The sequence below is a fragment of the Mesorhizobium sp. LNHC252B00 genome, assembly GCF_000502955.1.
Classification (GTDB): Bacteria; Pseudomonadota; Alphaproteobacteria; order Rhizobiales; family Rhizobiaceae; genus Mesorhizobium.
Genome location: NZ_AYWO01000001.1, coordinates 459484 through 514648, shown reverse-complemented (window position 1 = coordinate 514648; position 55165 = coordinate 459484). Strand labels below are relative to the sequence as shown.

General features: G+C 62.6%; 56 protein-coding genes, 1 other RNA gene and 3 pseudogenes (1 of these 60 cut by a window edge). 20 read left to right on the top strand and 40 right to left on the bottom strand.

The features are described from left to right. Positions 1-53 precede the first annotated feature (53 nt). The 4 genes and pseudogenes from X744_RS166895 (at position 54) to X744_RS166905 (ending at position 3648) form a co-directional block, all read left to right on the top strand. Positions 54-1346, top strand: a complete 1293-nt coding sequence (locus X744_RS166895; protein WP_023757114.1) for an efflux RND transporter periplasmic adaptor subunit — start codon at positions 54-56, stop codon at positions 1344-1346. A gap of 4 nt (positions 1347-1350) precedes the next feature. Next, positions 1351-2064 (top strand): ABC transporter ATP-binding protein, encoded by a 714-nt coding sequence (locus tag X744_RS166900; RefSeq protein WP_023757113.1) that lies wholly within the window; start codon positions 1351-1353, stop codon positions 2062-2064. Then, a pseudogene (locus tag X744_RS01000000169150) lies at positions 2061-3277 on the top strand (ABC transporter permease). Before X744_RS166900 ends, X744_RS01000000169150 begins: the two are co-directional and overlap by 4 nt. Positions 3278-3408: 131 nt before the next feature. Further along, positions 3409-3648 carry a hypothetical protein gene (locus X744_RS166905; protein WP_023757112.1) on the top strand — a complete coding sequence of 80 codons (240 nt, stop codon included), beginning with the start codon at positions 3409-3411 and terminating at the stop codon, positions 3646-3648. Here the strand turns inward: X744_RS166905 and X744_RS166910 are convergent. Both X744_RS166910 and X744_RS166915 read right to left on the bottom strand, forming a co-directional pair. Beyond that, positions 3645-4361, bottom strand: a complete 717-nt coding sequence (locus tag X744_RS166910; RefSeq protein ID WP_023757111.1) for a hypothetical protein — start codon at positions 4359-4361, stop codon at positions 3645-3647. The two genes, X744_RS166905 and X744_RS166910, sit on opposite strands and share 4 nt — an antisense overlap. 7 nt (positions 4362-4368) lie before the next feature. Beyond that, positions 4369-5481, bottom strand: a complete 1113-nt coding sequence (locus tag X744_RS166915) for an endonuclease/exonuclease/phosphatase family protein (RefSeq protein ID WP_023757110.1) — start codon at positions 5479-5481, stop codon at positions 4369-4371. Between the two features lie 190 nt (positions 5482-5671). Here X744_RS166915 and X744_RS166920 point away from each other — a divergent pair, with 190 nt between their 5' ends. After that, a complete protein-coding gene (locus X744_RS166920; protein WP_023757109.1) occupies positions 5672-6268 on the top strand; it encodes a BA14K family protein in 597 nt (198 codons plus the stop codon). 82 nt (positions 6269-6350) lie between these two features. On the opposite strand, the gene ilvC is transcribed toward X744_RS166920, so the two are convergent. Further along, the gene (ilvC, locus tag X744_RS166925) at positions 6351-7370 is read right to left on the bottom strand and encodes a ketol-acid reductoisomerase (protein WP_023757108.1); all 1020 of its coding nucleotides are present in this window, start codon (positions 7368-7370) and stop codon (positions 6351-6353) included. Between the two features lie 19 nt (positions 7371-7389). After that, entirely contained in the window at positions 7390-8046 is a 657-nt protein-coding gene (locus X744_RS166930) for a TetR/AcrR family transcriptional regulator (protein ID WP_023757107.1), read from the bottom strand. 156 nt (positions 8047-8202) lie between these two features. Between X744_RS166930 and X744_RS166935 the strand changes: the two genes are divergently transcribed. Next, positions 8203-8634, top strand: a complete 432-nt coding sequence (locus X744_RS166935; RefSeq protein ID WP_031259541.1) for a DUF1772 domain-containing protein — start codon at positions 8203-8205, stop codon at positions 8632-8634. 29 nt (positions 8635-8663) lie between these two features. Here X744_RS166935 and X744_RS166940 read toward each other — a convergent pair whose 3' ends face one another. Further along, the gene (locus tag X744_RS166940; RefSeq protein WP_023757105.1) at positions 8664-9122 is read right to left on the bottom strand and encodes a MarR family winged helix-turn-helix transcriptional regulator; all 459 of its coding nucleotides are present in this window, start codon (positions 9120-9122) and stop codon (positions 8664-8666) included. 144 nt (positions 9123-9266) lie between these two features. On the opposite strand from X744_RS166940, the gene X744_RS166945 reads away from it, so the two are divergent. Beyond that, positions 9267-9995, top strand: coding sequence for a glutathione S-transferase family protein (locus X744_RS166945; protein ID WP_023757104.1), 729 nt, complete (start codon positions 9267-9269; stop codon positions 9993-9995). A gap of 120 nt (positions 9996-10115) precedes the next feature. Here X744_RS166945 and X744_RS166950 read toward each other — a convergent pair whose 3' ends face one another. Continuing rightward, on the bottom strand, positions 10116-10526 hold the full coding sequence (locus tag X744_RS166950; protein WP_023757103.1) for a helix-turn-helix domain-containing protein: 411 nt from the start codon (positions 10524-10526) through the stop codon (positions 10116-10118). Positions 10527-10661: 135 nt separating this feature from the next. Between X744_RS166950 and X744_RS166955 the strand changes: the two genes are divergently transcribed. Beyond that, the gene (locus X744_RS166955) at positions 10662-11555 is read left to right on the top strand and encodes an SDR family oxidoreductase (RefSeq protein ID WP_023757102.1); all 894 of its coding nucleotides are present in this window, start codon (positions 10662-10664) and stop codon (positions 11553-11555) included. Between the two features lie 65 nt (positions 11556-11620). On the opposite strand, the gene X744_RS166960 is transcribed toward X744_RS166955, so the two are convergent. The 3 genes and pseudogenes from X744_RS166960 to X744_RS166965 form a co-directional block, all read right to left on the bottom strand. Next, positions 11621-13402, bottom strand: coding sequence for a potassium transporter Kup (locus X744_RS166960; RefSeq protein ID WP_023757101.1), 1782 nt, complete (start codon positions 13400-13402; stop codon positions 11621-11623). Between the two features lie 171 nt (positions 13403-13573). Further along, positions 13574-15519, bottom strand: a pseudogene (locus tag X744_RS01000000169145) (potassium transporter Kup). 98 nt (positions 15520-15617) lie between these two features. Continuing rightward, positions 15618-16358, bottom strand: a complete 741-nt coding sequence (locus X744_RS166965) for a pyridoxine 5'-phosphate synthase (protein WP_023757100.1) — start codon at positions 16356-16358, stop codon at positions 15618-15620. 136 nt (positions 16359-16494) lie between these two features. Between X744_RS166965 and X744_RS166970 the strand changes: the two genes are divergently transcribed. Beyond that, entirely contained in the window at positions 16495-16920 is a 426-nt protein-coding gene (locus X744_RS166970) for an STAS/SEC14 domain-containing protein (RefSeq protein WP_023757099.1), read from the top strand. Here X744_RS166970 and X744_RS166975 read toward each other — a convergent pair. The 12 genes and pseudogenes from X744_RS166975 to X744_RS167025 all read right to left on the bottom strand — a co-directional run bounded on the left by X744_RS166975 (position 16913) and on the right by X744_RS167025 (position 29768). Then, positions 16913-18040, bottom strand: coding sequence for an ATP-dependent RecD-like DNA helicase (locus X744_RS166975; protein WP_023757098.1), 1128 nt, complete (start codon positions 18038-18040; stop codon positions 16913-16915). The two genes, X744_RS166970 and X744_RS166975, sit on opposite strands and share 8 nt — an antisense overlap. A gap of 187 nt (positions 18041-18227) precedes the next feature. Continuing rightward, entirely contained in the window at positions 18228-18587 is a 360-nt protein-coding gene (locus tag X744_RS166980; protein ID WP_023757097.1) for a nitrile hydratase accessory protein, read from the bottom strand. Then, positions 18574-19233, bottom strand: a complete 660-nt coding sequence (gene nthB / locus X744_RS166985; protein WP_023757096.1) for a nitrile hydratase subunit beta — start codon at positions 19231-19233, stop codon at positions 18574-18576. The genes X744_RS166980 and nthB overlap by 14 nt, the downstream gene beginning before the upstream one ends. Continuing rightward, positions 19230-19835 carry a nitrile hydratase subunit alpha gene (gene nthA / locus X744_RS166990; protein ID WP_023757095.1) on the bottom strand — a complete coding sequence of 202 codons (606 nt, stop codon included), beginning with the start codon at positions 19833-19835 and terminating at the stop codon, positions 19230-19232. The genes nthB and nthA overlap by 4 nt, the downstream gene beginning before the upstream one ends. An 80-nt stretch (positions 19836-19915) precedes the next feature. Beyond that, positions 19916-22979 (bottom strand): annotated as a pseudogene (locus X744_RS01000000169140) (efflux RND transporter permease subunit). Beyond that, on the bottom strand, positions 22976-24250 hold the full coding sequence (locus X744_RS166995) for an efflux RND transporter periplasmic adaptor subunit (protein WP_023757094.1): 1275 nt from the start codon (positions 24248-24250) through the stop codon (positions 22976-22978). The pseudogene X744_RS01000000169140 and the gene X744_RS166995 overlap by 4 nt, the downstream one beginning before the upstream one ends. A gap of 219 nt (positions 24251-24469) precedes the next feature. Continuing rightward, a complete protein-coding gene (locus X744_RS167000; RefSeq protein ID WP_023757093.1) occupies positions 24470-24790 on the bottom strand; it encodes an addiction module antidote protein in 321 nt (106 codons plus the stop codon). Beyond that, on the bottom strand, positions 24790-25083 hold the full coding sequence (locus X744_RS167005) for a type II toxin-antitoxin system RelE/ParE family toxin (protein WP_198032170.1): 294 nt from the start codon (positions 25081-25083) through the stop codon (positions 24790-24792). Before X744_RS167005 ends, X744_RS167000 begins: the two co-directional genes overlap by 1 nt. 61 nt (positions 25084-25144) lie before the next feature. Further along, positions 25145-25741, bottom strand: coding sequence for a LysE family translocator (locus tag X744_RS167010; protein ID WP_023757091.1), 597 nt, complete (start codon positions 25739-25741; stop codon positions 25145-25147). A 113-nt stretch (positions 25742-25854) separates the two neighbouring features. Further along, a complete protein-coding gene (gene ilvN / locus X744_RS167015; protein ID WP_023757090.1) occupies positions 25855-26427 on the bottom strand; it encodes an acetolactate synthase small subunit in 573 nt (190 codons plus the stop codon). A gap of 84 nt (positions 26428-26511) precedes the next feature. After that, positions 26512-28293: an acetolactate synthase 3 large subunit gene (locus X744_RS167020; RefSeq protein WP_084025073.1), complete on the bottom strand. Its 1782-nt coding sequence runs from the start codon at positions 28291-28293 to the stop codon at positions 26512-26514. Between the two features lie 257 nt (positions 28294-28550). Next, positions 28551-29768 carry a DUF6600 domain-containing protein gene (locus X744_RS167025; RefSeq protein WP_245266385.1) on the bottom strand — a complete coding sequence of 406 codons (1218 nt, stop codon included), beginning with the start codon at positions 29766-29768 and terminating at the stop codon, positions 28551-28553. Positions 29769-30128: 360 nt separating this feature from the next. Between X744_RS167025 and X744_RS167030 the strand changes: the two genes are divergently transcribed. Further along, entirely contained in the window at positions 30129-31931 is a 1803-nt protein-coding gene (locus tag X744_RS167030) for an NAD(P)/FAD-dependent oxidoreductase (RefSeq protein WP_023757087.1), read from the top strand. Between the two features lie 74 nt (positions 31932-32005). Here X744_RS167030 and X744_RS167035 read toward each other — a convergent pair whose 3' ends face one another. Genes X744_RS167035 through X744_RS167045 form a run of 3 tightly spaced genes read right to left on the bottom strand, consistent with a single transcriptional unit; the run spans position 32006 to position 33454 of the window. Then, positions 32006-32533: an N-acetyltransferase gene (locus tag X744_RS167035; RefSeq protein ID WP_023757086.1), complete on the bottom strand. Its 528-nt coding sequence runs from the start codon at positions 32531-32533 to the stop codon at positions 32006-32008. A gap of 44 nt (positions 32534-32577) precedes the next feature. Next, the gene (locus X744_RS167040; protein ID WP_023757085.1) at positions 32578-32886 is read right to left on the bottom strand and encodes a hypothetical protein; all 309 of its coding nucleotides are present in this window, start codon (positions 32884-32886) and stop codon (positions 32578-32580) included. A gap of 4 nt (positions 32887-32890) precedes the next feature. After that, the gene (locus tag X744_RS167045; RefSeq protein ID WP_023757084.1) at positions 32891-33454 is read right to left on the bottom strand and encodes an XRE family transcriptional regulator; all 564 of its coding nucleotides are present in this window, start codon (positions 33452-33454) and stop codon (positions 32891-32893) included. 155 nt (positions 33455-33609) lie between these two features. Between X744_RS167045 and X744_RS167050 the strand changes: the two genes are divergently transcribed. Beyond that, positions 33610-35442 carry an ATP-binding protein gene (locus tag X744_RS167050; protein ID WP_023757083.1) on the top strand — a complete coding sequence of 611 codons (1833 nt, stop codon included), beginning with the start codon at positions 33610-33612 and terminating at the stop codon, positions 35440-35442. A 224-nt stretch (positions 35443-35666) separates the two neighbouring features. Here X744_RS167050 and X744_RS167055 read toward each other — a convergent pair whose 3' ends face one another. Together X744_RS167055 and miaA are read right to left on the bottom strand one after the other, a co-directional pair. After that, the gene (locus X744_RS167055) at positions 35667-36458 is read right to left on the bottom strand and encodes a GGDEF domain-containing protein (RefSeq protein ID WP_023757082.1); all 792 of its coding nucleotides are present in this window, start codon (positions 36456-36458) and stop codon (positions 35667-35669) included. Positions 36459-36588: 130 nt separating this feature from the next. After that, complete coding sequence (miaA, locus tag X744_RS0135765) at positions 36589-37533, bottom strand: tRNA (adenosine(37)-N6)-dimethylallyltransferase MiaA (protein ID WP_031259538.1); 945 nt, start codon at positions 37531-37533, stop codon at positions 36589-36591. Between miaA and serB the strand changes: the two genes are divergently transcribed. Together serB and X744_RS167065 are read left to right on the top strand one after the other, a co-directional pair. After that, positions 37523-38410 carry a phosphoserine phosphatase SerB gene (gene serB, locus X744_RS167060; protein WP_023757081.1) on the top strand — a complete coding sequence of 296 codons (888 nt, stop codon included), beginning with the start codon at positions 37523-37525 and terminating at the stop codon, positions 38408-38410. The two genes, miaA and serB, sit on opposite strands and share 11 nt — an antisense overlap. Further along, positions 38407-38982: a GNAT family N-acetyltransferase gene (locus X744_RS167065; protein WP_023757080.1), complete on the top strand. Its 576-nt coding sequence runs from the start codon at positions 38407-38409 to the stop codon at positions 38980-38982. Before serB ends, X744_RS167065 begins: the two co-directional genes overlap by 4 nt. 46 nt (positions 38983-39028) lie before the next feature. On the opposite strand, the gene X744_RS167070 is transcribed toward X744_RS167065, so the two are convergent. The 6 genes from X744_RS167070 to X744_RS167095 all read right to left on the bottom strand — a co-directional run bounded on the left by X744_RS167070 (position 39029) and on the right by X744_RS167095 (position 44723). Further along, entirely contained in the window at positions 39029-40546 is a 1518-nt protein-coding gene (locus tag X744_RS167070) for a DegQ family serine endoprotease (RefSeq protein ID WP_023757079.1), read from the bottom strand. A 190-nt stretch (positions 40547-40736) separates the two neighbouring features. Further along, complete coding sequence (locus X744_RS167075; protein WP_023757078.1) at positions 40737-40925, bottom strand: DUF2065 domain-containing protein; 189 nt, start codon at positions 40923-40925, stop codon at positions 40737-40739. A 6-nt stretch (positions 40926-40931) separates the two neighbouring features. Beyond that, positions 40932-41900 (bottom strand): protease modulator HflC, encoded by a 969-nt coding sequence (locus tag X744_RS167080; RefSeq protein WP_023757077.1) that lies wholly within the window; start codon positions 41898-41900, stop codon positions 40932-40934. Further along, entirely contained in the window at positions 41900-43021 is a 1122-nt protein-coding gene (hflK, locus tag X744_RS167085) for an FtsH protease activity modulator HflK (protein ID WP_023757076.1), read from the bottom strand. The genes X744_RS167080 and hflK overlap by 1 nt, the downstream gene beginning before the upstream one ends. A 167-nt stretch (positions 43022-43188) precedes the next feature. Further along, positions 43189-43707 (bottom strand): dihydrofolate reductase, encoded by a 519-nt coding sequence (locus X744_RS167090; RefSeq protein ID WP_023757075.1) that lies wholly within the window; start codon positions 43705-43707, stop codon positions 43189-43191. Continuing rightward, a complete protein-coding gene (locus X744_RS167095) occupies positions 43707-44723 on the bottom strand; it encodes a DUF4424 domain-containing protein (protein ID WP_023757074.1) in 1017 nt (338 codons plus the stop codon). Before X744_RS167095 ends, X744_RS167090 begins: the two co-directional genes overlap by 1 nt. Before the next feature lie 130 nt (positions 44724-44853). Here X744_RS167095 and cobF point away from each other — a divergent pair, with 130 nt between their 5' ends. Further along, positions 44854-45639, top strand: coding sequence for a precorrin-6A synthase (deacetylating) (gene cobF / locus X744_RS167100; protein WP_023757073.1), 786 nt, complete (start codon positions 44854-44856; stop codon positions 45637-45639). A 52-nt stretch (positions 45640-45691) separates the two neighbouring features. On the opposite strand, the gene X744_RS167105 is transcribed toward cobF, so the two are convergent. The 4 genes from X744_RS167105 to modA all read right to left on the bottom strand — a co-directional run bounded on the left by X744_RS167105 (position 45692) and on the right by modA (position 48746). After that, positions 45692-46033: a winged helix-turn-helix domain-containing protein gene (locus tag X744_RS167105; RefSeq protein ID WP_023757072.1), complete on the bottom strand. Its 342-nt coding sequence runs from the start codon at positions 46031-46033 to the stop codon at positions 45692-45694. Between the two features lie 81 nt (positions 46034-46114). Next, a complete protein-coding gene (gene modC, locus X744_RS167110) occupies positions 46115-47227 on the bottom strand; it encodes a molybdenum ABC transporter ATP-binding protein (protein WP_023757071.1) in 1113 nt (370 codons plus the stop codon). After that, positions 47224-47928 (bottom strand): molybdate ABC transporter permease subunit, encoded by a 705-nt coding sequence (gene modB, locus X744_RS167115; protein WP_023757070.1) that lies wholly within the window; start codon positions 47926-47928, stop codon positions 47224-47226. Before modB ends, modC begins: the two co-directional genes overlap by 4 nt. 26 nt (positions 47929-47954) lie before the next feature. Then, positions 47955-48746, bottom strand: coding sequence for a molybdate ABC transporter substrate-binding protein (gene modA / locus X744_RS167120; RefSeq protein WP_023757069.1), 792 nt, complete (start codon positions 48744-48746; stop codon positions 47955-47957). Here modA and X744_RS167125 point away from each other — a divergent pair. Further along, positions 48709-48942, top strand: a complete 234-nt coding sequence (locus X744_RS167125) for a hypothetical protein (RefSeq protein ID WP_156938472.1) — start codon at positions 48709-48711, stop codon at positions 48940-48942. The genes modA and X744_RS167125 overlap by 38 nt on opposite strands. Positions 48943-48981: 39 nt before the next feature. Here the strand turns inward: X744_RS167125 and X744_RS167130 are convergent, their stop codons facing one another. Both X744_RS167130 and X744_RS167135 read right to left on the bottom strand, forming a co-directional pair. Beyond that, positions 48982-49776, bottom strand: coding sequence for a thymidylate synthase (locus X744_RS167130; RefSeq protein WP_023757067.1), 795 nt, complete (start codon positions 49774-49776; stop codon positions 48982-48984). 159 nt (positions 49777-49935) lie between these two features. After that, positions 49936-50247 (bottom strand): DUF2853 family protein, encoded by a 312-nt coding sequence (locus tag X744_RS167135; RefSeq protein ID WP_023757066.1) that lies wholly within the window; start codon positions 50245-50247, stop codon positions 49936-49938. A gap of 168 nt (positions 50248-50415) precedes the next feature. Between X744_RS167135 and ssrA the strand changes: the two genes are divergently transcribed. After that, positions 50416-50775: a transfer-messenger RNA gene (ssrA, locus tag X744_RS1000000171370) on the top strand. Positions 50776-50917: 142 nt separating this feature from the next. Here the strand turns inward: ssrA and X744_RS167140 are convergent. Then, a complete protein-coding gene (locus X744_RS167140) occupies positions 50918-52123 on the bottom strand; it encodes a multidrug effflux MFS transporter (RefSeq protein ID WP_023757064.1) in 1206 nt (401 codons plus the stop codon). A gap of 186 nt (positions 52124-52309) precedes the next feature. On the opposite strand from X744_RS167140, the gene X744_RS167145 reads away from it, so the two are divergent. From X744_RS167145 to X744_RS167160, 4 genes are all read left to right on the top strand, one after another. Beyond that, positions 52310-52999 (top strand): TetR/AcrR family transcriptional regulator, encoded by a 690-nt coding sequence (locus X744_RS167145; protein WP_023757063.1) that lies wholly within the window; start codon positions 52310-52312, stop codon positions 52997-52999. Between the two features lie 118 nt (positions 53000-53117). After that, a complete protein-coding gene (locus X744_RS167150) occupies positions 53118-53654 on the top strand; it encodes an SspB family protein (protein WP_023757062.1) in 537 nt (178 codons plus the stop codon). 16 nt (positions 53655-53670) lie between these two features. Next, the gene (locus X744_RS167155; protein ID WP_023757061.1) at positions 53671-53868 is read left to right on the top strand and encodes a DUF4169 family protein; all 198 of its coding nucleotides are present in this window, start codon (positions 53671-53673) and stop codon (positions 53866-53868) included. Positions 53869-53878: 10 nt separating this feature from the next. Then, entirely contained in the window at positions 53879-54103 is a 225-nt protein-coding gene (locus X744_RS167160) for a ribbon-helix-helix domain-containing protein (protein WP_023757060.1), read from the top strand. Here the strand turns inward: X744_RS167160 and X744_RS167165 are convergent. Further along, a protein-coding gene (locus tag X744_RS167165; protein WP_023757059.1) for a chloride channel protein crosses the window boundary here: on the bottom strand, positions 54100-55165 show its 3' portion. 737 nt of this gene lie beyond the right edge of the window; the window shows 1066 of its 1803 coding nt (coding positions 738-1803); its start codon lies beyond the right edge, outside the window — the gene reads right to left on this strand; the stop codon is at positions 54100-54102. The two genes, X744_RS167160 and X744_RS167165, sit on opposite strands and share 4 nt — an antisense overlap.

The window sequence follows — 55165 nt, the reverse complement described above, 5'->3', positions numbered from 1 at the left end:
ATCAAGCCTGATCTGTGCACAGATCGGGACATTGCGCATTATAGGGGTCCAGCGTGGACCAGATTGTCAATCTGCCAAAGACGGAATCGGATACCACCATCGAGACGGCGCTCGGGCTGGACAAGCAAGGTTTGCGCAAGTCGCGCCGGCGCGGCTGGCTCTATGCCCTGCTGGCGCTGATCGTGCTCGCCGGCGGGCTTGGCGCCTATCAGTGGTATGCCGGCACGCCGGCCAGGATCGATTACACCACGGTGCCCGCCGCCAAGGCCGACCTCACCGTCGCGGTGTCGGCGACCGGCACGCTGCAGCCGCTCACCCAGGTCGACATTTCCAGCCAGCTCTCCGGCATCATCCGTTCGGTGTCTGTCGAGGAGAACCAGCGGGTCAGGAAGGGCGACGTGCTGGCAGCGCTCGACACCGCCAAGCTGCAGGTCCAGATCGAACGGGCTGAGGCCTCCGCCAAGGGTGCGGCGGCCAATGTCGAGGACGCCACGGTAACGCTCGCCGAAAACGAAAAGGCGCTTGTCCGCGCGGCGGCTTTGACCAAGCGCGGCATGGCGACCGACCAGTCGCTCGAAGCTGCGACCGCGACGCGCGACCGTTCCAAGGCGGCACTCGACAGCGCCACCGCCAATCTCGCCATCGCCAATGCCGATCTGAAATCGCAGCAGACCGACCTTGCCAACAGCACGATCTATGCGCCGATCGACGGCATCGTGCTGACGCGCTCGGTCGATCCCGGCCAGACGGTCGCCTCCTCCCTGCAGGCGCCGGTGTTGTTCATCATCGCCGCCGATCTCAGGAACATGGAACTGGTGGCTGCGGTCGACGAGGCAGACATCGGCGCGGTCAAGACAGGCCAGCATGCCCGTTTCACCGTCGATGCCTTTCCGGATCGGCCATTCGATGCCGAGATCCGCGACATTTCCTATGCCTCGGTGACCACCGACGGCGTCGTCACCTACAACGCGCGGCTGGAAGTCGACAACGACGAGTTGTTGCTGCGACCCGGCATGACCGCCACCGTTTCGGTCGTCACCAAACAGGCCAAGGGCGTGCTCACCGTGCCGGCCACGGCCTTTCGCTATCGGCCCACGGCGCCTGCCGCCCGCACGTGGAACCTGAGCGATCTGTTTACCGGCCGCATGGGTCGCCCCGGCGGCAATCGCCAGAGCCAAGCCCCGACGCCGCCCACCGACGGCTCGCGCACGCTCTACGTGCTGGAGAATGGGCGTCCGCGCCCGGTCAACGTCAAGATCGGCTCCACCGACGGCGAACTGACCGAGATCATTTCGGGCCTGGACGAAGGCGCTCAAGTCATCACAGCGTCGCAGCAGCGGAGCTGACACCGTGGCCGCGGGCGCGACCCTCATCACCTTCGACAAGGTCTGGAAAAGCTATGGCCAGGGCGAGGCCAGGGTGCATGCGCTGGCCGGCGTCGACCTTGCCATCCGCCGCGGTGAATTCGTCGCCATCATGGGGCCGTCCGGCTCCGGCAAGTCGACTGCGATGAACATCATCGGCTGCCTCGACACGCCGACGGCCGGAACCTATTCCTTCATGGCCATCGACGCCGGGCGGCTCGACCGCAACCGCCGCGCCATGCTGCGCAACCTCTATGTCGGCTTCGTCTTCCAGGGCTACAACCTGCTGGCCCGCACCACGGCGACGGAAAATGTCGAACTGCCGCTGATCTATCGCGGCGTCGCCGCCCGCGAACGCCGCGACCTTGCCATGCAGGCGTTGGCAGAGGTCGGCCTTGTCGGCCGCGAGCACCACACGCCGGCGGAACTCTCCGGTGGCCAGCAGCAGCGCGTGGCGATCGCCCGCGCCATCGTCACCCGCCCGACGCTGCTCGTCGCCGACGAGCCGACCGGCAATCTCGACACCGCACGTACGCACGAGATCATGGAATTGCTGACCCGGCTGAACAAGGAGCTTGGCCTGACCATCGCCATGGTCACCCACGAGGCCGACGTCGCCGGCTATGCCGAACGCACAATTCGCTTCCTCGACGGGCATGTCGCCTCCGACACCATGAAGATCGAGGTGGCACAACCATGATCTGGGAAACCGTCCGTCTCTCGCTCCGCTCGATCCGTCGCAACGTGCTGCGCTCATTCCTGACCTTGCTCGGTATCGTCATCGGCGTTGCCGCCGTTATCGCGATGCTGACCATCGGCTCTGGCACCACCGAAAAGGTCAAGGCCGACATCTCCAAGCTCGGCAGCAATCTGCTGGTCGTCCGCTCCGGCCGTCCGGCCGGCCCCGGAGGCCCGGGTGGGCTCGACCAGGTGGTGCGTCCGCTGGCCGAAAAGGACCTGGCGGCGCTCGTTGCGCATCTGACCGGTGCGCGCGCCATTTCACCGGCCTCGCAAAAGCAGGTCCGCGTCATCTTCGGCACCGAGAGCCTGACCTCGGGCGTCACCGGCACCGACAGCGCCTATCTCGACGCCCGCGACTGGAAGCTGGTGTCCGGCCGGCCGTTCAGCGATTCCGAGACCCGCTCGGGCACCGGCGTGTGCTGATCGGCGAGACGGTGCGCCAGCAATTCTTCGGCGCCGGCGACCCCGAGGGCGAGATCATCCGCGTCAACCGCACCTCCTGCAAGATCGTCGGCCTGCTCGAGCCCAAGGGCTATACCGGCTTCGGGCAGGACCAGGACAACGTCGTCCTGATGCCGCTGCATGCCTATCAGCGTCGCATCGCAGGCAACCGTGACATCGACAACATCTACATCGCCGCCGACGACCGCACGCCGACCAGCGAGTTGCAGCCGCGCGTCGAGGATATTTTGCGCGACGCGCGCCGCATCACGCCGGACCGCGAGAGCGATTTCGCCATCCGTGACATGACCCAGATCGCCGACGCCATGGCCAGCGCCACAACCACCATGACCGGCATGCTGGGTGCTGTCGCCGGCGTCAGCCTGCTGGTCGGCGGCATCGGCATCATGAACATCATGCTGGTGTCGGTCACCGAGCGCACGCGCGAGATCGGCATCCGGCTCGCCATCGGCGCGCACGAAAAGCACATCCTCATCCAGTTCCTGGTCGAGGCGACGGTGCTGTCGCTGCTTGGCGGCATCATCGGCATCCTGATCGGCCTGGCGCTGGCCGGCCTCGCCGCGGTGACGCTGACCATCCCCTTCGCGCCAAGCCCCGCGGTCATCCTGCTCGCCGTCGGCTTCTCGGCGCTGATCGGCATGGTGTTCGGCTTCTTCCCGGCGCTACGCGGCGCCAGGCTCGATCCGATCGATGCGCTAAGGCACGAATAGGGCAACCCGATCGGAACGCACCCCGCGCCCGGCCCGCTTTTGCACAGGCTTCGACGTTCCCACCCCGCCCCGCCACTGTCGCCGCACCATTCGCGATGCTAGGCAATTCACCCTGGGTGGAGGAATAGCACATGAGCAAGAAGGCGCGCCTGATCCTGGCGATGGTTATCATCGAGGCCTTCCTTGCAGGCATCTGTTGGTATCTCGCCCGCTACGGCATGGCCAATCCCGACCGCGTCACACCAGATTTCCAGGCAGTCGTCGGCCAGACCATGGGGATGGCGATGGGCGGCTTGCTGGGCATCGGCGTAATCCTGTTCTTCGTCGCCGCCCGCAACGACCGCAAGGCGCAGGACAAGACGCAACGCTAATCCCTGCCGGCAAAATGCCAATCAATCAGCGGCTTCATGTGCGGCGACAGCCCTTGCGGCAGGTCGGCGGCATCACGGATGATCACCGGTCCCTCGATCTCCGGATCGATTTCGGTGGCGACGAAGGCGGAGATGCGGCGCGCGATCTCATCGGCGGGCGCCTTCGCGTGATAGCGGCGGAAGATCACCGTTCCGCTGTTGGTCGACAGGGCGTGGTAGCGCTTGCCGCGTTCGGCATTCGACAGGTCGAGTCCGGTTTCCTCGCGCACCTCGCGGATCATGTTGAAATCGACATCGACCAGCCCATCGCGAAAATCGAGCGGCTCGAACGAGCCGGCGGCGAAATAGACGTGGCCGGCATTGACCGTGTGCGGTCCCATGCGGATCGCCACCAGCGCGTTGTCGCCTGCCACCAGCATGGCATGCGCATAGGCATGCTCGGCGCCCGAATTCTCACGCCGTTTTCGCCACAGCAGGAAAGTCGAGTAATTGACCGCATGGCAGCGGCCGACGAGACGGTTGTCGCGGTACGCGAGTTGCGACAGCAGCACCACTATGCCATCGAACAGCGCCGGATTGGCGGCGATTTCGTGCTGCCAGTTCTCGGCGATGGCCCCTGCATTGTCCCAGGCGAAGGGATGTGGGCTGGGATCGAGCCTGACGTCGACGGCGTCGACCGGCAGGATGACATTGCGCGGCAGGTCGAAACTCATGGCCGCATCAAACGATGTCCAGGGTGATGGCCACCGGACAATGGTCCGACGCCTTCGGACGATCCCAGCCGGCGCGCGGAAAGCGATCCACCTCCTGGCCGGGTGGGAAAATCGTGCGCCAGGGCTGGCCGTTGCGGATGATGTCGGGAACAGCCGTAGCGTTGCTGGCGGCGAGCCCCTTCGACAGCAGGATATAGTCAAGCTGGCACAGATGCCGCTCTTCCGGTCCGCGTGTGTGATAAAAACTCCAGCGGTCTATCTCGGGCCGCCGCTCGACGACATTTTCGCAGAAGCCGCCCGCCGTCAGCACGTTGATGCAGGATAGGCTCTCGTCGACCACCTCGAAGCGGTAGCCGTCGATCGCATCGCCGGCGACCATCACGCGTTGCCGGTAGTCATTCATGTCGCCACAGATCGCCCAGCGCTTGTCAGCGGCATGGTCTTTGCCGAAGCGCTCCTCGATGATCCGCCGCACGGCCTGCGCCTCGGCGACGCGGACCGGCATCGTAGCCTCGCGCCCGTCAAACCCGTTGCGCGGCGAGCCCATCGATTTGAAATGCACGAGATAAAGCGTCAGCGGCACGCTGCCCACCGTGATGTCGATCTCCAGGCAATCGCGCCGGAAGATGCGCTCATTGGCCTGGTTGCCAAGTGCCGCCAACTCCGGCGTGTGCAGCCCGAACTGCTCGTAGGTGACATAGGCGTGGCTGGTCATGCGCACGAATTCGATCGGCTGGCCGTGCGCGGTTTCGTTGCGCATCATCACGGCAACGTCGATGCCGCGCGAATCATTGCCCGACGTGATGTATTTCTGCCGGTAGCCTTGTCCCACCATCTTGAACAGGTAACCGTATTCGAAGGCCTTCAGCGCCTCGATATTGTCGACCTCCTGCATGCAGATAATGTCGGCGCGGGTGGCCGCGATCGCCAGTGCCGTCAACTGGCGCGTGTCGTCGGACTGGGCGATGGCGCGTGCCTGCTCCAGCATCTTGTATTCCGCCTCGCTCTGGATATCGAACAGCGCCAACGTTCGATCTTCGTTGAGCTGGTTGCGATAGCCGGAAAAATCGAACCTGTTCATCAGGTTCTCGACATTGAAAGTGGCAAGGCGCAGCGACATGCCATGACCTTTGCCCGCAAGCGCTGCGGAAAACAAGGCCGCAGGACCACCCGTGGAGACCGGTTGGTCCTGGGCGCATACGCGCCATGGTTGATCGGAACCTTTCCGTTCATCCGCCGTTCAGATGCAAACATCCACATTAGGCCCATTCCTCGGGTAGGCGTGGGGCCTGTACTTCTTGGAGAGTGCAATGAATTCGCTCTTTTCGTCCACGATAACATCAGGACTGGTAGCGCTCAGTATCCTCTCCGGCACCACGGCACCGTCCGCTGCCGGCCCGATCATACAGCCGACACTGTCGATTCCCACCAGCACCGCGGCACCGGCGGTCACCCCGGTCCGCGAGGAATGGGCGGGCGGCAACAACCGTCCGTTCTACAGTGATAATTGGAGGTGGCGCCGCCATGATGGGCGTCGCCACTGGAACCGTGACAACTGGGACCGCGGCAACTGGAATGGATGGAACCGCGGCAACTGGAATGGCGGAGATGACTGGCGTTGGCGCCACGGTCGCCACCATTATCGCGGCGGCCGCTATTACGATGATGGAGCGGCCGCGATCCTGGGCCTTGGGCTGGGGCTCGGCCTCGGCAGCATGTACAACAACTACAACTACTATGACAGGTACTATGTCAGGCCGGCGCCGCGCCATTATTACCGCGCAGGACGGCTTTCGAGCGCCCATGTCCAATGGTGCTACAACCGCTATCGGTCGTATCGCGCCTACGACAACACGTTCCAGCCTTATAGCGGCCCGCGCCAGCAGTGCTACTCGCCCTATAGCTGAGCTGCAGCCGACCTACCGGCAGAATAAGGAAACGGCGCCACGAGGCGCCGTTTCAGATTCCAGCTGTATGTGCTGATTTCGCTTAGTTTTTCGCCTTGTCGACCAGCTTGTTCTTCGAAATCCAGGGCATCATCGCGCGCAGCTTGGCGCCGACTTCCTCGATCTGATGGCTGTCGTTCATGCGGCGGATGCCTTTGAAGCGTGACATGCCGGCGCGGTATTCCTGCATCCACTCCGATGTGAACTTGCCGGTCTGGATGTCCTTCAGCACGCGCTTCATCTCGGCCTTGGTCTCGGCGGTAATGATGCGCGGACCGGAGACGTATTCGCCCCATTCGGCAGTGTTCGAGATCGAGTAGTTCATGTTGGCGATGCCGCCTTCATAGATCAGGTCGACGATCAGCTTGACCTCGTGCAGGCACTCGAAATAGGCCATTTCCGGCGCGTATCCGGCTTCCACCAGCGTCTCGAAGCCGGCGCGGATCAGTTCGACCAGGCCGCCGCACAGCACGACCTGCTCGCCGAACAGATCGGTCTCGCATTCCTCGCGGAAATTGGTCTCGATAATGCCCGAACGGCCGCCGCCGACCCCGCAGGCGTAGGACAGCGCCAGGTCGAGCGCATTGCCCGAAGCGTCCTGGTTGACGGCGACCAGGCAGGGCACGCCGCCGCCCTTCTGGTATTCGCCGCGCACTGTATGGCCGGGACCCTTGGGCGCGATCATGACGACGTCGACCGTCGACTTCGGCTCGATCAGGCCGAAATGCACGTTGAGGCCGTGTGCGAAAGCGATCGCGGCGCCGTCGCGGATGTTCGGCGCGATCTCGTTCTTGTAGATGTCGGCCTGCAGTTCGTCAGGCGTTGCCATCATCATCAGGTCGGCCCATTTGGCGGCGTCAGCCACGCTCATCACCTTGAGCCCATCGGCCTCCACCTTCTTGGCGGTCGCCGAGCCAGCCTTGAGGCCGATTGCGATCTCCTTGGCGCCGGAATCCTTGAGGTTGAGCGCATGCGCCCTGCCCTGGCTGCCATAGCCGATGATGGCGACCTTCTTGCCCTTGATCAGGTTGAGATCGGCATCACGATCGTAATAGACGCGCATTTTGTCTTCCTTCCCGTTTTTATGAATCAGCCTTGCGGCCGGTTTTTGCTCCGAAAAGAGCGAGAAACTGCTGCGTCGCCCGCGCGGCATCGCCGCCGATCGCCGCCTCAGTCAATTCCAGCCGGTCGCCGAGCAGCAGACGTATCTGCACGTCACGGGCGACCAGCCCGAAAAAGGTGCGGAACGCCGTTTCGGCATCCGCGAAGTCGAGCCACCCGGCCTGGCGGCCGGCCTCAAGGACAGGCTTCAACCGCTTGGCCAGCGCAAAACGGCCATTCTCCAGCACCACGGCGCCGAGATTGTCCTTTCCCGATCCGGCATGGCCGACCGCCACACGATTGAGCGCGATCGAGGTGTCGCTCGAAATTACCTTCAGCCAGTCGGAAGCAAAGCGTTCCAGGCTTGCCGTCAGCGAGGCCAGATCGAGCCCCTTGCCGTCGACCGGCGCCACCCGCACTTTCGAGGCCTGCCACTGCACTGTCGCCGTCAGCAACCCGTCACGATCGCCGAACCATTTGTAGAGCGTTTCCTTGGAGCAACTCGCACGGCGCGCCACGGCGGTCATGGTCAGCTGGTCGCCCTCCTCGACCAGCAGCCGCAACGCCGCATCGAGAACGGCCTTCTGCCGCTCGGTCAGCGCTTGGCTGTTGTCGATCTCGGGTAGGATGTGCAACACGCTCTTCTCTCAAAGGCAAGGCTGGCCGGTTATCCCCGACCAGCCGTACCGTACGTTACGGTTCGCCTAATCTATGGCGTATTGTTTTGAGCCTTGCAAGCCCTATTTCTGTCTGGACGGCATCAGCGCCGGACGGCTTGCGCGGGAAAGAAGATGCTGATCGGGTTGCTTGCCTTGACGGTTGCCGCCGCGTTCTCCGGCGCTGCGATCTATGTCAGCGTCGCCGAGCAACCGGCGCGGCTTCGTCTCGATGACAAGGCGCTGCTGCAGGAATGGCAGCCTTCCTACAAACGAGGCGCCGCCATGCAGGCGTCGATTGCCATTGTCGCCTGCGTTCTCGGTCTGGTTGCCTGGTGGCAGGCCGGCGGTCTCGCCTTTCTGGTTGGCGCCGTATTGATCATCCTGCCCTGGCCATGGACGCTGATCGCCATGATGCCGACCAACAGGGTGCTGGGGGCGATGGACGCAGGCGCCGCCAATCCTCAAGCCAGGTCCCTGATCGTCAAATGGGGCAATCTGCATCTGGTTCGCACCGCACTTGGCGTGCTGGCGACGCTGGCGTTTCTCTGGGGCAGCCATCTGGCCTGACCTCGCCAGGTCGGCTCGGTGCCATGGCGTCAGTCCACGACGGGCGGATGACGCAGCCGTCCGAGCAGTGCCGAGACCATGGTCAACTCATCGGCCGAGAGTTTGGCACCAACCAGTTCGGCGATCGACCGTCCGTAGACAGCCCACATCCGGCGACGCGTCTCGCGGCCCTTGGCCGTGATGCGGATGGTCTGGCCGCGACCGTCATCGGCCACCGGCAGCTTCTCCACAAGCCCATCGGCCTCGAGCCGCGCCAGCAGCCGGGAGATGTTGTATTGCGCGAACAGAGTGCGCTCGATCAGCTGAAACGGTCGCACCCCGCCCTCGCCCGCCTCGGCGAGTTCATGCAGCACGTCATACCAGGCAAGCGGCGGCAGGCCAGCCGCCTTCAACGCCTCTTCGGCGCTTTCCATCAGCTGGCGCGAAACGCGCATCAGGCGGGCCCAGGCCTTGATGGCTTCGGGCGAAGGCGCGGCTTTCTCGGTCATGGCCCAGCATAGGCAATAGATGCAATTGCATCAAGCTTGACGATCGATGCGTATGCATCTAGATAGACGCAACTGCATTAACTATGGAAAGCCAATCCTATGAAACACGAAACCTGCAAACTCGCCGACATTGGGGCGAGTGAGATGCCCGACAAGCTCATTCTCGTCAGCCATCATCTCTGCCCCTATGTGCAGCGCGCCGCGATTTCACTGGCTGAAAAGGGCGTGCCGTTCGAGCGCGTCGATATCGATCTCGCCAACAAGCCGGACTGGTTCAGGGCGATCTCGCCGCTCGGCAAGGTGCCGCTGCTGCGCGTGCAGCGAAATGGCGAGGAAACGGTGATCTTCGAATCCGCTGTCATCCTCGAATTCCTCGAAGAGACTCAGGCCAGCCCCCTCCACCCCACCGACCCCTATACGCGCGCCCGACACCGTGCCTGGATCGAATTCGGCTCGGCAACCCTTAACGCCATCGGTCGGTTCTATTCAGCCTCGACCGAGGCCGGCTTCCTTGCCGAGTCCGGTTCATTGTCAGCGATGTTCGATCGTGTTGAGGCCGAGCTGGCGGAATGCATACGGAACGGACCATGGTTCGCGGGTGAGCGCTTTTCGCTCGTCGATGCCGTCTACGGCCCGATCTTCCGTTACTTCGATGCCTTCGACCGGATCGGCGATTTCGGCATCCTGGAGGGCAAGCCGCTCGTCCGGGCCTGGCGCAAGGCATTGAGTGAACGGGCGTCGATCAAGCACGCTGTGGCACCGGACTACCCGCGGGACCTGGGTGCGTTCCTGCAGGCAAAGGGATCGTACCTTTCGAGCCTCATTGGCCGAAGCGATCCGGCCACTTCGCCTCTGCAAGCCCGATCCGCCTGAACGGATCGATCACGGTTCCAGCCACCATCGAGGCGAGGAAAGCCGAATGGCCGGGACAATCCTTCAGCGGCCGGACGAAATCAGGTTGCGGATCGGGCTTTCTCCGGCTGACGGACCGGCTCAACCTTGGGCGGCATCAAAATCGGCGCGCGCTGTTCGCACCGCATCGTGGTTTAGTTCGGCCCACAGAATCAATTGATGAAAGGCGCCGAACATCGAGCGCCCGAGATCGGTCAGGCTGTATTCAACACTCGGTGGTTTGGTCGGGAACACCTCACGATGGACATAGCCATCGCGCTGCAAATCGTGCAGCGTCTGGGTCAGCATGCGTTGCGAAATATCGGGCACCAGGCGCCTCAACTCGCCGAAGCGATAGGGTCTTTCAGCCAGCGCCATCATCAGCAGCGATCTCCATTTGCCGCTGACGCCCTGGATGACATCGCGAACCGGACAATTGGCGAAATTGCCGCCGCCGGAGATGGCCTTGTAGACCTCCATCTTCGATTTCAGATTGATGACCTTGCCGTCCATGGCTGGTTCCCTGCCTGTGCCTACCTCCCGAAAAACTGCCTTCTTTACGGCGGTGGGTCAATTCCTATTTTAGTGCTGGTCTCTTTCGGAGACTAGCACTCGATCCGCCCTTGCGGCGCAACGTCAGGATCCCCCATGACCGAAACCCTTCTCGTCACCGGCGCCTCCGGCCAGCTTGGCCGCGGCGTCATCAACCATCTCTTGGACACGCACAAAGTTCCGCCGGCGAAGATCATCGCCACCACACGCAATCCAGAAAACGGGGCCGATTTAGCGGCGCGCGGCGTTGTCGTCAGGGCCGCCGATTTCAACGAAGCGGCCTCGCTGGAAACCGCATTCAAGGGCGCCGACAAGGTGCTGATCATTTCGACCGGCGATCTCGATCTCAAAAGCGGCAAGCGCCTGAAACAGCACAAAAATGCAGTCGCAGCGGCCAAGAACGCCGGCATTTCGCATCTGCTCTACACCTCGATGCCCAATCCGGAGCCGGTGTCGCCGGTGCTGTTTGCCGGCGACCACTACGGCACCGAGCAGGCGATCAAGGCGAGTGGCATCCCCTACACGATCTTCCGCAACGGCTGGTACCAGGAGAACCTGTTCATGGCCCTGCCGCACGCGATCGCCTCGGGACACTGGTATACGTCCGCCGGCGAAGGCCGCATTGCGCACGGCGCACGCGATGACATGGCCGCAGCGATAGCCGCCGGCCTCGTTGGCGCCTCAAACGAAAGCAAGACCTACACGTTGACCGGCCCGCACGCCTACACCACGGCCGAGATCGCCGCCCTGGTGAGCGAGGTCACCGGCAAGCCGCTCAATGTCGTGCAGGTTCCGGATGAAGCCTTGACGGAAGGGGTGAAGGCAGCAGGCGTCCCCGAGGACTTCGCTGACGTCGTCGTGTCCTTCGACGCCAACACGCGCGCCGGCCGCATCGCCATGGTGACCGACGCGATCGAGACGCTTTCCGGCAGGACGCCAAAGACGTTGAAGCAATTTCTCGAGGCGAACAAAACCGCATTGGCGGGCTGAGGCGGCATTTTCACCGGTATGGCAGGGCTGTGCTGTCAGGCACAGCCCGTTTGGCAATCGCCTGTTTAGATCGCTACTTGTGTACCGATCTCAACGACACGACCGGTCGGGATCTGGAAATACTCCGTCGCGTCGGCCGCCGTGCGTGCCAGGCCGATGAACAACCGGTCCTGCCACACCGGCATGCCTGAATTGGGCGAGGCCTTGAGCGAGCGCCGCGACAGGAAGAACGAGGTCGTCATGATGTCGAACTTCCAGCCCTGCTTGCGGCAGATCGCCAGCGCACGCGGGATGTTGGGCTGCTCCATGTAGCCGAAGGTCAGCGTCACCCGCATGAACAGCTCGTTGACCGTCTCCATCTTGACCCGGTCGCTGTCGGGCACCACCGGNTTCTTCTTCAACAGATTGCCGGCGAGGAAATCGAGCGGGATTTCGTTGCGGCGGGTCTTGTCGAACAGATAGCGGCTGCCGCGCACCCAGGTCCACATGCCCAGCACGATGGTGAAGGCCACCGCCAGCGAAGCCCAGCCCCCCTCGAATACCTTGACGATGTTGGAGGCAAAGAAACCGACGTCGATGAAGCCGAACAGCGCTGTCATGGCAACCGCCATCCACAGCCGCCATCTCCAGATCCGCGTCATGACCACAAACAACAGCACGGTCGTCACCAGCATGTTGCCGGTCACCGAGATGCCGTAGGCGGAGGCCAGTTTGCTGGACTCGCCGAAGCCGACGACCAGCATCATCACCACCAGCGCCAGCAGCAGATTGACGCGCGGCATGTAGATCTGGCCCGATTGTCTCTCCGACGTGTGCGAGATTTGGAGGCGCGGCAGCATGTTGAGCTGCACCGCCTGCCTGGTCAGAGAGAAGGCGCCTGAAATCACCGCCTGACTGGCGATGACGGTCGCGGCCGTGGCCAGCACCACCATCGGGATCAGCGTCCAGCCCTGATTCATTTCGAAGAACGGATGGCCGACGACGCCGTTCTTGGCCAACACGAAGGCGCCTTGCCCGGCATAGTTGAGCAGCAGACAGGGAAACACGATCGCCAGCCAGGCCAGCACGATCGGCTTGCGGCCGAAATGGCCAAGATCGGCATAAAGCGCTTCCGCGCCGGTGACGGCCAGGAAGATGGCTCCGATGGTGACGAAGGCCACGTCGGGCGAATTGATCAGGAAAGCGACGATATAGTGCGGGCTCACCGCCCACAGGATTTCCGGATCGGCGATGATGTGGTTGAGCCCGGAAAGGCCGATAGCCAGGAACCACACCGCCGTTATCGGGCCAAAGATCAGCGCGACGCCGCCGGTGCCGAACCGTTGCACGGAAAACAGGATCGCCAGGATGACCAGCGTCAATGGCACGACATAAGGCTGGAAGGTCGGCGTGACGACGTTCATACCCTCGACCGCCGACAGCACCGAAATCGCCGGAGTGATGACGGCGTCACCGAAAAAAAGCGAGGCCCCGACGATGCCGATGCCAAGCAACAGCGCAGAGCGCTTCGGAAAACTGCCGCGCGCCAGCGCCATCAGCGACAGCACGCCGCCCTCGCCGCGGTTGTCTGCGCGCAGCACGAACATGATGTATTTGATGGTGACGATGATCGTCAGCGACCAGATGATCAGCGACAGAACGCCCAGAATATCGCCGCGCTGGGCGACATTGCCGCCCGACGACGCCACCAGCGCCTCGCGGAAGGCGTAGATCGGGCTGGTGCCGATATCACCATAAACGACACCGAGCGCACCCAGCATCAGAACCTTGGTGCTGTGCTGCTCGACTTCTGGATGGCTCGATTGTTCGACGGGTTCTGCCTCACTACCAGTGTTGGTAAGGGCCATGGACGACACTCCGATAAGCGCGCGGTGCTCTACGCTTGCTGCGATGCAATATCAAGTGCCGTGGGGTAATGGCTGCCATATCTGCTACGCGAGGCTCGTCGACTATCGGACATTCTCTGTATCGATCCACGCTACCGGCAGCACCCCTACGACGGTCCGCACCGGCATCGATCAGATCGCTACTTGGGTTCCGATCTCCACCACACGGCCGGTCGGGATCTGGAAATACTCCGTCGCATCGGCCGCCGTGCGCGCCAGGCCGATGAACAACCGGTCCTGCCACACCGGCATGCCTGAATTGGGCGAGGCCTTGAGCGAGCGCCTCGACAGGAAGAAGGATGTCGTCATGATGTCGAACTTCCAGCCTTGCTTGCGGCAGATCGCCAGCGCNGTCACCCGCATGAACAGCTCGTTGACCGTCTCCATCTTGACCCGGTCGCTGTCGGGCACCACCGGTTGCGGCGCCGTCACCACCGAGAGGATGACGTTCTGCTCGTGCAGCACCTTGTAGTGCTTGAGGCTGTGCATCAGCGCGGTTGGCGCGCTGAGCGGATCGCTGGTCAGGAACACCGCGGTGCCGGACACCAGCTGCGGCTTCTTCTTCAACAGATTGCCGGCGAGGAAATCGAGCGGGATTTCGTTGCGGCGGGTCTTGTCGAACAGATAGCNTTCTTCTTCAACAGATTGCCGGCGAGGAAATCGAGCGGGATTTCGTTGCGGCGGGTCTTGTCGAACAGATAGCGGCTGCCGCGTATCCACGTCGACATGACTAACCCCATAACGCAGGCAACGGTGATCGATACCCAGCGGCCTTCGAAGATCTTCACGACATTCGCCAGGAAGAAGCCGCTATCGATGATGCCGAACAGCAATGCCAGTGCCAGCGCCAGTGCCAGCCTCCATTTCCACAGCTTGCGCATGACTACGAACAGCAGGATCGTCGTCATCAGCATTTCACCGGTCACGGAGATACCGTAAGCGGAGGCCAGCGAACTTGAGCTGCCGAAGCCGACGACCAGCAGCATCACCCCCAGCGCAATGAGCAGGTTGACGCGCGCCATATAGATTTGTCCGAGTTTCATTTCGGACGTGTGCTGCACCTCGATACGCGGCAGAAGGTTCAGTTGAACCGCTTGCCGAGTCAGCGAAAAAGCGCCCGAAATCACCGCCTGACTGGCGATGACGGTCGCGGCCGTGGCCAGACCGACCATCGGCATCAGTGCCCAGTCCGGCAGCATCTGGAAGAACGGATTGGTCGGCCTGCCACCATTTGCGAGCACAAAGGCACCTTGCCCGAAATAGTTGAGCAGCAGACAGGGAAACACAATCGCTAGCCAGGCGAGCACGATCGGCTTGCGTCCGAAATGGCCGAGATCGACATAAAGCGCCTCCGCCCCGGTCACCGCCAGGAATACCGCGCCAACGGTGACGAACGCAGCTGTCGGCGTGCCAACCAGATAGGCAACCGCATAGTAGGGATTGACCGCCAGCAGGACCGACGGATCGTCCATCAGGTGATAGATGCCGGCGACGCCAATGGCCAGGAACCAAAACGCCGTCACCGGACCGAACACAGCCGCGACCTTTCCGGTGCCGAACCGTTGCACCGAGAACAAGATCGCCAGGATGACCAAAGTGATGGGCACCACATAGGCTTCCAATGTCGGGGTCACAACCTTCAGGCCTTCAACCGCCGACAGCACGGAGATGGCGGGCGTGATGATCGCGTCACCGAAGAACAGTGCCGCGCCGCAGAGCCCAATCCCGAGGATGAGTCGCGCGCCTTTTGGATAGGCGCTGCGTGCAAGCGACATCAAAGACAGCGTACCGCCCTCGCCCTTATTGTCGGCGCGCAGCACGAAGGCGACATATTTTATGGTCACGATGATGGTCAGCGCCCAGACGATCAGCGACAGGACACCCAAGACATCACCGCGCGTATCCGTGCCGGGAGAAGCGTGAAGCGCCTCGCGAAAGGCATAGATCGGGCTGGTGCCGATATCCCCATACACGACACCCAAAGCGCCCAGCATCAGAACCTTGGTGCTGTGCTGCTCAACCTCGGAATGGCCCGACTCGCCGGTTTCAGAGTCGCTACCGCTACTGGCAAGTGCCATGAACCACTCTCCGGTAAGCGTGCGGTGCACTAAGCATATTGCGATACGATATCAACTGCACACGATGGCTGCCATGCCTGCCATGCCAAGCTCAACCCCTACCAGCCGCAGGCCTTGAGAAATCGTCCCACCGTGCCAGCCATGCCATACTCCAACGCATCGGCTGTCAACCCGTGTCCGATCGACACTTCGGCCAATGCCGGAATGCGCTTGGCAAGCGCGGGCAGATTGCTAACCACCAGATCATGCCCGGCATTGACCTGAAGCCCGGCAGCAAACGCTGCATCGGCGGTTTTTCCTAGCCTTTCCAATTCCTTGGCCGCCTTGGCGGAATCCGAATGACAGCTTCCATACGGACCCGTGTAGAGCTCGATACGGTCGGCCCCGGTATCGCGCGCGGCAGCCACGCAACCGGGGTCCGGATCGGCAAACAGCGACACGCGAAAGCCTCCCTTCTTCAGCCGTTTGACGACCGGAGTAAGGAACGCAGCCTGGGCCGCGAAGTTCCAGCCGTGATCGGAGGTTGCCTGGGCCGGATCGTCCGGCACCAGCGTCACCTGTTCGGGCTGATGCTTTTCCACAAGTGCCAGGAACTCCTCGGTCGGATAGCCCTCTATGTTGAATTCGGCGCGCGGAAACTCGTCGTCGATCAGCGATCGGATCTCGGGCAGGTCGGAGTGTCTTGTGTGCCGCTCGTCGGGGCGCGGATGCACCGTCAGTCCGTGCGCCCCGGCCTGGAGCGCAATGCGGCCGAGGCCGGTGACGCTGGGCCACGGCAGGTCGCGCCGGTTGCGCAGCATGGCGATGGCATTGAGATTGACGGAGAGTTTTGCGGGCATGGCGATGGCCTCGGAAATCATTCGATGCGCCACCTATAATGCGTTTGACGGGAACAGTAATGCCTTCGGTGGGAACAGACTGGGGGTTTCGGGTGTTCCAAGAGCCTGATGAATGAGTCCGGGAAAGGACGCACCCATGAATTTTCTCGATGCCGTGCCGGCGATTCGCCGTGTCGAGACCACTCGTGACGACCTTTTCGCCATCGATGTCGTCGGGCACGTTTCCGCGGCCGACGGCGAAAACCTTTTCGGGTTGCTGGAGGCTGCCTATGCCCTCCACCAGCGCATCGACGTGCTGGTGCGCCTCATCGACCATGAGGGCGTCGACTGGGCCGATATCGCGGACGAGACCCTGAAGCAGGGCGCCATCCATGCATTGGAACATGTCGGACGTTGCGCGACGATAGGCGAACCGAACTGGATAGCGGACGCACAACGCTTTCTGCCGTCCTCGCCGCCCATCGAATTCAGGCACTTCAAGATCGAGGACGAAACCGCGGCCTGGCAATGGCTTGCTGCGCGGCCTGTCGGCGAGCGACAGCGTCCCGCCGCCTCTACCTGACGATCGTCAGCCGCTCCGCCGCCCGCGTAATGGCGGTGTAGAGCCAGCGCTGGCGGGTTTCCTTGAAGGCCCAGCTTTCATCGAACAGCACGATCTCGTTCCACTGCGAGCCCTGTGCCTTGTGCACGGTCAGCGCGTAGCCATAGTCGAAATCGTCGAATCGCTTCTTCTGCTGCCAGGGGATATCGGCGTCGGGATCCTCGAAAGCCGCCTTGAGCAACTTGATCTTGGCGACGCCGCGATCCGGATCGTCCTCTTCCGGCGAAACCAGCAGATTGATGCCTGGCTTCACCGTCTCGCGCGACGAGGTCATCACCTTCCACAGCGAGCCGTTGAGCAGACCCTTGGCCGGATCGTTGCGCAGGCAGACCAGCTTGTCGCCGGCCTGCGGATACTCGGCATTGAAGCCTTTGAGCTCGCGCAGTCGCTGATTGTAGCGGCGCCGGGTTCGGTTAGTGCCGACCAGAACCTGGTCGGCCTTCAGCACCAGCTCCTGGGTGACGTCTTCCTTGCCGATGACCTGCGCCGTGCCGTAGTCGCCACGCATGAACTCACGGCCCTCGCGCACGTCGAGCGCCAGCCGCAGGATCGGATTGTCGCGCGCCTGCCGGTGAATTTCGGTGAGCAGGAAATCCGGCTCGTGATCGGTGAAGAAGCCGCCACCCGAGATCGGCGGCAACTGGCCGGGATCACCGAGCACCAGGATCGGCGTGCCGAAACTCATCAGGTCGCGGCCAAGCTGTTCGTCGACCATCGAACATTCGTCGATGACGACCAGTTTCGCCCGCGAGATCGGGCTTTGCCGGTTGAGCGAGAAGGTCGGCGACATGGAGGTCTTGCCGGTGACCTCGTCCGACACCGATTCCTCGCCCTTGGGCCTGTAGATCAGCGAATGGATGGTGCGCGCATTGACCGCGCCCTTGGAGCGCAGAACCTGCGCGGCCTTGCCGGTGAAGGCGGCGAACTGCACCTGGCCGTCGACATGTTCGGCGAAATAACGTGCCAGCGTCGTCTTGCCGGTGCCAGCATAGCCGAACAGCCGGAACAGCTGCGGCTTTCCGGTCTTCAGCCAGCGAGCAACCGCTTGCAACGCCTCGTCCTGTTGGGGAGAGAATTCCATCAGCGCGAGAGACCGGATTCGCAAGGGAAAGACAAGACAGCCATCACCACCATCGACGGGTCGGGCGCCTCAGTGCCGCCGACAGGGTCAGGCTATCAGGGGCAAATCAGAACGTAAAGAGAACACACGATCTCGCTCGACGTCCTTGGGACGGGTTGCCGACCTATCGGGTCGGGCCGCCACGACCCTATCGGGCCGGGCCGGGATCGTTCTCCAGCAGGATCGGCTTGCCGTGCGGGGTGGCATGTGCGGCGCGTTCCCAGGACTCAGCCATCGCGTCTACATCCGCCTTGGCGGCCAGTCCCTTGGACGCAAGCAAGCCCTCCAGCGCTGCCAGCCAATGTTCGTAATAGTCATGACCGTCAGCCGCGGCACCTGGGTCCTTAACTTGCGCCGACAGCGCCTGCGCCCATTCGCTCCACGAAAACACACCCTTGTCGTGCAGCGCCACCGTCATGGCGAAGGCTTCGGCCTGCCATGGCTCGGCAAACACCGGGGCATCGATCCCCGGTGGCAGATCTGCGACGACGCCGTCACGCCGGCTCAAGATAGCTCTCCCAGGCGTCGATCGACACGCTCAGTGTCGGGTCGGCCCCCTCGCCCCAAATCTCCAACCCGTCGAAAACCACGGTGTAGACCCATTGCGGGTTTTCGCCGTGCCCATGCGCGTTGCTGTCGGGAAACACAAACCCGCCGCGCACCGCCTCGATCGTTCCATGCTTGCCGCGTGCGTAGCGCGGCAGCCGCGTGTGGCCGGTCGGGTTGAAGTTCTTGGTCCGCACGGCATCGCCGGCCTTGAACCGCGCCGCTTGCGCCACCGGCCGGTCGCAAGGACCGCCCTTGGCCAGCACTGCGGGCACGTTTTCCGCCTTCAGCACTCTTTTTGGTGTTGCCGCCGGATCGACCGCCCGGCCCTCGGCCAGGTCGCGCTCGCTGACGAAGCCATGGCGCTTGAGCAGGATCTCCAGCGCCTTGATCCAGATCTCGTAGTAGCTGGAGGCATAATAGTCGGCCGGATGCAGCGATTCCCGTGCATGCCGGCTCTCGTCGATATTCCACGCGCCCATGGCGCCGGCAGTCAGCGTCACGCCGAGCGCCCGCCTTTCCCAGGCGGCATGAAAATACGGCTCGTCCTTTTCGGGCGCGACCGGGCCGAACCCCATCTGTCCGCCGAGATCCTGCGGCCCGTTCATGCCGGCTGTCTCGCCAAGCCGGTGCCGATCATCGCGTTGCGGCTCACCAGGTCCGCCAGCTGTTCCTCGCTCCAGCCGTCGGTGCCCGCAGGCCGCATCGGCACGACGAGATAGCGCAGCTCCGCGGTCGAATCCCAGACGCGGATCTTCTTGGCCGTCGGCACCGTCAGCCCGAATTCCTCCAGCACCCCGCGCGGATCGATGACGGCGCGCGACCGATAGGGCGGCGCCTTGTACCAGACCGGCGGCAGGCCGAGCACCGACCACGGATAGCAGGAGCACAGCGTGCAGACGACGAGGTTATGCGTCTCCTCGGTGTTGAAGACAGCCTGCATATGTTCGCCCTGACGGCCGGCATAACCGAGCGATCCGATCGCCGCCGTCGCATCGCGTTTCAGCCAGTCGGCAAAGTCCGCGTCGGCCCAGGCCCTGGCCACCACCCTGGCGCCGTTGCGTGGCCCGATTTTTGTTTCATAGGTGTCGACGATGACGTCGATCGCCGCCGGATCGACCAGCCCCTTTTGAGTGAGGATGGTTTCCAGCGCGCGCACGCGGGCGGCAAACGGATCGAGTTCGTTGTCGTGGTCATGGTCGTGGGACATGGCGACAAATTACGTTTCCCGTGATGCCACCGCAAGCGCAACGCCTTGGGCCAGCGGCACATGGCGCTGGCCCTGCTACATCATTCGGCGGCCGCCCGCTGCGGTTCGGGCAGCATTTCCTGCTTGGCATCGAGTGGCGAGGGCTGGTCGACGTCTTCGACCGCGCTCCGATCGCCCTTGCGCTTCGACCAAAGCCCGACCAGCCAGCCCGAGAAATTCTCCATGTAGACATAGATCACCGGGGTCACGAACAGGGTCAGCGCCTGCGAGGCGAGCAAACCACCGACAACGGCAACGCCTAGCGGCTGGCGCAACTCGGCGCTGGCGCCGGTGCCCAGCGCGATCGGGAAGGTTCCCATCAGTGCCGCCAGCGTCGTCATCATGATCGGCCTGAACCGCATCAGGCAGGCCTTGTGGATGGATTCCTTCGCGGACATGCCATCACGTCGGAGCTCGAGCGCGACGTCGACCATCATGATGCCGTTCTTCTTGACGATGCCGATCAGCATCAGGATGCCGATCACCGCGATGACAGACAGATCCATGCCGGCGAAGCGCAAGGCAACGACGGCACCCAGCACAGCCGACGGCAGGCCGGTGAGAATCGTGAGCGGGTGGATGAAGCTCTCGTACAGGATGCCGAGCACGATATAGATGGTCAGGATCGCGCCGCCGACCAGAAGACCCTGGTTGGCTAGTGAGTCCTGGAAGGTCTTGGCCGTGCCGGCAAAGGTTGTCGAGATCGCCGTCGGCATGCCGATCTGCTCTTTGAGCGCGTCGATGCGCGCTACGCTGTCACCCAGCGCCACGCCCTGCGGCAGGTTATAGGAGATCGTCACCGCCGGAAGCTGGCCGAGCTGGTTGACGGTCAAGGCGCCTGCCGTGCGATCGACCCGGGCGAAGGCGCCAAGCGGAACCAGATTGCCGCTCGCCGTCCTCATCTGGATGGCGAGCATCCGCTCCGGCGACCATTCGATCTTGGGATCGAGCTCCGTGACGACTTCGTAGCTGTCGGCCGAACCGAAGATCGTTGAAACCTGATCGGTGCCGAAGCCGCCATAAAGGGCGGAGCGCAGCGTGGCAGTATCGATGCCGAGCTGGGCGGCCTTATCGCGATCCACCACCAGCGTCGCCTGCAATGCATTGTTCTGCAGGTCGCTGGTGACATCGGTGAAGTTCGTATGGTCGGCCGCCATCGCGTCATTCAGTTTCTGCGCCCAGGTGTCGGTTAGTCCGGTATCGAGCCCTTGAACCACGAGCTGGTAGGCGCTGGCCGACGACCGTGCGCCCAGCCTCAGGTTCTGCACCGGTTGCATGTAGGTCTCGATACCCGCCACGCCGGCCAGTTGCTTGCGCAGATCCGAAAGGACCTTGTCGATATCGGGACGCTGGTCCTTGCCCTTGAGCTGGACGAAGAGTTGCCCCTGGTTGAGCGCATTGTTGCCGCTGCCCGCCGACCACGCCACATGGTCGACATAGGGCGAATGCGAGAAGACGCTGGCGACCTGCCCTTGCAGCTTGGACATGGCGTCGAACGAGATGTCCTGACGCGCGATGGTGGTCACCGATATCTGGCCGATATCCTCCTGCGGGAAGAAGCCCTTCGGCGAGGCCTCGATCAGCCACACCGAGGCTGCCGCGGTTCCCATGAAGACGAGGAACACCAGGAAGGTGTGCCTCAGGCAGAAACTCAAGATCCGGTCGTAGCCGCGTGTAATGAGGTCCCGTTTATGGCCAGGGCCATGCTTGTCGCGGTCCGCCTTGCTGACCGACAGCAGGCGCGAGCACAGCATCGGCGTCAGCGTCAGCGATACGAACATCGACGCCAGGATGGCGACCGTCACCACGACGGCGAACTCGTTGAAGATGCGGCCGATAACGCCGCCCATCAGCAGCACCGGGATGAACACGGCCACCAGCGAGATCGAGATCNACGATGGCGTCGTCGACGACAAGGCCGACCGCCAGCGTCAAGCCCATCAGCGATATGTTGTCGATGGAAAAGCCGAACAGGAACATCGCGCCAAGCGTGGCAATCAGCGAAATCGGCACCGCCACGGCCGGGATGATGGTTGCCGTCACCCGGCGCAGGAACACGAAGATCACCATCACCACCAGCGCTATGGTCAACAGCAGCGTGAACTGCACGTCGTCGACGGCCTGGCGTATCGAGGTCGAGCGATCGTTGAGCAGCTTGATCGAGGCAGCGCCCGGCATCTGGTCCTGGAAGGACGGCAGCATCGCCTTGACCTTGTCGACGACGTCGACCGTGTTGGCGTCGGGCTGGCGCTGCACCGCCATGATGATCGCGCGGGTGCCATCGTACCAACTTGCGGTCGTGGTCGTCTGCACCGAATCGACGACGCGCGTCACCTCGCCCAGCCGCACCGGGTGACCGTTTTTGGTGGCGATGATGATGTTGGAGAAACCGGCCGCGTCATTGAGCTGCGTGTTGGCGGTGATCGTGAGCTGCTGCTTGTCGTTCTGGAGCACGCCGAGCGGCGTGTTGCTGTTGGCGGACGCGATCGCCGCCTGCAGCTGATCGATCGAGATGCCGCGCGCGGCAAGCGCGGTCGGGTCGATCTGGATGCGAACGGCGTATTTCTGCTGGCCGAAGATCGAAACTTGAGCCACCCCGTCGATGGTCGACAGCGACGGCGAGATGACGTTTTCCGCGAACGCGTCGAGATCGGTCAGTGGAACCGTGTCGCTGACCAGCGACATCAAAAGAATGGGCGCGTCGGCCGGATTGACTTTGCGATAGCTCGGCGGCGACGTCATCTGCGGCGGCAGGGATCTTTGCGTCCGCGCGATCGCCGCCTGCACGTCCGCGGCGGCGGCGTCGATGTCCCGATTAAGCACGAACTGGATGGCGATCGAGGTCGAGCCAAGCGAGTTGCTGGTCGAGATCGAATCGATGCCCGCGATGGTGGCGAACTGCTTGATCAGGGGCGTCGCCACCGATGTGGCCATGGTTTCCGGAGAGGCGCCGGGCAGCGAAGCCGAGACGTTGACCACTGGGAATTCGGCACTCGGAAGTGCTGCCACCGGCAGGAATTTGTAAGCGAACAGACCGCCCAGCACGAGGGCGAACGACATCAGAAGGGTGGCGACAGGCCGGCGTATGCAAAATTCGGAGATCATCGAGCCGCCTCGCCGGCCTTGGCCGCCTCGGCCACCTTGGGCGCGGCAGCACCCGCCGCGGCGTTGCCTTCATGCACAGCGGCGCCGTCCTTCAGCTTCGTCTGGCCTTCGGTGACAACTTTCTCACCGCTTTTCAGCCCTTGGCTGATGGCGCTGTTCTCGCCTTCGGTCAGCGCCACCTGCACCGGGCGCATTTCGACGGTGCTGTCCGGCTTGACGACATAGACGAACGGCCCCTTCTGGCTAGGCTGGACCGCTACCGTGGGAACGGAGGTCATCCGCGGCATGATGCCGGCATCGAGCACGACATTCACATACTGGCCCGGCCACAGCGAAAGGTCGGCATTCGGAATGCTTGCCCGCGTGGCGATCGTGCCCGACGCGGTGTCGACGCTTGAATCAACGAAATCGAGCGTGCCCTTGCCGATCGGCGTCGGGTCGCCGTCCTTGGTCAGCGTCACTGCCCCTTGCTGCGGATTTGCGAGTGCCTTGTGCAGCAGCGCCAGGTTGCTCTCAGGAAGATTGAAGTTGACCTGCAGCGGGTCCATCTGGGTGATGGTCACCAGCGGAGTGGCCGTGCTGCTGTTGCCATTGCTGGTGGTGACGAGGTCGCCGACGGTGACGTTGACCGCACCCAGCCTGCCGGCAATCGGCGCCGTGATCGTGGCAAAGCCAAGCTGGACGTTGTCGGCGTCGATCGTCGCCTTGTCGGCATCGACGGTCGCCGCGGCAGCCTTCGCCGCAGCGACTGCCTGGTCATAGGTCTGCTGCGTGCCGGCCTGCTTGGCGACCAGGTCTTTGGCGCGCTGCAGATCGGACTGCGAGCTGGCGAGCATTGCCTGGTCCTTGGCGAGCGCCGCCTGGTCCTTGGCCAGTTGCGCCTTCAGCGCCCGGTCATCAAGCGAAAACAGAACGTCGCCAACCCTGACCATCTGCCCGTCCTTGACGTCGATCGAGACGATCTGGCTGGAGACCCGCGCATTGATGCTGACGACGGCTGGAGAGGAGACGAAACCGATCGCGTAACGCCGGATCGGGAAATCGGCGGTGGAGGCGACGGCCGAGAGGATCGAGGCCGAGCGGGCGCCACTGCCGCCACCTGCCGACTTGTCCCCCGCCGCCGGCTTGTCGGTTGCCGGTTTGTCCGCCGCCGCGACCTGCTTTGCGCCGGTAAGTTGCTGAACTCTGCTCAGCGTGCCCGGAGACAGATAGAGCCAGGCCGCGCCGACACAGGCGACCGCAAGCAATGAAAGAATGACTTTTCCACGCATCGACAAAAGGCCCTCTCTGTCCGACACGCCATAGCCAGGTGGTCGTATTCTAGCGCAACTCACGGCTCATTGCCGCGATTTCGCCGAATACATAGGACACGCCTTTGTCGGAAAAGGGCCAAAACACGGCATTACGAAGATTTAATGTGCACTGCACAATGGATGTGCAACACGGTCGATACGACAATTCAACATGGTGAGGCGATCACACGTGGCGGATTAGCCAGCGAGGCGCGCCTCGGCATAATTGTCCTTTGGTGCAGCTTCGGCCGTCAACCTGAGCCCGAGCGCCTTCATGACGCCGAGCAGGGTTGAAAGCTTAGGATCGCCCTTGTCGCTCAGCGCCTTGTATAGCGCCTCACGTGTGACGCCGGCGTCCTTGGCAATGGATGTCATGCCCCGAGCCCTGGCCACGTTGCCGAGCGCATGGGTGATAATGGCAGGATCGCCGTCTTCGAAGGCCGCCTCGATATAGGCAAAGATCGCCTCCTCGCTGTCGAGAAATTCGGAAGCGTCCCATTTGGTGGTTTCGATGGTCATTAGACCTCCTTCGCCATGCTGATGGCTTTCTTGATGTCGGCCTTTTGCGATGACTTATTACCACCGCAGAGCAGAATGATGATCGTGTTGCCTGTCTTGACAAAATAGACGCGATAGCCCGGGCCATAGTCGACCCGCAATTCGCCGATGCCGTCGAAGAACTTGGCATCGCCGAGGTTGCCAAGCTCGACACGATCGATCCGGACCTGAATGCGCGCCTTGGCCCGCATGTCCTTGAGGGATTTGAACCAGTCGGCGAATTCAGCGGTTTTGCGGACTTCGATCACGGGCATTTTGTAATCCACAATTCACATATAGTCAAACGAACGTGAATTGCCGTTCACAGAATTCCCGCTACCTCAGCATCGGCCAGAGCGTCGCCGCCAACAGCACGCCCATGGCGATGTTGAACCATTTCAGCCGCACCGGGTCCGACAGGAAACCGCGCAGCGCGGTGCCGAACCCCGCCCACACCGAGACGCTTGGCAGATTGACGACGGTGAAGGCCACGGCGATCAACACCACCGACAGGAATGGACGCTCAGGATTGGCGTAGACGGCCATGGCGGTGATCGCCATCACCCATGCCTTAGGGTTGACCCACTGGAACGCCGCCGCATCGACGAAGCGCATCGGCCGCGCCTTCACCTCGCCCTTGCCGTTGAGCGAGCGCGACATGGCGATCTTCCAGGCGAGATAGAGCAGATAGACTCCGCCGGCGATCTTCAATCCGATGTGCAGCGCCGGGAAAGCCGTAAGCACCGCACCCAGGCCAAGACCCACGGCGACCAGCAGCACCAGAAAACCGATGCTGATGCCCAGCATGTGTGGAACCGATCTGACGAGGCCGAAATTCACTCCCGATGCCAGAAGCATGAGGTTGTTCGGCCCCGGCGTGATCGAGGTTACGAAAGCGTAGACAAGCAGGGCAAGGAATGCGTCAAGCGACATGATATCCTCCCAGATATGTCAGCATTATTGTCGCTTCGTGAGGGCAGTGCAAAGGCCAGCGGCCGGCTCCTGGTCGAACCAGGCCCCCCGCCGAAACTGTCGATGCGGCGGGCTTACATCGCCTGTGGGCCGCGGTTCAACGCCGCCACGCCGGTGCGGCAGATTTCGACCAGGCCGAGCGGCTTCATGATGGCGATGAACTGATCGATCTTGGAGCCCTTGCCGGTGATCTCGAAGATGAAATGCTCGGTGTTGGCGTCGATGACGCTGGCGCGGAACGCGTCGGCCAGCCGCAGTGCCTCGACGCGGGCCTCGCCGGTACCGGCCACCTTGACCAGCGCCAGTTCGCGCTCCAGCGGCCGCTCCTGGCCGGATTCATGCGAACGCACGGTCAGATCGACGACGCGGTGCACCGGCACGATGCGCTCCAGCTGATGCTTGATCTGCTCTAGCACATGCGGCGTGCCGCGCGTCACGATGGTGATGCGCGACAAGTGCTTCTCATGTTCGGTCTCGGAGACGGTCAGGCTCTCGATGTTGTAGCCGCGCCCTGAAAACAGGCCGATGACCCGGGCAAGCACGCCCGGCTCGTTGTCGACCAGCACGGAAAGCGTGTGGTTTTCCGGCTTTTCGGTTTCCTTGGCGATGAAATAGGCGGAACCGGTCGGTTGTAGCTGTGCGTTCATGACATGAATCTCGATTTCAAGCTCTTGGATCTAATGCTCTGTTTGCGCACGGCTTCTTGCGACAGCCCTGCCCGGGTCTGCCGGCTACACCAGTTCCCTGCCTCTGGCGTCGATGGCGTTGGCCACCGCCTCGTCGGTCGCCTCGTCGGGCAGCAGCATCTCGTTGTGCGCCTTGCCCGACGGGATCATCGGGAAGCAGTTGGCGAGCGTCGCCACGCGGCAATCGAACAGCACCGGCTTCCTGACCGAGATCATCTCCCTGATCGCGTCGTCCAACTCATCCGGCTTCTCGCAACGGATGCCGTGCCCGCCATAGGCCTCCGCCAGCTTGACGAAGTCCGGCATCGCCTCGGTATAGGAATGGGACAGGCGATTGCCGTGCAGCAGCTGCTGCCATTGCCGCACCATGCCCATATACTGGTTGTTCAAGATGAAGATCTTGATCGGCGCGTCGTGCTGCACGGCGGCGCTCATTTCCTGCATCGTCATCTGCACCGAGGCATCGCCGGCGATGTCGATGACCAACGCGTCGGGATGCGCGATCTGCACGCCGAGTGCCGCCGGCAGGCCGTAACCCATAGTGCCCAGCCCGCCTGACGTCATCCAGCGGTTCGGCTTCTCGAAATGATAGTGCTGCGCCGCCCACATCTGGTGCTGGCCGACCTCGGTGGTGATGTAGGTGTCCATGCCCTTGGTCAGTTCATAGAGCCGCTCGATGGCGTATTGCGGCATGATCACGTCGTTGTTCATCTTGTAGGCGAGCGAGTCGCGCGCGCGCCATTTGGCGATCTGCTCCCACCAGGGATAGAGCGCCTTCTTGTCGGCCTTGGCGCTCGCCCGCCACAGCCGCACCATGTCCTCCAGCACCCGGCCGACATCGCCGATGATCGGCACCTCGGTGTGGACATTCTTGTTGATCGACGACGGATCGATGTCGATGTGGATCTTCTTCGAGTTCGGCGAAAACGCGGTCAGCCGCCCGGTGATACGGTCGTCGAACCGAGCGCCGATGCAGATCATCACGTCGCAATCATGCATGGCCATATTGGCTTCATAGGTGCCGTGCATGCCCAGCATGCCCATCCAGTTCTTGCCCGATGCCGGATAGGCGCCGAGGCCCATCAGCGTCGAGGTGATCGGAAAACCGGTGAGATCGACCAGCTCGCGCAGCAGATGGCTTGCTTCCGGGCCGGAATTGATGACACCGCCGCCGCTATAGATGATCGGCTTCTTGGCGCCGGCCATCAGCTCGACCGCCGCCTTGATCTTGTCCAGGTCGCCCTGGACCTTCGGCTGGTAGCTGGTGCGCGGCGCGATCTGCGGCGGGACGTAGAACCCCTTGGCGAACTGCACATCCTTCGGGATGTCGACGACGACCGGACCGGGGCGGCCGGTGGTCGCGACATGGAAAGCCTCGTGGATGGTCGCGGCGAGTTCGTTGACGTCCTTCACCAGCCAGTTGTGCTTGGTGCAGGGGCGCGTGATGCCGACCGTATCGCATTCCTGAAAAGCGTCGGAGCCGATCAGCGAGGTCGGCACCTGCCCGGTCAGGCAGACCAGCGGGATCGAATCCATCAAGGCGTCCTGCAGCGGCGTCACCGCATTGGTAGCGCCGGGACCGGAAGTCACCAGCATCACGCCGGCCCTGCCGGTCGAGCGCGCGTAGCCTTCCGCCGCATGGCCGGCGCCCTGCTCGTGGCGCACCAGGATGTGCTCGACCTCGTCCTGCTGAAAGATCTCGTCATAGATCGGAAGGACAGCGCCACCCGGATAGCCGAAGACGTGCTTGACGCCATTGTCCTTCAGCGCCTGCACCACCATTTCGGCGCCTGTCATCTCGCGCCGCTCGTTCTTTCCGTTGCTCATCGGTCTTGTCCCGTACTGTCCGCCGTCAGGCGATTGCTGGTCGTTTAGTCGTGTTTCAGGCAATAAAAAAGGCTCCCGAGGGAGCCTGTGTCTGCGCATGGGGGGTTTTCGCCCGGCGGTTACACCGCCTTGCCCATGCGCTTTCCTACGAGAATGAGTGCCGTCTTCATGGTGGCGGACACTAAGGGCGGGAAAGGCAGCCTGTCAACGGGAAAAATCGCGCAGGGACGTGCAGTGTGCCGGCGCGATTGCGGTGATCAGCCCGGCGCCTTGCAGCGGGAAACGCGCGGATCGCATTTGGACACCTTCCTGGCCTGCATCTTTGCCGGTGGACGGTGAGGCGCCGCCTTGGCCGGACCATGGTGCTGGGACATGCGCATGGCCAGTGCCTGCTGGTGCGGCCTTTGCGGCCCGGCCCCGCGTGTCAGGCGCTGGCTAGAAACCGACTTGGACGAAGCCGGGTTGGGCGGCGATTTTACAACGATGCGCCCATTGCCGGAGGTTTTGTCGGCATGGGCCTTGAGCGCATCGGCCTTCGCACGGTTGCGGGCGGCCATCCGCTTGCGCACGGTGTCACCCTGATTGCCCGCTGCCACCGCGGCCGGAGAAAGGGCCTTGTCGCCGATCGACGTCTTGGAGCCATGGCCCACCACAGTTTGCCCGTTTCCATTGGGTGCCGTGGCGACGGGCGTTCCATTGCCGGCCAGCCTCTTGATCTCCGCGCCCTTGGAAGCATCGAGCCTTCCACTGGCAAACACCCCTTTGGGAGGTGGAACCACTTTTGCCGCCCTGATCGATTCGATGACGGGCTTCGGCAATTGCTGCAGCCTGGGCCCGGCATTGATCGCAACGACCTGATTGCCGAGCCGCACACGCGGCGCGTTGTTGACCACGACAGTCTGATTGATGATCGTCGTGTTGCGTACGATGACGACGTTTTCCTGAACCGGCCGCACCACCCTGACCAGATCGACCGCGCCGATCGCCGCCACCGGCACGAAACACCACCAGGCATCGTCGAAGGCGACGTCGACATCGGGCGGCGCCGGCGCCCAGCCGACATCGTTGCCGCCCTGGCGCCAGACCACCCAGGCTGGTGCCCATTGATCGCCGGCTATCCACACCCAGCCGAAATCTGGATCATAGGCCCAACGGCCGTAGTGATAGACGACATCGCCAAACGGCTCGGTGGATTGCCAGTACCAGCCGTCGTCGGTCCAGACCCAGTGACCTTCGGTGTAGGGCCGCCATTCGGTACGGACTGTCGGAACCCAGACATCGCCGAAGCGCGCGGAGGTTCGCCATCCGCCATAGTTTGAAAGCCTTTCGCGGATGGTAACGGAAATTTCCGCCGCGTGAGCCTGAGTTCCGGGCAGTACCAGCGGGCTGGTCAAGGTCGCGCTCATGGCCATGACCAGAGCCATGGCAGCGACGCGTCCGCGCCGGCCGATAAAATGAACTGAAAATGCTTGCATAACGGGCTCCAGAGTTCCGCATCCAGAAAATCCGCGGGAACCGACCTGTTGCCCGCCACCGCTTCCCGGCTTCTCACCGATCGGTTGTCGTCAGCCCCGGTGACCGCATTGCGGCATATGACCATCAATTTTGCGCGACGGGCGTGGCATTGTCCCGACGTTCGGAATCGGAGCGTCCGTTCCCAACAGCTGGGTGTTCCAAAACCGCTTGGTGATCTCAATTTCCGGGTAAGCCATTGAAACCGCTGAAAACTATGGTGGGGCGTGACGAGGGCCACTATCTTTGCCGATACTTGATTGTTCGGCCGGCACGTCGGGCTGAGCCATCATGACGATCTGGATTTCACGGGAGGAACCCTGATGCTCGATAAGGCCCCAAACAAGAAACTGTCCGACCTGCTCGATCAATTCGGCGCCGCCCTGGCCGCCAATGACATCGAGAAAGCGATCGATTGCTTTCAGGAGGATTGCTATTGGCGCGACCTCGTCACCTTCACCTGGAACATCAAGACCATGGAAGGCCGCGACCAGGTCCGCGACATGCTGAAAAGCCAGCTGTCGAAAACCAAGCCGTCACACTTTGCCATCGCCAACGGCGAGGATGCGACCGAGAGCGGAGGGCTGATCGAGGGCTGGATCAGCTTCGAGACGGAAGTTGCACGCGGTTTCGGTCATGTCAGGCTGAAGAACGGCAAGATCTGGACGCTGCTGACCACGATGGTCGAGCTGAAGGGCCACGAGGAGCCGGCGGGCTTCGCGCGGCCGATGGGCGCCAAACATGGCTCGGGCAAGAACCGTCCGACATGGAAGGAAGAGCGCGAAAAGGAGGCCGCCGAACTCGGCTTCAAGACGCAGCCCTATACGGTCATCATCGGCGGCGGCCAGGGCGGCATCGCGCTCGGCGCGCGGCTGCGGCAACTGGGCGTGCCGACGATCATCATCGAGAAGAACGAGCGCGCCGGCGACAGCTGGCGCAAGCGCTACAAGTCGCTCTGCCTGCATGACCCGGTCTGGTACGACCATCTGCCCTATATCGACTTCCCCAAGAACTGGCCGGTTTTCTCGCCCAAGGACAAGATCGGCGACTGGCTGGAAATGTACACCAAGGTGATGGAGCTGAATTACTGGTCCTCGACCGAGGCCAAAAGCGCTTCCTATGACGACAAGAAGAAGGAATGGACCGTCGTCGTCCACCGCGACGGCAAGGACATCACGCTGAGGCCGAAGCAACTGGTGCTGGCGACCGGACAGTCCGGCAAGGCCAATCTGCCGAAATTCAAGGGCATGGAGACCTTCAAGGGGGATCAGCATCACTCCTCGAAGCATCCCGGGCCCGACGCCTATGTCGGCAAAAAGGCGGTTGTCATCGGATCCAACAATTCCGCCCATGACATCGCCGCGGCACTTTGGGAAGCCGGCGCCGACGTCACCATGGTGCAGCGCTCGACCACCCACATCTCCAGATCCGACACGCTGATGGAAATCGGGCTGGGTTCGCTCTATTCGGAGCAGGCGGTCCAGAACGGCATCACCACGGCCAAGGCCGACCTGATCTTTGCTTCGCTGCCCTACAAGATCCTGCACGAGTTCCAGATCCCGGCCTATGCCGAGATGAAGAAACGCGACGCGGCGTTCTACGAGGGACTGAAAAACGCAGGTTTCATGCTTGACTGGGGCGACGACGAATCCGGCCTGTTCATGAAGTATCTGAGGCGCGGCTCTGGCTACTACATCGATGTCGGCGCATCACAGCTGATCATCGATGGTTCGATCAAGCTGATGAGCGGCGTAGACGTCGAGGAGATCAAGCAGCATTCTGTTCTGCTCAGCGACGGGTCGGAACTGCCCGCGGACCTCATCGTCTACGCCACCGGCTACGGCTCGATGAACGGCTGGGCCGCCGATCTGATCTCCAGGGACGTCGCCGACAAGGTTGGCAAATGCTGGGGCCTCGGCTCGAACACCACCAAGGATCCCGGCCCGTGGGAAGGCGAGTTGCGTAACATGTGGAAGCCGACGCAACAGGAAGCGCTATGGTTCCATGGCGGCAATTTGCACCAGTCACGCCACTATTCGCAGTTCCTGTCGCTGCAGTTGAAGGCGCGGCACGAAGGCATCGCGACACCGGTCTACGGCCTGCAGCAGGTCCACCACAAGGGCTAATCGACCGCCATTCCAGTTGAGCATCATGAAGGGGGCACGGCTTGCACCCTGCCTCCTTCCTCGATTGGATAACCTTACGAGATTGGCCCGATACGCTTCCAGTAGATGAGCGTGCCCGTCAGCCCGCCATGCGGCTTCAGTGCATAGTCCGGTATCTCGCCGGTCAGCGTGAAGCCGAGCTTTTCGTAGAGCCCTGAAGCGCCCTCGTCAGCGGCCGTATCGAGAACCAGCAGCGTCCGCCCCTTCTCGACGGCAAGGCTCTCGGCCGCCCGCATCAGGCGCGTTCCCACACCCCTGCCCCGGTAGTCGACGCGTGTCATCAGCTTGGCGATCTCGGCCCGGTGCGGCTGGTTGGGCGGGCAGTCGAGCAGCAAGGTTACTGTGCCGACCAGGACCTCGCCGTCCCAGGCGCCAAGCACGGCTCTTTCCCCTCTTTCCGCCGCGGCCAGCGACTTCTCCCAGAATGCCCTGGCTGCCTGCGGCGCCAGTGGATGCATGAAGCTCACCGATCCGCCGGCCGCCACCGTCGCGACCAGCAATTCGGCCAGCTTGTCTTGCGTCTCGGCAGTCGGGGTCAGGGTTCCGATCTCGATGGAGTTCATGCTTATGAGGTCCTGTGGTTTGCGATAGGCGTGGCACATTGCCGTCAGTCCAGGCGGCGCACGCGGCGTCGCTTTCGCGCCGCCTTGATGGCGCTGATGCGTTCGGCGTCTTCGTGCCCGAGATGCCGCCCGCGCTCCAGAATCTCGAGCGTGTACTCCTCATAGGTCAGGCCCAGCCGCTCGGCCCGGTCCATGCGCAGCAGCAGGACCTCGCGGCTCGGCGCCTTCCATGCCTTGGCATGGGCGGCCTGCCAGGCAAGGAAGATATAGGGGTCGCCCTTGCCCCATGGCGGGCCCTTGTACTCATCAAGAGGCGGCCCCCCATTATGGGAGCGCTTTGGTATTCTCGCCATGATGTCAGGCCCTGACCAACGCGACGAGATAGTCGGCACCGCGTTCCAGGGCATGGAAGGTGCAGTCAGACGGCGGCCCGAGCGCCAGGCAATCGCCTGGCTCAAGCCGGTGCACCGTCTCACCTTCGACGAATTCGAGCCGCCCGGAAATCAGCCATATCTGCTGCTTGATGAATGCGTAGGAAGCGGCCGGAAAGCTGACTTTGGCGCCCGCCGGCAGCTGTACCCTGATGAGTTCGAGCGGCATGTCGCCAGCCGGCGACAGGTGCCGTCTGACATAGCCGGTGTCGGGGTCGCGCCACACCGGTTGATCGGCCTCGCGTAGCAGCCCGCCGCCTTGCAACTCCGCGCGCGCGATCAAGGTCGACAGAGTCAGGCCGAAGGCCGCCGCGATGCGCACCAGAAGGGCCGCCGTCGGACTGGTCTTGCCGCGCTCGATCGTGCTCAGCATCGCTTTCGAGACGCCGGAACGCTCCGCAAGCTCGGCCAGGGACCAGTCCCGCATGACCCTTTCGGCGTGTATCCTTCGGCCGATCGTCGAGGAAATATCGTTCGCTATATCATCCATATGTCCATTATAGCGAAATATCTGCGTCGCAAAAGAGGTGCCTCGCGACAATTTTCATGCCGCCATTAAGCCTCTCTACACCATCCGACCTCATCGGGCCTTAACCCCATTCCTGTAGGCTCGATGCTCCAGGGGAAATGGGGATTGGCCTGTCCATGTATGTCGAACGCGCAGCTTCTGTTGGAGAACCGACATCGCAGGAGCGCCGCGACGCCGAGCAGAACGACAGGCGCATCCTGGGCAATGTCGTGCAGTGCGACGGCGCACGCGCCACCATCAGCGCCTATGCGGACGATGTCGACGGCGCGGTGACCGGCCTGTGGACGGTCGGCAAGATGATTTCCATCAATCTCGGGCCCACGCGAACCGTCGGCCTGGTCTACGGGATCGGCAAGTCGGATCGCGCCTGGAGCAATGAGGGCCAGAACGCCATCGAGGTCAGCATCGAGCTGATCGGCGAAGTACGTGATGCAGCAGAGCCCGGCGGCAAGCCGGTCTTCGACCGTGGCATTACCACCTACCCACATATCGGCGCCGTCGCGCACCGCATCCGCACCCGTGACCTGCAGGCTGTCTATGACCTCGCCGGGCGTCATTCGATCACCATCGGTACGCTCGCGCAGGACGAAGCGATTGCCGCCAACATCGCCATCGACGATACGCTGGCGCGTCACTTCGCCATTGTCGGCACCACCGGTGTCGGCAAGTCCACCGCCGTCTCGCTGCTGCTGCGCAAATCGATCGCGGCGCGACCCGACCTGCGCATCCTGATCCTCGACCCGCACAATGAGTTCGCGGCGTCGCTGCCCGAATATTGTGTCAGGGTCGATTCCAAAACCTTGGATCTTCCGTTCTGGATGTTCACGCTGGAGGAATTCGCCGAGGTGCTGTTCCGTGGCCGCGAGACGGAGCCGGAAGAAATCGACGCGTTGCGCGACCTCATCCCGGCCGCCAAGAACCTTTACCGCAATCCGAATTCCGGCGCCTATCTGCGGCGCGGCAACGATGCGCTGACCGCCGATACGCCGGTGCCTTACCGGATCGCCGACCTCCTCAAGCAGATCGACGAGCGGATGGGCATGCTCGAAAGCAAGGCCGATCGCCCGACGCTCAGATCGCTGAAGACTCGCATCGAATCGGCGGCGGCCGACCCACGCTACCGCTTCATGTTCAACTCGCGCCTGATCGAGGACACCATTCACGAAACGATCGGCAACATCTTCCGCGTGCCGCATCATGGCCGCCCGGTGACCTGCTTCGAGATGGCCGGCATGCCGTCCGAAGTGGTCAATTCCGTCTGCTCGGTTCTGGCGCGCCTGGCCTTCGATCTCGCTTTGTGGAGCGAAGGCAAGCTGCAGCTTCTGTTTTTGTGCGAAGAAGCGCACCGCTACATGCCGGCCGATCCGCGCCTCGGCTTCGCGCCGACCAGGCACGCGCTGTCGCGCATCGCCAAGGAAGGCCGCAAATATGGCTGCTATCTTGGCGTCGTCACCCAGCGCCCGGGCGAGCTCGACCCGACCATCCTGTCGCAATGCTCGACCTTCTTCGCCATGCGGCTTGCCAATGAGCAGGACCAGGCGATCATCCGTTCGGCGATTGCCGACTCCTCTGCCTCGACGCTTGCCTTCTTGTCCTCCATGGGCCAGCGCGAAGCCATCGCATTCGGCGAAGGCGTGGCGACGACCATGCGGCTGAAGTTCGAAAAACTGCCGAGCGAGCTGCTCCCGGGCACGGCCAAGCGCGAACAGGCCGCCTCTTCGAAGTCAGGCGACGATGTCGATCTGGTGGCAATCGTCGAACGACTGCGCAACGTGCCGAAACCAACGCAGCAGGCGATGGCCTTCGCGGAAGTCGTCGATTCAGGCCGCCAGGCGGGCGATCCCGACTACCGCAAGCCACCCGCCACTCGCGCGCCATCGGACGACGATTTCGACATGCGCTACGGTCTCAAGCCCGCGACCTTCGGCCTGCGCCCGCAAAACGACTGAGCCTGCGGGCTCTGCTGTTCTGCCGGTTGAGTGAGAACGGCGCCAAGGTTCCAGGGCTCAGCTTCGTTGGCATGCCTGGGTAAATCCCGAAAGAGAATTCATCAGGCCGAGTTGCATGATGTGGCTTTTGAGAAGCCGGAGCGGAACGGACATTTAGTCCGTGAGCACCGGAAGTCGAGAAGGTCGCGTCAGGCGACCGGCCTCATGAATTCTTCTTCGGGATTTTAGGCGCAGACGCGGTTGCGGCCTTGCCTCTTCGCCTCATAGAGCTGGCGGTCTGCCCGGCGATAGAACTCCTCCGCCGTTTCGTTGCGGTCCCAGACGGCAAGCCCAACGCTGGTGGTGATCTTGAGGCGGACATTGCCCGACAGCACCGACATGTTGGCGATCGCCTTGCGGATCCGCTCGGCAAACTTGCCCAGAAGGTCGGCATCCATGTTGGGCGTGACCACGGCGAACTCCTCGCCACCCAAACGCGCCACCACGTCGTGGTAGCGTGTCATATCCTTGAGACAGTTCGCGACGGCCTTGAGCACCTCGTCGCCGACATCATGGCCGTGAGTATCGTTGACCTGCTTGAAATGATCGAGATCCAGGATCATCAGCCCGACTGGTTTTTCGATGCGCCGGAACTCCTCGAGATACTCCTTCAGCGCGTCATCGAAATAGCGCCGGTTCTGCATGCCGGTCAGGCCGTCGGTCAGCGCCGCATGCTCGAAAGTTTCCGAGCGCGCGCTGAGCGAGACCGTCATCGCACGTAGCTTGCCTTCTTCTGTCGCCTGTTTTCGGATCAGCGGGTAGATGAAGAAAATGCCGAAGAACAGCGCGGTGGCCAAAAGCACACCGGTCGCGAACAAAAGCTTGTTGAGATAAATGACCTTGTTCAGACCCGAAGCCGTATGCAACTCGGTGGCGAAGGATTGCAGAAGGCCATAGGCATGCAGCGTCACCAGGCCGGCGGCCAGGATCACGAAGATAAAGACGAAAAATGCTGATTCCGCCTTGTGGAAACGCATCTGCTCCCCGCTGGAAAAGTACCCCACTGACCTTATGGCATGGGAGGGCTTACGGAGGGTTAATTGGGACAACCGCAACGAGAACCTATCCTTGCAGATAAACTTTTTAGGTTGCAATTGAAACAGCCAATCAGATCGTGGTTTCCAGATCATCACCGGGGCGCAATCTCAGCCATTCCGGCCCCAGTTGATGCCTGAACCAGGTCGTTTGCCGCTTGGAATATTGCCTGGTGGCGATCTTGGCGCGTTCGATCGCCTCGGGAAAGCCAATCTCTCCCGCCATCGCGGCCTGCAGTTCACGAACGCCGATCGCCTTCATCGCCGTTAATTGGGGGTCGAGGCCAAGCGCCGATAGTCGTTTGACTTCGTCCAGCGCGCCCTTGTCCAGCATCTGGTCGAAGCGCTTTTCGATGCGGTCGACCAGCGCCGCCCTGTCCGGCTCGATGACGAAGAAATGCGCGGTCTCCCTGTCGATGAGTGGCTGGCCGCGTTCTGCCTGCCATTCCCGGATCGAACGGCCCGATGCGTCGAGCACCTCCAATGCCCGCACGATGCGCTGGCTATCGGTTGGCTTGAGCATCATGGCGGCCGCCGAATCCTCGCGCAGCAGCAGGCTGTGCAGCTTGACGGCGCCCTGCTCCTTCAGTTCGTAGCGCCACCGGTCCCGAACCCGCTGCGGAATATCGGGCATTTCCGAAATGCCCTCGGCCAACGCACGGAAGTAGAGCCCGGTACCGCCGACAAAAATTGCGGGCCGTTCGGAAAGCGCACCGTCGTCGATCAGCTTCATCACGTCGCGCAGCCATGCGCCGGTGGAATAGGCTGTGGCCGGGTGGACATGGCCGTAGAGAAAATGCGGCGCGCGGGCGAGGTCGGCCGCCTCTGGCCGAGCGGTCAGCACATCGAGCACCGAATAGCCTTGCATGGAATCGGCATTGACGATCACGCCGTCCTTGCGCTCGGCCAGATCGAGCGCCAGCGCCGACTTGCCGCTGGCGGTCGGCCCGGCTATCAGGATCGCGTTCTTCACGCGGCCCTCGTCCGCATGTTCGCCGGAATGTTCCATGCCGCTCATCGCCACGCTTGTTTCCCATCCCGCTGACCGCGCCTTGTCGCTGTCGCTTGCGAATATGGCGTCACGGTCAGTCGGCGCAAGCGCTGTTGTCTGGCTTGCCGAAGGAATTGCCTGCGATCTTGTGCTGCCTGAGATTGCTGACGCCGCCGACACGAGTGCCGCCTTGCGCACGGCACTCGCCACCGAGGCGGTCGACGTAATCGTCCAGCAGGCCGAGACCCGCCGCAAAAAGATCCTCATGGCCGACATGGACTCAACCATGATCGACCAGGAATGCATCGACGAGCTGGCCGACGAGATCGGCGTCAAGGATCGTGTCGCCACCATCACCGCGCGATCGATGAACGGCGAGATCGCTTTCGAACCGGCTCTGCGCGAGCGAGTGGCACTGCTGAAAGCCCTCGACGCCGCCGTGGTCGACCGCATCGTCGCCAATCGTCTGACGCTGGCCTCAGGCGGCCGCGCGCTGGTTCAGACCATGCGCGCCAACGGCGCCTGGACGGCACTCGTGTCCGGCGGCTTCGAGGTCTTCACGACGCGAATCGCGGCCATGCTTGGCTTCCACGAGAACCGCGCCAACCGCCTGCTCGAACAGGATGGCCGCTTCACCGGGCTGGTCGGTGAACCGATCCTCGGCCGCGCCGCCAAGGCCGAAGCGCTGATCGAAATTTCAGCGCGCCTTGGTCTGACGCCCTTTGACGTCATCGCCGTCGGCGACGGCGCCAATGATCTCGACATGATCCGCCTGGCCGGCACCGGTGTTGCGCTTCATGCCAAGCCGACGGTGGCGGCACAGGCAAAGGTTCGCATCGACCATGGCGATCTGACCGCATTGCTCTATTTGCAAGGCTACAGGCAGGAAGAGTTTGTGCAATGAAACCAATGCGTACCGAGCGCCTGATCCTGCGCAACTGGGAGGATCGCGACCGTGAACTGTTCCACCGGATCAACTCCGACGAACAGGTGATGGAATTCTTTCCGTTCCGCCACGACCGCGCCGCCACGGATGCCAAGATGGACGAGTGGCGAGGCGTGATCGACCGCGACGGCTATGGCTTTGCCGCCGCCGAGATCATCACCACCGGTGAGTGCATCGGCTTTGTCGGCATCACCGGAACCGACCATATGCCGTTCCTGCCAGCGGGTACCATCGAGATCGGCTGGCGGCTGGCGCCTGAATTCTGGGGCAAGGGCTATGTCACTGAGGCCTCGGAAGCCTGGCTGGACTACGGCTTCGAAACGCTCGGCCTTGGCGAGATCGTCTCCTTTGCCGTCGGGAACAACCGCCGCTCCACAGCCGTCATGGAGCGCCTCGGCATGACTGCCGACCCGTCCGCCGACTTCGACCACCCCGGCATTCCCGCCAGCCAGCCCGCGCTCAAGCGACATGTGTTCTACCGGCTCTCCCGCGCCGCTTGGGAGCAAAGAAGAAAAAGGGCGGCCCGCTAGCCGCCCTTCCATTCTAGATGAGAATTCTGCCGGATCCTTCCGGACTTCAGTCCATCCGGATCGTGACGAACCTGAGCTCGCCGGTCTTCGACGCCAGCATCAAGAGCGCATTCTTGCGTCCCTGTTCCTTCAAGGCGCCGATCCGGTCCATAACATCCTTGGGCGTGGCGACCGATTCCTGTGCGATCTCGGTAATCACTTCGCCCGGCTGGATACCGCGTTCGGCGGCAGCAGAGTCCTTGGTGACGTCGGTGATGACGACGCCGGAAACATCGCCCGCAATGCTGAACTTCTTGCGCGTCTCGTCGTTCAGTTCGCCGACCGTCATCCCGAGCACCGAGGCCGTGGAAACGGCCGGGGCCTTTTCACTCTTGTCCTGATCGGTGTTGCCACCCTGTTCGCCGCTGGCGAGCTTTTCGCCGTCCTCGAGCCGCCCGAGCGTCACTTTCACGGTCTGCTCGACGCCCTTGCGCACAATCAGCACGTCGACCGCCTTGCCGACCGGGCTTTCGGCGACGACGCGCGGCAGATCGCGCATTTCATGAATGTCCTTGCCGTCGAATTTCAGGATGACGTCGCCGGCCTGAACTGTGCCATTGTCGACCGGACCACCCTTGATGACGCCGGCAACCAGCGCGCCCTTGGCAGTCACCATGCCGAGGCTCTCGGCGATGTCGTCGGTCACCGGCTGGATACGCACGCCGAGCCAACCGCGCCGCGTCTCGCCGAACTGGCGCAACTGGTCGACCACGCCCGAGGCGAGCTGCGAGGGAATGGAGAAGCCGATGCCGATCGAGCCGCCGGACGGCGAAATGATGGCGGTGTTGATGCCTATGACCTCGCCGGCGCTGTTGAACAGCGGGCCGCCGGAATTGCCGCGATTGATCGCGGCATCGGTCTGGATGAAGTCGTCATAGGGGCCGGAATTGATATCGCGGTTGCGGGCCGAGACGATACCGACCGTCACAGTGCCGCCGAGGCCGAACGGATTGCCGATCGCCATCACCCAGTCGCCGACACGCATCTTGGTGGAATCGCCAAACTTCACCGCCGTCAGCTTGTGTCCTTTCGGATCGACCTTCAGCACCGCGACATCTGTCTTGGTGTCGGTGCCGACCAGCGTTGCCTTCAAGGTAATGCCGTCGGAGAAATTGACTTCGATGTCGTCGGCGTCGGCGATCACGTGGTTGTTGGTGACGACGATGCCTTGCTCGGCATCGACGACGAACCCGGAGCCCAGCGACTGCACTTTCTGCCCGCTATTGTCCTTGTCGCCGCCGCGGTTCTTGAAGAAATCGTCGAAGAAGTCCTGGAAGGGCGAACCCTCTGGCAGCTGCGGCATCGGCACGGCACCCGGACCTTCGGTACCCTTCACCGTCTGCGAGGTCGAGATGTTGACCACCGCGCCGAGCAGGCCTTGGGCCAGATCGGCGACCGAAGCAGGTCCGTCAGCGGCAAATGTCGGTGTCACGAAGGACGGGACAGCGACGGCGCTGACAAGAAGTGCCGCAGCGCCCGCGATGAACGTCCGCCGTGCCGCGCGCAAAATTATGTTGGATGTCATCGAGAAGCCTCCCGGTATTCCTGAAAAGAAAAGCGCTTCGACGAAAACGCCGCGTCGCGCCATGTTGGCAAAAAATACGGCACGTTTGCGGCTATGACTATCGGCAGAGGATAAATCATCCGTTATCCCCGGGATCGAGGCTCGTATCGCGGATCGAAACCAGTATCCCGAAAACCGAAGCTCACCGGCCTCATATGCCTCGCACCAGCCAGACGATCCCGACGCCGATGGCGATCGCAGCCAGCCCGGCAATCCGCAACGCATTCTCGGGCAGCGACAGCACTTCGGTTGCAAGCCTCCTGGCAAGGCCGGGAAAGCCGCCATAGACCAGACCCTCTATGACAAGGACGAGGCCGATGGCGGCGAGAAAATCCTGCACCGGCCGCTACTGGCCGGTACTGGGCTGTACCGCCGGGGCGGCAGGTGCCGTTGCCGGCGCGGTTGGCGCAGCCGACCCCGGCTTCGCCGGCGCCTCCTTGCCGTCTGGATCGCGGAAGAAGCGGAAGAACTCCGAACTCGGCGACAGCACCATCGTCGTCCCGGTGTTGTCCAGCGCCGTTCCATATGCGTTCATCGACCGGTAGAAGTCGAAGAACGCCGGATCGCGCTGATACGCTCCCGCGAAGGTGGCACTGCGCTGGGCTTCGCCCTCGCCGCGCAGGATCTCCGACTCTTTCTGAGCTTCGGCAACGATCTCGACCACTTCGCGATCGGCGCGGGCCGTGATGCGCTGTGCCGCTTCATTGCCCCGCGCCCTCAGCCGCGCAGCCTCAGCCAGACGTTCCGCCTTCATGCGGTCGTAGGTTTGTTGCGAAACCTCGGCGGTGAGATCGGTGCGACGAATGCGGACATCCTCTATCTGCAGGCCGAGCGACGTCGCGTCTGGCCTAAGCTGATCGCGGACTTCGCGCATCATCACGGCACGCTGTTCGGAGAGCGCGGCCTCGAAATCGCGCAGACCGTAGACGCGGCGCAAGGCAGCGTCGAGACGCGTCCTCAGTCGCGCTTCGGCCAGTTCGATCTGACCGGACACGGCGGAGCGGAAGACGCGCGGATCCGAGATGCGGTAGGCGATGAAGGCGTCGACCTCATAGAACTTGCCGCCCGACACCTGGACACGAATGTTGTCGAGATCAAAGCGCAGCACCCGGTTCTCGATCAGTTGCACCGTATCGGCGTCGAAGAACGAGAACGGCGCCTTGAAGTAGATGCCGGGCTCGCTTTTGACGTCGACGATCTCGCCGAACCTGAGCACAAGCGCCTGCTGGCGCGCATTGACCACGAAGACCGACGAATAGAGCAGGAACAGGATGACGGCCGCTGCGACGACGATGACGGGAAGACGGTTGGCCATCATTGGTTACCTCCCGTAACGCCACCAGGCGCGGCCGGTGCCTGCGCCTTCGGCTGCAATGCCGGCAGTGGCAGATAGGGAACGACACCTTGGCCGTTGCCCTGCTCGACGATCACCTTGCTAGAATCCTTCAGAACCCTCTCCATGGTTTCCAGGTAGAGGCGCCTGCGCGTCACGTCGGGCGCCTTGGCATATTCGTCATAGACCGAGATGAAGCGCTGTGCCTCACCTTCAGCCTCTTGCACGACCCGGTTCTTGTAGGCGGCCGCGTCTTCGCGGACCTGTGCGGCTTCGCCGCGCGCCTGGCCGAGCTTCTGGTTGGAATATTGGTTGGCCTGCTCGACAAACTTGTCTTCGTCCTGCTCGGCGCGCTGCACCTCGTCGAACGCATCGGCGACTTCGCGTGGCGGAGCCGCATCCTCGATCGAGACGGCATTGACGTTGAGACCGGCCTTGTAGCCGTCCAGCGTCGTCTGGATGATTTCACGCACCGAGGCGGCGATGCCCTGGCGGTCGTCGCGGAAGATGTCCTGCGCCGGCCGGCGGCCGACGGCTTCGCGCATGGCGCTTTCGGCGACCTGCCGCAGCATTCCGTCGGGGTCGGACACGTCGAACAGATACGACCTCGGGTCGGAGACCTGATAGGCCACCGAGAACTGCACGTTGACGATGTTCTGGTCGCCGGTGAGCATCAGCCCGGAGGTGTTGCCACTCGTCGCGCCACCGCCGCCGATATCGACGAGTTGCTCGGAGATCTTGGCCGTCTCGACCGTTTCGAGCGGCCACCAATGGAAATGCAGGCCCGGCTGCGACAGCTCGGCCTTCGGCTTACCGAAGCGCAGTTCGACCGCGACCTCGTCGGGCTGCACGGTGTAAACCGCCTTGAAGGCCCACAGCACCACGAGTGCCGCCGCGATCAGTGCGAAGATAGCCGGGCTTGCGCCGCCGCCACCCGGCAGGGCGCGCCGCAGCCGGTCCTGGCCGCGGCGGATGATGTCTTCAAGATCGGGAGGCGAGCCCTGCGGGCCGCTCGGTCCCTTTGGTCCCTGCCCCCAGGGTCCTTGATTGCCGCCGCCGCCCCATGGGCCGCCGCCACCGCCACTTTTATCGTTCCAGGGCATAAATGTCCTTTCGCTTGGAATTCCCTCAAGCGCCGGCATTTCGGCGCAAAATCCAGTATGTTCTTCTATAGGGACGCCGCGAGGCGCTTTCAACGCGATGCGCTGCCAGTTCGTCCGATTTGGTCCGGTCGCGACCCTTTGTCTTCCTTCGATGCCCTTTTTGTCATTCAAAGTCTCGCGCGCCGGCGCTCGTAAACCGAATAGCGCGTCGCGTGGCTGTCCTTTTCCCCGGCTGGAACGTCCTGGGAGCTGACGACGCGCCAGGAATCCGGGTCGATCGGCGGGAAATGCGCATCGCCGTCGACCGTTGCCAGTATATGGGTGACATGCAGCCGGTCGGCCAGCAGCAGCGCCTGGCCATAGATTTCGCCGCCGCCGATGACACAGACCTCGTCCACCCCGGCCATGCAGCGGCCGCGCACCGTTGCCAGCTGGATCGCGGCTTCGAGCGAGTGCGCGACCTCGACGCCGTCGGCGCGCCAGGCCTTGTCGCGGGTGACCACGATGTTCAACCTGCCCGGCAGCGGCCGGCCGATGCCTTCATAGGTCTTGCGACCCATGATGATGGGTTTGCCCATCGTATCGGCCTTGAAGCGCTTGAGATCGGTGGAAAGCCGCCAGGGCAACCCGCCGTCTCGCCCGATCACGCCGTTCTCGGCAATGGCAACGTATATTGCGACATGCATCAGTTGGCGTTCCCATCATTGCGATCCGACGGTTCGAGCAGAAGGATGTCGATGTCGTGCTCTGGATCGAAATCATCCGCCGTCATCTCGAATGTCGTCGGCCCGACCTTTTTGACATTGTCGCCGCAGAACGAGACCAGGGCCCTCGGATTGCCCTTGTCGACCGTCAGTTTGAACTTGCCGATCGAACCCGCTGCCCAGTTGCCGCCTGTGGTCAGGATATAGGCGATCCGATTTTCATAATACTTTGAATAGCCGTCGGCGTCGTCCTTGGCCGCCTTGCGCACCGCGTTCTCGAATGTGTCGTCCATGCAGTAGCGCGTCTTGTAGGTCGCGTACTGCCCCTGGAACTTGCCGTCGTAGAAAAAGCTGACCGAAGAGGTGCCGCCCACGCTCGGCTTGTAACGGTGGGAAACGTGGACGTCCTTGCTGGCCGGAAAGGTTGAGCGCCACCAATAGGTCGAACGCAATTGCCAGAATGGCGTGTAGACCTTCTTCGCCTCCGTACCGTCGCCGCCGGTGTCCTCGATGATGATGCCGCGGTTGACCCAGTCATCGGTAACCGCTTGAGGCAGCTTGGCCAGCGCCGCCTTCGCCGCGTCGCCGAAAGGATAAAACGGCACGTTCTGCGCCTTCAGATCGGCGCTGATGTCGATCCCGAGCGCGAACACCTTCTGCTCGAGCTGCGGCTTTGCCGGCGCGCCATCGATCGTCACCTCAAAGCCGAGGAAATTGTCGCTCTGATCGTTGGGCAGTGCCGGCCTCTCTTCGGGGTCGCCTTCGATGTCGGGCATCGGGAAGGCAACGATCGCGTCGACATCCCGATCGGTGTTGTTGTGGAAGACGTAGTCGACCGTCACCTTTTCCGGCGAGATGAAAAGATCCTCGCTTTGCATCGCCACCGCATCGCTGCGCGACAGGATCAGGCCGCCAGTGCCAAGTTCGGCAACTGAATCATTGGCGAATGCGGGCGCAGCCAGCAGGGCCAGCGCGGCGGTCAGAACATATCGCAACATGAAAGCCTCCTCGGCTGGAATGCTTACAGACCCTAGCCGTTTCACCGTGGCGTTTCAAAGCCCTTCCGTATCCGCGGGTAAGCCCAAGCGGTCTGGACTAACAGGTTCCGATCGGGCAGGAGTTCGCTCCATGCGCAAGCTTCTCGTTATCGGCATCGGCGCCGGCAATCCCGACCACATGACCGTGCAGGCCATATCAGGCCTGAACCAGGCGGACGTGCTGTTCATTCCCGACAAGGGCGCGAAAAAGAACGAGCTCGCCGACCTGCGCCGCCAGATCTGTGACCGCTTCGTCGCCAACCCGAAGTCACGCCGCGTCGAATTCGAGGTGCCGGTGCGCGACCTGCCAATAGAAGATGGGCCGGCCCCCTCCTATCGCTCGACGGTCGATGACTGGCATGAAGCCATCGCCTCGATCTACGAGGACCTGATCGGCGACGAGATTGCCGGGGATGGCTGCGGCGCCTTTCTGATCTGGGGCGATCCCTCGCTCTATGACAGCGCCTTGCGCATCCTCGAGCGGGTGCGCTTGCGGGGTAACGTGGCGTTCGAGCTTGAGGTAATACCCGGCATCACCGCCATTCAGGCGCTTGCCGCCAGCCATAAAATGGCGCTGAACCGGATCGGCGATTCCGTCCTCATCACCACCGGCCGGCGCCTGACGCAGGAAGGCTTGGCCGACAATGCCGGCAGCACCATCGTCCTGCTCGACGGCAAATGCGCCTTCAACACCCTGGAAGACAAGGACGCTGTCATCCATTGGGGCGCCTATCTCGGCACGCCGGACGAGATTCTCATCTCTGGCCGACTCGGTGACGTCGGCGCCGAGATTGAGAGAACCCGCGAAGAAGCCCGCCGGAAAAAGGGCTGGATCATGGACACATATCTGCTTCGCAAGCCTAGTGAACAGGACTAGTCCCTACTGCCTACTGCCTACTGCCTACTGCCTACTGCCTACTGCCCTCCACTCAGCCAGCATCGATCTCCGCCTGTAACGCCTCCATATGTGTGGCTGCAGCGGCAGAAGCCGCACGCTCGATGGCGCGGAAGCGGCTGACCACGGCGAGCCCCGCGCCCGTCAGTTGCGCGCCGCCGCCCTTGCGGCCACCGGTCTGTGCCGCCACCAGTGGCTTGCCGAATACCCGGTTCATGTCCTCCACCAGGTCCCAAGCGTGCTTGTAGGACATTTCCATGCCGCGTGCGGCGGCCGAGATCGAGCCGAAGGCGGCGATCTGCTCCAGGAGTTCGATCTTGCCCGGTCCGATGCGCCCGTCTGGATCGAGATTTATCCGCAAGCTCAACGACGGCATTTTTTCTCCTCCGCAGTCACGCCCAATCCCATACTAGAGACTTCCCGGCGAAACCGCTATTCCAAAAAGACATAGCGACGATCATCCGTCCGCCTCACCGGGCAGGCCGGCGCTGGTGCTGGCCCGGTCGAAGCTCACCGTCTTGACCACCGCGAAAACCTTGCCTCCGAGATGAAGCTTCAGCGTCCGCCGCGACTGTTCGGTGATGCGGGCAAGCACGGTTGCGCCGTTGCAGTCGATGCCGACGTCGACCGCCGGGCTCTCGCCGGAGCTTATCGCGGTAATGGTTCCCGGCAGGATGTTGAGCGCGCTGAGCCCTGCCGGATGTTCGGTGGCGATCATCACATCGCGGGCGCGTATGCGGATGCGCACAGCCGCCCCCGCCTTCATCGCCAGCCGTGGCACACGGATCTCACCAGCCGCCGATCCGAGCACGGTCATGCCGAAAGTCTCGTCGTGACGCAGCACCCTGGTGTCCAGCACGGCGCCCCCCTCGCCGCGTTCTTCCGCCGGCAACAGGTCGAGCCTTTGCATGACTGCCTCGGTCGGACCGCTGGCGATGACATGGCCTTGCGCCAGCATCACCACGTCGCTTGCCAGCCGCGCCACCTCGGCGACCGAGTGGCTGACATAGACGATCGGGATTTTCGTCTCGTCGCGCAGCCGTTCGATATAGGGCAGGATCTCAGCCTTGCGCGCCTCGTCGAGCGAGGCCAGCGGCTCGTCCATGAGCAGCAATCCAGGGCTGGCAAGCAGCGCCCGGCCGATTGCCACACGCTGCTTCTCGCCGCCCGAGAGCTTTGCCGGTCGCCTGTCCATGAGCGGGCCGATGCCAAGCAGATCAACGACGGCATCCATATCGGCATAGCGCTCCGCTGGCGGCGTGAACCAGCGGCCGTAACGCAGATTGCCGGCAACACTCATATGCGGAAACAGCCGCGCATCCTGGAAAACCACGCCGATGCGGCGCTTGTGCTTCGGCACGAAAAGGCCAGCATTGGTATCGACCAGCACGCGGCCGTCGACCTCGATGCGTGCCTTGTCGGGCCGGATCAGCCCGGCGATCATGTTGATCAGCGTCGTCTTGCCCGACCCCGACGGTCCGAACAGTGCCGTCAGCCGTCCGGCGCTTTCGAAGCGGGCGTCGATGGCAAAGCCGCCCAGCCGATGGCCGATATCGACGAGAACGCTCATTCGATGTCCATCCGCCGGCCGACACGCCGCGCCAGCACTTCCGAAGCCACCAGAGCGGCCATGGAAATGACGATGGAAATCAGCGTCAGCCGCAGCGCCCCTTCATCGCCACCCGGCACCTGCGTAAAGGTGTAGATCGCCGACGGCAACGTCTGCGTCTCGTTGGGAATGTTGGAGACAAAGGTGATGGTCGCGCCGAACTCGCCCATCGCCTTGGCGAAGGACAGGATCGCGCCGGCGATCAGCCCAGGCAGGATCAGCGGCAAAGTAATGGTTGCGAAGACCCAGGGAGGGTTGGCGCCGAGCGTTCCCGCCGCCGCCTCCATCTTGCGGTCCACCGCCTCGATCGACAGCCGGATCGCCCGCACCATCAGGGGAAAGCCCATGACGCCGCAAGCCAGTGCCGCACCCGTCCAGCGAAAGGAGAAAACAATGCCGAAATGGTCGGCCAAGAAGGCGCCGGCCGGCCCGCGCCGGCCAAAGGTCAGCAGCAGCAGATAGCCGGTCACCACGGGCGGCAGGATCAGCGGCAGATGCACCAGCCCGTTGACCAGGGTCTTGCCCCAGAACTGTCCTCGAGCAAGCAGCAGCGCGATCAATATGCCTGGCGGCAGGCTGGCGAGCATCGCCACCGTTGCCACCTTGATCGACAGCCGGATCGCATTCCATTCGTCGGGAGTGAGGTCCAGCAGCCAGTTCATATTGCGAGATGAAGCCCCTTGGAAACTCAGTTGCTCGGTGCGAGCACGGTAAAACCCTGATCCTTGAACAGCCTACCGGCCTTCGGCGACTGCAGGCATTTCAGGAAAGCCGGCGCATCCTTGTCCTTCGAATCGGCGATCTGGGCAACCGGATAGATGATCGGCGGATGCGAATCCCCCGGGAAGGTGCCTACCACCTTGACGCCCTTTTCGGCGTGCGCGTCGGTGGCATAGACGATGCCGAGGGCTGCCTCACCTGTTGAAACCAGCTTGAGCGCCGCGCGCACATTCTCGGCCTGCGCCACCTTGCCCTCGACCGAGGACCAGACGCCGAGCGATTCGAGCGCGGCCTTGCCGTACTTACCGGCCGGCACCGCTTTGACGTCGCCCATGGCGAGCCTGCCGTCGCCGATCAGCTTGGCGAGGTCAAAACCTTTCTCGATCTTGGTTTCAACCGCCGAGCCCTTCGGCGCCACCAGCACGATCTCGTTGCCGAGCAGCTTTACTTCGGTGTCCGGCTTGGTCAGCTTCTTGTCGGAGAGATATTTCATCCAGTCGAGGTCGGCTGAGATGAAGACGTCGGCTGGTGCCCCGCTCTCGATCTGCTTGGCAAGCGCCGAGCTTGCGGCATAGGAGACCGTCGCGGCCTCGCCGACATCGGCCTCGCAGGCCCTGTTCACCGCATCGAGCGCGTCCTTGAGGCTGGCCGCGGCAAACACCATCACCTTGTCTTCCGCATGTGCTGCCGGAACTGCCATCAACGTCGCCGAAAGACCGCCGATGGCGATCACCCTCGGTCCAAAACCTTTGCGCGTCATGGAAAGTTCTCCCTGGTTCGAATCCGATCTGCTCGAAGCCTGCCCACCGATATATCCGCATGAATATAACAAGGGAAGGCCCGGCAGCACCACTTCGCATCCCGGGATCGACATTGGCGGCGCCATCGTCACCGCTCGATCACCAAAGAGCCCGTCGGTGGACAACGCGTCGGACGTGATGGCCAGCATCGACTGATCGGCGCCTGATTTCAGGGTTGAGTAAAGCGCAGGGGTTTTAGACCGCGATCGGCGCCTTGATCGACGCGTCGGCGGCGTAGTTTTCCAGCCGGAAATCCTCGAAGCGGAAGGCAAACAGGTCCTTCACCTCCGGATTGATCCACATCGTCGGCAACGCCCTCGGCGTGCGCCGCAGCTGTTCGCGCGCCTGCTCGAAATGGTTGGAATAGAGGTGCGCGTCACCAAGCGTATGGACGAAATCGCCGGGCTTCAGCCCGGTCACTTGCGCCACCATAAGCGTCAGCAAGGCGTAGGAAGCGATGTTGAAAGGTACGCCCAGGAAGATATCGGCCGACCGTTGATAAAGCTGGCAGGAAAGCCGCCCTTCCGAGACGTAGAACTGGAACAGGCAGTGACAGGGCGGCAACGCCATCGCTTCCACCTCGGCTGGATTCCATGCCGAAACGATCAGCCGCCGCGATTGAGGGTTTTTGCGTATCTCCTTGAGAAGGTTTGCAATCTGGTCGATTGAGCCACCATGGCCGTCCGGCCAGGAGCGCCATTGCTTGCCGTAGACGGGGCCGAGGTCGCCATTCTCGTCGGCCCATTCGTCCCAGATCGAAACGCCATGGTCGGTCAGGTATTTGATGTTGGTGTCGCCGGCCAGGAACCACAGAAGTTCATGGATGATCGACTTGAGATGCAGCTTCTTGGTGGTGGTGACGGGAAAACCGCGCGCCAGATCGAAACGCATCTGATAGCCGAAGACGGAGCGCGTTCCGGTGCCGGTACGGTCGCCGCGATCGGCACCGTTATCCAGCACGTGCTGCAGGAGGTCGAGATACTGGCGCATCGGTTCCGGCTCGATTCGGTTGTCCAGCCATCATAGCTGACGGACAGGCGGCCGAACACCAGAAAGCAGCGCAAATCCTGCCCGAAGGTCGCCAGTCCCCAACAACATCATCGGCTGGCGCAAGGCTCGCGCCAGCCTCCGCAAATTGACGCGCGATCGTTAGAGGGAGCCGAGCTTGCCCAAATCCTTCGCAACCAGATAGTAGAAAGTCACCCGGCTTTTGGTGTTGTCGGCGGACATTGCCTTGCACGTCTTTTCGATGGCTGCATCGGCCTTGCCGGCATCGGCGATGCCGAGCTTCTTGGCAACCCAGTTGGTCCTGACGCGTTCGAGTTCCTTCGGATCGGTGCAGGACACCAGCGAGGAATCGCGGTTCCTGAGCGCAATCCCCAGATGCTTTACGATCTTTTCGACCGCATCCGCACTGGCGCCAACGTCGTATTTCTTCACGTCTGCAAGATAGTCGGTCATCAAAATTCCCCTCGTCGGCGCCACGGATCCGATCGATGAGGGTTGTGGCGCGCTGCTGCAACGTGTGCGCTAGGTCGGTAACTCCTCACCATAGCAAAGCTTCGGTGGAGACCGCGCCCAAGTCAACCCTTTGGAGACGCGGTTTGACACGGGACAAAGTGCCATTGCGGCCTTTCATTTCTCGCGATGGGCCCCTATATTCAGTTTGTCGGCTTGACCGACTATGGCGATAAATGGGCGATGAAATAAGCCGTTCGGACCCGGGGGCGGTACCCGGCGCCTCCACCAAAAGCCGCTGTTGGCGACAGAGCGGTTTTTGCTGGGGGCGAAATAGGATCGACGAAGGTGTAAAGATCGTACTTTTGCCCGGCATAGTACCACCGTTATCGGGCTAAACCTGTAGTTGCAAATGACAACTATGCGGAAGCACGTCTCGCCGCGTAAGCGGTGCGATAGCTTCAATTCAAGCCCTAGGGGTTCGCACTTCTAGGCGGGGTTCGGAGGTACCTGGCAACAGAAACCTCCACTTCTCCCCTCCTCCTTCAATTCTGCGTCACGCGCAACGGCAGCTTCCGGTTGAGGAGCGTGTCCGCTTCATCCACGGCGTAGCTGGCCTGCGGGCATGAAAAAGGCCGGACGAACCCGGCCTTTTTCATGCGTTTGCGCTTGCCTATTCCGCCGGGGCCTCGACCGTTTCGCGCGAACGGCCGAGCGTGACCTTGGCCAGCGTGAACGAAATCACCGCGCACAGCGTGATGCCGGCCACCATCGGCAGCGGCGTACCGTCGAAGAACACCCCGGCAACGCCCATTGCGAGGGCACCGATGGCGAAATGCAGCGTTCCCATCAGCGCCGAAGCCGTGCCGGCGATCTCGCCATGTTCTTCCATGGCCAACACCGAAGTGGTCGGGATGACCAGACCGAGGAAGCCGTAGCCGACGAACAGCAGTGCCGCCATCACGTCGAGCCGGTCGATGCCGGTCGCCATCACTGCAAACAGCACCACCATCGTCGTGGCATAGCCGGTCACCGCGACGCGCACCACGCGCCGCAGCCCGAACCGCTCGGCCAGCAATCCCGTCAACTGGGACATGCCGATGAAGGCAACCGCATTGATCGAGAAGAACACGCTGTAGACCGAAGGCGACAGCCCGTAGTGATCGATCAGGATGAAGGACGAGCTCGACAGATAGACGAAGAAGCTCGCAATGCCGAAGCCGGCGATCGCCACAAGGCCAAGGAAGTTGCGGTCGCCCATCAGGAAGCGGTAGCCGGCAAGCGCGGTGCCGAAGGAGGAACCGACGCGTTCTTCCGCCGGGCGCGTCTCCTTGAGCGAGGTTGCCAAAAGGATGGTAGCCAGCAGTGCCGCACCCGTCACGGTCCAGAACACGGCGCGCCAGCCGAAATTCTCGATGATCTGGCTGCCGGTCAGCGGCGCCAGGATCGGCGACACCGAAAACACCAGCATCAGCAAGGACATCAGCTTGGCGGCCTCGTTGCCGGTATGCAGGTCGCGCACGATGGCGCGCGGCACCGCCATGCCGGCGCTGGCGCCAAGCCCCTGCAGGAAGCGGAAAGCGATCAGCCATTCGATGTTGGGCGCCATGGCCGACCCGATGCCGCCAACCATGAACAGCGCAAGGCCGCCATAAAGCGGCAGCTTGCGGCCGACCATGTCTGAGATTGGCCCGACGACAATCTGGCCGAAGCCCATCGACAGGAAGAAGATCAACAGGCTCATCTGTACGGCAGCGGTGCCGGCGTTGAGATCGGCGCCGATCGACGGCAATGCGGGCAGATACATGTCGATGGCGAACGGGCCGATGGCGGACAACAGGCCGAGCACGACCGCAATGCGGAGGAATTTGGGACTCATGATAAGGGCTTCTTTCAAGACTGGTTGCCGCCGCGGGCGACGTCTAACCTAGGACGTTCCATCCCATGAGATTCCGACACCTCAAGAGCGAATTTTGTTCGTCTCTGCGGGCGAAATCTCTTCATTTTATGTCCACAAATTTAGACAGTCTTGTCTAATTCGTCAATCACCTCTATATAGATTTTTATGAAGCTGCACGTCTCTCCTGACACTTTCCCGCCACGCGGCCATGAGGCCAAGCGTCTGTCGATCGTCGATTCTGCAGCTGCCGTGTTTTGCCGCGAAGGGTTCGCTGGTGCCAACATCGATCTGATCGCAGCCGAAGCCGGCGTTTCGCGCCAGACCATCTACAATCATCATGGTGACAAGGAGAAATTGTTCGTCGCGGTGGTTCGTGATCTGACCGAACGCTGCAATGTCGGCATCTTCGCCACCATCGCCACCTTCCCCGATCAGCCCAAGGATCTCGAAGCGGATCTGATCGGCTTTGCCGTTCGCTTGAACCAGAACTGCATCTGCAGCCGTGACGGAAAATTCCTGCGCAAGCTGATCCAGACCGAAGGTGAGCGCTATCCCGAACTGTTTGCAGAGTGGCGCGAACAGGGACCGGGCAGGACATGGCCGGCGATCGCCGCCCGCTTTGCCCGCCTCGCCTATGGCGGTTACCTCGCGATCGAGGACCCCGATGTGGCGGCACGCCAGTTCCTTGGCCTCGTCAATGCCGAACTGCAGACGACCTTCATGCTTGGCGGCTCGCCGCGCGAGGATGAAGTGGTGCAATCCGCGACAAATGGCGTTCGCACCTTCCTGCGCGCCTTTGGCAAGCGCCGCTCCGCGGTATCGGTTGAAAAGCAGACCGCGCTCGCCGGCGCCTGAGCGATCAAATCGTTGGCAATAGTCCTCGTATCGGTTCGGTGGCGGTCTATATCAGGTTTACGCCGCCCTAAAGCTTGATTACAGCTATGCGGACGATTCAACGGAACCCGACCGTCACATGGCCGACGACCACATTCGCTATGACATTCTGGCCCAGGAGGCGTTGCGCGGCGTCATGCGCAAGGTCCTGGCCGAAGTCGCGCGTACCGGCCTCCCCGGCAACCACCACTTCTTCATCACCTTCCTGACCGGTGCACCGGGTGTGCGCGTGTCATCGCGTCTGCGCGAGCGCTATCCCGAGCAGATGACCATCGTCATCCAGTTCCAATATTGGGACCTGAAGGTGACCGACACCGGCTTCGAGGTCGGCCTGTCCTTCTCCGACGTGCCGGAGAAGCTTGAAATCCCGTTCTCGGCCGTGCGCGGCTTCTACGATCCCTCGGTCAATTTCGAGCTCGAATTCGACGTCAAGACCGATGCTCAGCCCGACGAAGAACCGGCAACACCGACACCCGAGCCGCTGACCATCGTCTCCGAGAAAAAGCCCAAGGCCGAAAAGAAGGCTGCCGCCGAGGCGGAGAAGAAGCCCGCGGCGGCGGACGCCGCCACCAAGGGCGCCGAAGTGGTCTCGCTCGACGCCTTCCGCAAGAAATAAGCCCGCAGTTAACGCCATGGCCGACATCGTCAATCTCCGCCAGGCCCGCAAGCAGAGGGCGCGGGACGAAAAGGTGCGGATCGCCGAACAGAACCGGGTGCTATACGGCCGCTCCAAAGGTGAAAAGCAACGCGACCACCTAGTTGCCGACCAGGCCGAGAAATTCGTCGCTGGTCACCGCCGCGAGCCATCCGGCGGCGAAAGCGAGCAATGAGCGCTCCGCAGTGAGCGCGGTCGAAAAGCGCTCGGTGACCATTCGCGGCCACCGCACCAGCTATTCGCTCGAAAAACCCTTCTATGACGACCTCGTCGCGATCGCGGCCACGCGGCAATTGACGCTCGCGGCTCTTGTCGCCGAAGTCGACGAGACGCGGCCTCGCGACACCAACCTGTCCTCGGCGCTGAGGCTTTATGTGCTCGAGTGGGTGAAACGCGGAACGAGTTCCTAGAGGCCCTCGATCGTCGCTTCCTTTTTCCCGCGCCTGGTGCGGAATCCGAGCAAGGTCGAGCGATCACGCTCCTCGGCCTGCTTCCTCGACCGCACACGCATCAGATCCTTCCAGCCGACATAACCGACCAGTCGCAGGTCTTCACGGCTAACGACGGGCAGGTGGGAGACATTGGCCATCAGCAGCTTGTCGGAGAGGCCTTCAAGATACTCGTCCGGATAGGCCAGCGTCACCTTGCTACCGGCCAGCAGCTCGCCAAGCGTCGTGGTGCGGTGCCTGCCGGCACGTCTCCAGCGCAAGATCGCCGGCGGATCGATGAGACCCAGCACATGGCCGTTCTCATCGACCACCGGAAAACTCGGATGCCGTGTTTCCGGCGCGGTCAGGAAGGCTGCTGCGCCATGCAGCGTCATCGTCGCCGGCACGCTTTCGACCTCAGATGTCATCACCTCGCGCACTCTGGTCAAGGCGAACGGATCGACACGGTATTCGCGAACCAGATGGTGTCCCCTTCTGGCAATCTTCTCGGTCAGGATCGACCGCTTCATCAAAAGCACGGTGACGGCGTGCGCCGCGGCGCAAGCCGCGATCAGCGGCACCAGTATATGCGTATTGCCGGTCAGTTCGACGGCAAAGAAGGTGGCTGTCAACGGCGCGCGCATCGTGCCGCCCATGGTGGCGGCCATCGCCAGCAGTGCCCAGAAGCCCGGATCCGCCGCGGGCAGAACGCCGGCCAGCACCGCCCCCATCGCCCCGCCCATGATCAGCAGCGGCGCCAGCACGCCTCCCGACGTTCCCGAGCCGAGCGCAACCGACCAGATGATGGCCTTCACCACCAGAAGGAGGAATGCCGCGGTCGCGATCGTGCGGCCGTCCAGCATGTCAGTGATGTTGTCATAGCCGAAGCCGAGCGCGTGCGGCTCGATCAGCCCGCCTATGCCGACCACCAGACCACCCAGCATCGGCCACCACATCCAGTGGATAGGCAGCTTCTGGAAGCCGTCCTCGCAGGCGTAGACCATCTGCGTCAGCAGCCCCGACAACAGGCCTGCCGCGACCCCG

What these genes read in the sequence shown, in the direction of transcription:
- X744_RS166905 (WP_023757112.1), top strand. Translation starts at nt 3,409, where the DNA reads ATGAGCAAGAAGGCGCGCCTGATCCTGGCGATGGTTATCATCGAGGCC.
- X744_RS166910 (WP_023757111.1), bottom strand. Translation starts at nt 4,361, where the DNA reads ATGAGTTTCGACCTGCCGCGCAATGTCATCCTGCCGGTCGACGCCGTC.
- X744_RS166915 (WP_023757110.1), bottom strand. Translation starts at nt 5,481, where the DNA reads ATGTCGCTGCGCCTTGCCACTTTCAATGTCGAGAACCTGATGAACAGG.
- X744_RS166920 (WP_023757109.1), top strand. Translation starts at nt 5,672, where the DNA reads ATGAATTCGCTCTTTTCGTCCACGATAACATCAGGACTGGTAGCGCTC.
- ilvC (WP_023757108.1), bottom strand. Translation starts at nt 7,370, where the DNA reads ATGCGCGTCTATTACGATCGTGATGCCGATCTCAACCTGATCAAGGGC.
- X744_RS166940 (WP_023757105.1), bottom strand. Translation starts at nt 9,122, where the DNA reads ATGACCGAGAAAGCCGCGCCTTCGCCCGAAGCCATCAAGGCCTGGGCC.
- X744_RS166945 (WP_023757104.1), top strand. Translation starts at nt 9,267, where the DNA reads ATGCCCGACAAGCTCATTCTCGTCAGCCATCATCTCTGCCCCTATGTG.
- X744_RS166950 (WP_023757103.1), bottom strand. Translation starts at nt 10,526, where the DNA reads ATGGACGGCAAGGTCATCAATCTGAAATCGAAGATGGAGGTCTACAAG.
- X744_RS166955 (WP_023757102.1), top strand. Translation starts at nt 10,662, where the DNA reads ATGACCGAAACCCTTCTCGTCACCGGCGCCTCCGGCCAGCTTGGCCGC.
- X744_RS166965 (WP_023757100.1), bottom strand. Translation starts at nt 16,358, where the DNA reads ATGCCCGCAAAACTCTCCGTCAATCTCAATGCCATCGCCATGCTGCGC.
- X744_RS166970 (WP_023757099.1), top strand. Translation starts at nt 16,495, where the DNA reads ATGAATTTTCTCGATGCCGTGCCGGCGATTCGCCGTGTCGAGACCACT.
- X744_RS166975 (WP_023757098.1), bottom strand. Translation starts at nt 18,040, where the DNA reads ATGGAATTCTCTCCCCAACAGGACGAGGCGTTGCAAGCGGTTGCTCGC.
- nthB (WP_023757096.1), bottom strand. Translation starts at nt 19,233, where the DNA reads ATGAACGGGCCGCAGGATCTCGGCGGACAGATGGGGTTCGGCCCGGTC.
- nthA (WP_023757095.1), bottom strand. Translation starts at nt 19,835, where the DNA reads ATGTCCCACGACCATGACCACGACAACGAACTCGATCCGTTTGCCGCC.
- X744_RS166995 (WP_023757094.1), bottom strand. Translation starts at nt 24,250, where the DNA reads ATGCGTGGAAAAGTCATTCTTTCATTGCTTGCGGTCGCCTGTGTCGGC.
- X744_RS167000 (WP_023757093.1), bottom strand. Translation starts at nt 24,790, where the DNA reads ATGACCATCGAAACCACCAAATGGGACGCTTCCGAATTTCTCGACAGC.
- X744_RS167005 (WP_198032170.1), bottom strand. Translation starts at nt 25,083, where the DNA reads ATGCCCGTGATCGAAGTCCGCAAAACCGCTGAATTCGCCGACTGGTTC.
- X744_RS167010 (WP_023757091.1), bottom strand. Translation starts at nt 25,741, where the DNA reads ATGTCGCTTGACGCATTCCTTGCCCTGCTTGTCTACGCTTTCGTAACC.
- ilvN (WP_023757090.1), bottom strand. Translation starts at nt 26,427, where the DNA reads ATGAACGCACAGCTACAACCGACCGGTTCCGCCTATTTCATCGCCAAG.
- X744_RS167020 (WP_084025073.1), bottom strand. Translation starts at nt 28,293, where the DNA reads ATGAGCAACGGAAAGAACGAGCGGCGCGAGATGACAGGCGCCGAAATG.
- X744_RS167025 (WP_245266385.1), bottom strand. Translation starts at nt 29,768, where the DNA reads ATGCAAGCATTTTCAGTTCATTTTATCGGCCGGCGCGGACGCGTCGCT.
- X744_RS167030 (WP_023757087.1), top strand. Translation starts at nt 30,129, where the DNA reads ATGCTCGATAAGGCCCCAAACAAGAAACTGTCCGACCTGCTCGATCAA.
- X744_RS167035 (WP_023757086.1), bottom strand. Translation starts at nt 32,533, where the DNA reads ATGAACTCCATCGAGATCGGAACCCTGACCCCGACTGCCGAGACGCAA.
- X744_RS167040 (WP_023757085.1), bottom strand. Translation starts at nt 32,886, where the DNA reads ATGGCGAGAATACCAAAGCGCTCCCATAATGGGGGGCCGCCTCTTGAT.
- X744_RS167045 (WP_023757084.1), bottom strand. Translation starts at nt 33,454, where the DNA reads ATGGATGATATAGCGAACGATATTTCCTCGACGATCGGCCGAAGGATA.
- X744_RS167050 (WP_023757083.1), top strand. Translation starts at nt 33,610, where the DNA reads ATGTATGTCGAACGCGCAGCTTCTGTTGGAGAACCGACATCGCAGGAG.
- X744_RS167055 (WP_023757082.1), bottom strand. Translation starts at nt 36,458, where the DNA reads ATGCGTTTCCACAAGGCGGAATCAGCATTTTTCGTCTTTATCTTCGTG.
- serB (WP_023757081.1), top strand. Translation starts at nt 37,523, where the DNA reads ATGCCGCTCATCGCCACGCTTGTTTCCCATCCCGCTGACCGCGCCTTG.
- miaA (WP_031259538.1), bottom strand. Translation starts at nt 37,533, where the DNA reads ATGAGCGGCATGGAACATTCCGGCGAACATGCGGACGAGGGCCGCGTG.
- X744_RS167065 (WP_023757080.1), top strand. Translation starts at nt 38,407, where the DNA reads ATGAAACCAATGCGTACCGAGCGCCTGATCCTGCGCAACTGGGAGGAT.
- X744_RS167070 (WP_023757079.1), bottom strand. Translation starts at nt 40,546, where the DNA reads ATGACATCCAACATAATTTTGCGCGCGGCACGGCGGACGTTCATCGCG.
- X744_RS167080 (WP_023757077.1), bottom strand. Translation starts at nt 41,900, where the DNA reads ATGGCCAACCGTCTTCCCGTCATCGTCGTCGCAGCGGCCGTCATCCTG.
- hflK (WP_023757076.1), bottom strand. Translation starts at nt 43,021, where the DNA reads ATGCCCTGGAACGATAAAAGTGGCGGTGGCGGCGGCCCATGGGGCGGC.
- X744_RS167090 (WP_023757075.1), bottom strand. Translation starts at nt 43,707, where the DNA reads ATGCATGTCGCAATATACGTTGCCATTGCCGAGAACGGCGTGATCGGG.
- X744_RS167095 (WP_023757074.1), bottom strand. Translation starts at nt 44,723, where the DNA reads ATGTTGCGATATGTTCTGACCGCCGCGCTGGCCCTGCTGGCTGCGCCC.
- cobF (WP_023757073.1), top strand. Translation starts at nt 44,854, where the DNA reads ATGCGCAAGCTTCTCGTTATCGGCATCGGCGCCGGCAATCCCGACCAC.
- X744_RS167105 (WP_023757072.1), bottom strand. Translation starts at nt 46,033, where the DNA reads ATGCCGTCGTTGAGCTTGCGGATAAATCTCGATCCAGACGGGCGCATC.
- modC (WP_023757071.1), bottom strand. Translation starts at nt 47,227, where the DNA reads ATGAGCGTTCTCGTCGATATCGGCCATCGGCTGGGCGGCTTTGCCATC.
- modB (WP_023757070.1), bottom strand. Translation starts at nt 47,928, where the DNA reads ATGAACTGGCTGCTGGACCTCACTCCCGACGAATGGAATGCGATCCGG.
- X744_RS167125 (WP_156938472.1), top strand. Translation starts at nt 48,709, where the DNA reads ATGGCGATCACCCTCGGTCCAAAACCTTTGCGCGTCATGGAAAGTTCT.
- modA (WP_023757069.1), bottom strand. Translation starts at nt 48,746, where the DNA reads ATGACGCGCAAAGGTTTTGGACCGAGGGTGATCGCCATCGGCGGTCTT.
- X744_RS167130 (WP_023757067.1), bottom strand. Translation starts at nt 49,776, where the DNA reads ATGCGCCAGTATCTCGACCTCCTGCAGCACGTGCTGGATAACGGTGCC.
- X744_RS167135 (WP_023757066.1), bottom strand. Translation starts at nt 50,247, where the DNA reads ATGACCGACTATCTTGCAGACGTGAAGAAATACGACGTTGGCGCCAGT.
- X744_RS167140 (WP_023757064.1), bottom strand. Translation starts at nt 52,123, where the DNA reads ATGAGTCCCAAATTCCTCCGCATTGCGGTCGTGCTCGGCCTGTTGTCC.
- X744_RS167145 (WP_023757063.1), top strand. Translation starts at nt 52,310, where the DNA reads ATGAAGCTGCACGTCTCTCCTGACACTTTCCCGCCACGCGGCCATGAG.
- X744_RS167150 (WP_023757062.1), top strand. Translation starts at nt 53,118, where the DNA reads ATGGCCGACGACCACATTCGCTATGACATTCTGGCCCAGGAGGCGTTG.
- X744_RS167155 (WP_023757061.1), top strand. Translation starts at nt 53,671, where the DNA reads ATGGCCGACATCGTCAATCTCCGCCAGGCCCGCAAGCAGAGGGCGCGG.